Source organism: Rhodobacter aestuarii (assembly GCF_900156655.1).
GTDB lineage: Bacteria > Pseudomonadota > Alphaproteobacteria > Rhodobacterales > Rhodobacteraceae > Rhodobacter > Rhodobacter aestuarii.
This window is the reverse complement of record NZ_FTOG01000008.1, coordinates 114,132-170,936: the sequence shown is the minus strand read 5'-3', so window position 1 is coordinate 170,936 and position 56,805 is coordinate 114,132. Positions and strand designations below refer to the sequence as shown.

The window sequence follows — 56,805 nt, the reverse complement described above, 5'->3', positions numbered from 1 at the left end:
GCGCGAAACCCGTGCGCTGATTGCCGGGCTCTTGCCCGATGAAGATCGTCTCGCCTTGGCCGTCTCGGGGGCCGAGGCTGCTTTCGCCGCCATGCATCTGCGGCTTGCGCCAGATACGGCCCAGACCCGAAGGCCGCGCTAAGATCGGCGCAAGAACAAGGCGAAGCAGCCCAAATACCGCGCCAGTCCCGCCGCGGCCTTGCGGCATACGCCCTTCGCAACTGCGACAATCTGCCCGCCCCCGGGTGGACATCCCCTTCCCGCATCCCTAGGCTACCTCGCGGAAAAGTGGGGAAAGCTGAATATGTTCAAGAAGATCATGGTTCCGGTGGATCTGCGCCACTTGCCCTCACAGGGTAAGGCGCTGAGCATCGCCGCCGATCTGGCAAAAACAAACGGCGCACAGGTGATCTATGTCACCGTCACCAGCCCAGAACCGAACGCCCTTGGCCGCACCCCGGCCGAGGTCGAGGAAAAACTCAACAGCTTCGTTGCGAATGAAAGCGCTGCGCATGGTCACGATGCGGCGGGCCATCTGCTGATCAGTCACGATCCCGCAGCCGAGCTTGATGCAGCGCTGATCAAGGCCTGTGACACGCTTCACACTGATCTGGTGGTGATGGCCACCCATCTTCCCAATGTGACCGATTACCTTTGGTCTTCACATGGCGGGGCGCTCGCCAATCATGTGCGGGCCTCGGTGTTTCTGGTGCGTGCCTAGGCGCGGCGTCCGCACGCCCGCCCCATAAAGACAATAGAAACGACAGGAGGACGGCATATGGCCGAACCCGAAGACAGTGCAGGGACTGCCATTCCCGATGGTGAACCAGATCCGGTGACCGGGATTCCCGCCCCCGAAGGCGCAACAGAACTGATCGACACCGATTACGAAATTGGTCAGCACAATATCGAGGGCCAATGGGGTCCGATCGGGTTTGACATTCATAACCCGGTTTTTGCGATTTCCGCGCTCTCGGTCGTAGCCTTCGTGTTTTACGCGCTGGCCCTGCCGGAACAAGCCGCCAGCATCTTTGGCTGGCTGCGTCCGGCCCTCACCTCAAGCTTCGATTGGTTCTTCCTGTCGGCGGCCAACGTCTTTGTGCTCTTTTGTCTGCTCTTGATCGTCAGCCCTTGGGGCGCGGTCCGGCTTGGCGGCAGAGACGCCACCCCCGATTTCAGCTACAAAAGCTGGTTTGCGATGCTGTTTGCGGCGGGCATGGGCATTGGACTGATGTTCTTTGGCGTGCTGGAGCCGGTCTATCACATGGCCATCTCGGCACCTTTGGGCACGCCCTCGCCCTTTGACGCGGCGGGCAACATCATCCCCGAAAATGTCGAAGCCGCCAAAGCAATGGGCTTGGCCGCAACGATCTATCACTGGGGCCTGCACCCTTGGGCGATCTATGCGGTGGTGGGGCTGGCGCTTGCGCTCTTTTCTTTCAACAAGGGCCTGCCGCTGACGATCCGCTCCGCCTTCTACCCGATTTTTGGTGAGCGGGTCTGGGGTTGGACCGGGCATCTGATCGACATTATCGCGGTTTTTGCCACGCTCTTTGGCCTGTCCACCTCGCTTGGCTTCGGCGCTCAACAAGCCAATGCCGGGCTCAACCACGTCTTTGGCGTGCCGATGGGCATTCCGGTTCAGGTCGCGCTGATCACCGTGATCACCGGCGTTGCGCTTTATTCGGTGCTGCGCGGGCTTGATGGCGGTGTGAAGGTGCTTTCCGAAATCAACATGGGGATTGCAGCGCTTTTGCTGCTGTTCGTGCTGATTGCGGGCCCGACGATGCTGATCTTGACCGATTTCGGCGAGGGTCTGGTGGCCTATGTGAAAGATATCATTCCGCTGTCGAACCCGATCGGGCGCGAGGATGATAGCTATCGCCAAGGCTGGACGGCCTTCTATTGGGCGTGGTGGATCAGCTGGTCGCCGTTCGTGGGCATGTTCATCGCGCGCGTTTCGCGGGGCCGCACGGTGCGCGAATTCGTGGTTTGTGTGCTGATCATCCCCTCCATCGTCTGCGTGCTGTGGATGGCCGTCTTTGGCGGTGTGGCGATTGACCAAGTGCTTTCTGACCCGGTCAATTCGGCGGTGAAAGCCAATGTGATTGACAGCTACAACCCGCCCTTGTCGCTTTTTGCGATGCTCGAAGGGCTGCCGCTGTCTTCCATCACCTCGGTTGTCGCGATTGTGCTGGTGATCGTGTTCTTCGTGACCTCGTCGGACTCGGGCTCGCTGGTGATCGACACGATCACGGCGGGTGGCAAGGTCGACGCACCGCTGCCGCAGCGCGTGTTCTGGGCCACGTTTGAGGGCGCGGTTGCGATTGTGCTGTTGATCGGGGGCGGCCTAGGCGCATTGCAAGCGATGGTGATCTCCACCGGTTTGCCCTTCACGGTGATCTTGCTGTTGATGTGCTGGGCAATCTTGCGCGGGCTGCAAGCGGAACCGCGCTAAGCCAAACGCCAGAGGTTGCGAAACCAGAAAAGGGCGCCGCAGGGCGCCCTTTTTCATGCATAGCAACCGCAAGAACAAGACCCCCAGCCCCGCCACGTCCTGCCCCCAAAACACCGCGGCAAAAGAAAAGGCGCCCGCTGGGGCGCCCAATCCTTGGTGTCGTGAAACGCGAGGAAGGCTTAGTAAAGCCCACCGGCAGACAAGGTGCCGAAATCGGCTTTCTTCGGGATCACGCGGGTCTTGCCAGTCGCGGTGGTGACGGTGGTGCCGGTATCGGTTTCACCCTGCGCGAAAAGCGGCAGGTCCGCGCCCATGGCAAAGCCCCCATCCACAATCAGGCCAAGGCCGCGCATGTCTTGATCTTCGCGCAGATATTCGGCCTGCACAAAATCCCCCGACACGCCATCGGGCAGTTTTTCCCCGGTGAACCGGTTGAAGTTCTGCCAATAGCCCCCCGGCGGCACCTTGAAGCGGCCACCGCCATATTCCTTGATCGCCTCTTGCATGAACTCATTGAAGACCGGCACACAAAGCGTGCCGCCATAAGCGCCCCGGCCAAGCCCGCGCGGTTGGTCATAGCCCATGTAGCACGACGCGACGATATTCGAGGTAAAGCCCGTGAACCACACGTCTTTCGCGTCATTCGTCGTCCCGGTTTTGCCGGCAACCGGAACCGGCAGCCGCACGCCCGTGCCCGTGCCGCGCTTCACGCCGCCTTCCATCAGCGAGATCATCTGATAGGCGGTGATCGCATCAATCACCTGCTCCGAATTGGTGCGCACGCGCGGCCCCAACCCCTCGGGCAAGGTCGGATCGGCGCAATCGAGACAATCACTTTGGTCGTGCCGATAGATCGTGCGGCCCCAACGGTCTTGCACCCGGTCCACCAGCGTCGGCTCCAGCCGCTTGCCGCCATTGGCAAACATCGCATAGGCCGAAATGAGCCGATACATCGTGGTTTCCTGCGCCCCAAGCGCGTTCGCCAAATAGGGGCCCATCTGGTCATAAACGCCAAACCGCTCCGCATAGCGCGCCACGGTATCCATGCCGATTTCTTGCGCAATCCGCACCGTCATCAGGTTCCGCGATTGCTCAAGCCCGGTGCGCAGCGGCGTCGGCCCGTAGTATTTGTTCGAGGCGTTTTGCGGCCGCCACAGCCCTTGCGGCGTGTTCACCTCAATCGGTGCGTCCACAACGATCGTCTCGGGGCTAAAGCCGGAATCGAGCGCCGCCGCATAGACGATCGGTTTGATGTTAGAGCCGGGCTGGCGCATCGCCTGTGTGGTGCGGTTGAAGACCGAGCTTTGATACGAGAACCCGCCCTGCATCGCGAGCACGCGGCCCGTGTGCACATCCATCGCCATGAACGCGCCCTCGACACGCGGCACCTGCCGCAGTGACCAGCGCACGAAAGAGCCATCACTGTCTTTGGTGACCGCGCGCACCAGCACCACATCGCCCACATCAACCAGATCAGAGGCCCGCTTGGCGCGCGGACCAAGCTTGCCATCTTTGCCAAGCTTACGCGCCCAAGTCACATCATCGGCGGGGATCCAATGGCCGTCAGCATCTTCCTCGATGCCTTCAATGCCGATCCGGGCAGATTTATCCCCCAGTTCCAGCACCACGGCCGGATACCAACCCTCAACATCGCGGGGGGCTTTGTCGGTGGGCACATCGGCAAGCGCCGCACGCCACAGCCGTTCCTCGCCCAGTTGATCAGCCGGGATCGTCGCCCCGGTGCCGCGCCAGACGCCAAGGTTGCGGTCATATTTTTCAAGCGCATGTTGCAGCGCCTTCGCGGCCTGCTTTTGCAAATCGGGATCAACCGTGGCGCGGATCGTTAGACCACCGCCAAAGAACTCATCCTGCCCAAAGCTTTTTGACAGCTGGCGGCGGATTTCATCGGTGAAATAATCCCGCGGCGGCAAAGCTTGGCGGAAGGCCGGGTAATCGCCGCGCTGCACCGATTTCAGCTCTTTCGCCTGCTCTTCTTGCAAAGTCGCTTGGTCGATATGGCCGTCTTCATACATCCGCCGCAGCACGTAATTGCGGCGCAGTCGCGCCTCTTCATAGTCGCGCACCGGATGCAGCGAGGCCGGTTTCTTCGGCAAAGCCGCCAGATAGGCCGCCTCGCCGACGCTGAGTTCGCTCAGCGTTTTGTTGAAATAAGTCTGCGCGGCCGCCGCCACCCCATAGGAGTTTTGACCCAAGAAAATCTCGTTCAGATACAGCTCAAGAATGCGGTCTTTCGAGAGCGCCTCTTCCACGCGGGCGGCTAAGATCAATTCTTTGATCTTCCGTTCCGCCGAGCGCGAGCCATCAAGCAGGAAGTTCTTCATCACCTGCTGCGTGATCGTCGAGGCGCCGCGCACATTGCGCCCGCCGGATTTGATCGCCGCATAGGCCGCCGCGATGATCCCGCGCGCGTCATAGCCCTTGTGGATATAGAAGTTTTGGTCTTCGGCAGAGACAAAGGCCTGTTTCACCACATCGGGAATGTCACTGATCGGCACGAAAATCCGCCGCTCTTGCGCGAATTCGTCGATCAAGCGCCCCTCGCCCGAGTAAATCCGGCTGATCGTTTTGGGAGTGTATTGGGCCAACTGTTCATGGCTGGGCAAGTTGCGCCCATACATCCAAAAAATCGCGCCAACCGTCAGCGCGGCGAAAAACAGCGCCGTGACGATCCAGGAGAAAAGCCCCCCAATTGAAGACAGGACGAAGCGGATCAAAAGGCACCCCCGTGGATAGTGCCGACCCTATAGCGCGCGCCGGGCGATGGGTCAAAGCAAGTTCCCGTCAGGCTGCGCGTTTCCGCGCAGGTGCGGCTTTAGCCAAATTCGGCAAGCGCCGGGAAAACGTCCAAAATCCAAAACGAGAAATCAGAGAGTTGCCCGGTCAGCATGAAAAGCCCCACCGTCCACAAAAGGAGACCAGAGATTTTCTCGATCCGGCCCATGTTGCGGCGCATGAAGGCCATCGCCCCGCCAAGCGCGGGGAAAAACGCTGCGACCAGCAAGAAGGGCAAACCAAGCCCCGCCGCATAGACGCCCAAAAGCCCCATGCCACGGCCAAGGCTGCCCTCTGCCATCGCAAGCGAAGCAATGGTGCCCAGCACTGGACCAAGGCAAGGCGTCCAACCGAAGGCAAAGGCAAGGCCGAGTAGATAGGCACCAAGCGCCGAGCCCCCCTGATCGCCCGTTTCCAGCCGGAATTCGCGGTCGAGAAAGCCGATTCGATAGATGCCAAGGAAATGCGCGCCAAAAATCATCACGACAACGCCTGCGACCTTGCCCAATTCATCGCGCCAAGAGCCCACCGCTTGACCAAGTGCCGAGGCGCCAAGACCAATCAGCAAGAAAACGGTCGAGAGCCCAAGCACAAAGAAAAGCGCAGCCAGCAGCACAGGGCCACGCGCAGCGGCTTTGCCCGCGCTCATCTCGGACACGGTCACACCGCCCATATAGGCAAGATAGGGCGGCACGATGGGCAGCACACAGGGGCTGAGGAACGAGATCACCCCCGCCACAAAAGCGGCGAAGGCGGCGGGCAGAAAGGCTGCATCTATGATGTCGATCCCGAACATGGCCCCGTCCTAGCATTGCAGGCGCGCGCCGTCATCTGCTGTGATCTGACGCGGCGCTCACATTGCCGTGGACAGGCGCGTGGTGCGGCGCTAGGCCAAGCGCATGAGCGACACCCCTGCCCTTTCCCTTGATCTGCGCGGCCTTCTGTGCCCTCTGCCGGTGCTGCGCCTGCGCAAGGCGTTGCTGGCCCAACCCGAAGGTGTGCTGGTGGAAATGATCGCGACCGACCGCGCCAGTTGGATCGACGTGCCGCATTTTTGCACCCATGCGGGCCATGTGCTCGAAAGCGCGACGGATGAGGGCGCTGTGCTGCGCTATCTTGTGCGGCGCGGCCCGCAGCAAAACACGCAAGACTAAGACAGCATTAAGTGTTGTGAGGGCGCGGCCCCCTTTTCGGCTGCGCCAAACTCACCCCTAGGATATTTGGGCCAAGTCGAAGCGGTCACAACGCAAAACGCCGAGCACGAGGCCCGGCGTTTGCAATTTTAAGTTCTGGCGCATTGGCCTCAGATGGACCACCAACCGCGGCGCTTCGGCTTCGGCTCGCCGCCCTCTTCTGCCTCAGAAGCGGGGGCCTCGGGCGCGCTTTGCGCCTCCGGCACAGGTTCGGGGGCAGATTCAGCGACGGGTTCGACGCTCGGCTCCGGTTCCGGCGCAGCTTCCGCTTGCGGCTCGGGCGCGGGTTCCACCACCGGCTCCGGCGCCACGTCGGGTGCCACCTCAACCGGCGTTTCCGCGACAGGCTCGGCAGGCGCTTCAGCAACGGTTTCACTCACCGGCTCCACCGGCGCAGCTTCGGGCGTCGCTTCGACAGGGGCTTCCTCTGCCACCGGCTCAACCTTTTTGCGCGAACGCGAGCGGGTGGTTTTCTTGGGCGCGGGCTCCTCGCCGTCCTCGGTCTTTTTCTTCCGCGAGCGGGTGGTTCTCTTCGGTTTCGGCGCATCTTCCGCCGCTTCCTCCGCAACCGCCTCGCCTTCCGCTTCCGACGCCCCCGCTTCGGTTTCCGTCACCTCGGGCAGCGCAACCTCGGCCAGTTCCGCAGCAGCGGCCGCACGCGCAGCATCCTCAGCGGCCTCGTCCTCGTCAGAGGAGCCCTCATCAGCCTCGTCGTCGTCCGCATCGCTGCCGTCGGCATCACCAGACTCGCCCGCCTCGGTGCCATTGCCCGATTTCTTACGCCGACGCCGACGACGTTTCTTCTTTTTCGGCGCCTCTTCGGCCTCGGTGGTTTCGGCTTCGGCCTCTTCGACCTCGTCCTCTTCCTCCTCAAGGATCTCTTCCTCGTCGATCTCGGCCATCAGTTCGGCGCTCGCATGCACCGCCGTGCTCATCGGATCGGGCACGATCCGGGTCGCGGTTTTGAACTTCTCGATCGAGAAATCGGGGCTCACAAGGCTCGGATCGGCTTCAATCCGCACCGCCATCCCATATCGCGCCTCGATCGAGGCGATATGCTCGCGCTTGGCGTTCATCAGATAGTTGGCGACCGCGACCGGGCATTTCACCAGCACTTCGCGCGAGCGCTTGCGCGTGCCCTCTTCCTCAATCGCGCGCAGCACTTGCAGTGCAAGGCTGTCATCCGAGCGGATCAGGCCGGTGCCGTGGCAATGCGGGCAGGGCTGGGTGGTGCTTTCCAGCATCCCCGGGCGCAGCCGCTGACGGCTCATTTCCAAAAGACCAAAGCCCGAAATCCGGCCCACTTGAATGCGCGCCCGGTCGGTTTTCAGTTTCTCTTTCAGGCGCTTCTCGACGGCGGAGTTGTTCTTGCGCTCCTCCATATCGATGAAGTCGATGACGATCAGGCCCGCCAAGTCGCGCAGACGCAACTGACGGCTGATTTCCTCGGCGGCCTCAAGGTTGGTTTTCAGCGCCGTATCTTCGATCGAGCCCTCTTTGGTGGCCCGGCCCGAGTTCACGTCAATCGCCACCAGCGCTTCGGTGACGCCAATCACGATGTAGCCGCCCGATTTGAGCTGCACCACCGGGTTGAACATCGCGCCCAGATAGCTTTCGACCTGGAACCGCGCAAACAGCGGCAATTGCTCGGCGTAATGCTTCACGTTTTTGGCGTGGGACGGCATGATCATTTTCATGAAGTCCTTGGCCACACGGTAGCCGCGCTCGCCCTCGACCAGCACCTCGTCGATGTCTTTCGAGTAAAGATCGCGGATCGAGCGCTTGATCAGGTCGCCCTCTTCGTAGATCGGCGCAGGCGCGACCGATTTCATCGTGAGGTCGCGGATTTGTTCCCACAGCCGCATCAGATATTCATAGTCGCGGCGGATCTCGGTGCGGGTGCGTTGGCTGCCCGCGGTGCGGATGATCAGGCCTGCGCCATGCGGCACTTCCATCTCGGCGGCGATTTCTTTGAGCTTTTTACGGTCGGCAGCATTGGTGATTTTGCGCGAAATGCCACCACCGCGCGCGGTGTTCGGCATCAGCACACAGTAGCGGCCAGCGAGCGACAGATAGGTGGTGAGCGCCGCGCCTTTGTTGCCGCGCTCTTCCTTGACCACTTGCACCAGCATGATTTGGCGCACTTTGATCACTTCTTGAATCTTGTAGCGGCGCGCACGCGGGCGACGCGGCGCGCGGATTTCTTCCTGCACATCCTCTTCGGCGACGGATTCAATCTCGTCATCGCCTTCTGCCGGATGCGCGTGGTGGTCGTGATCGTGGCTTTCGCCGTCCTCGGCTTCTTCCGCGTCCACCTCTTCGGCTTCTTCGGTCATTTCGGCCACAACCGAAAGCGCATCGGCCACGGCTTCCGCCACGACATCCTCGACGGATTCTTCTTCCTCGGATGCGGCTTCCGCGACGGGCGCGTCTAGCGCATCGCCTTCCATCGGGGCGCTCTCGTCTGCCTCGGGTGCGGCAGCTTCAGGCGTGGAGACCAGCGCCGTTTCCGGCGCCTCGCTCAAAACGGTGGGTTCTTCCCCCTCGCCCTCTTCGCCGGATTCGATCACCGCCATGCCCGGAATATCTTCCGAACGCACCACGGCATCGATGTTGCTCGCCTTTTCGGCCTTCGCCGCAGGGGCGGACGAAGACGACCGCGAACGGGAGCGCGAACGGCGCGAGCGCGGGCGGTTTTCTTCAGCCTCTTCGGCCTCAGCCGCAAGCCGCTCTTCTTCCAAAAGCGCCTGACGATCCGCCGTCGGGATTTGATAGTAATCGGGATGGATCTCGGCAAAAGCGAGGAAACCGTGGCGGTTGCCACCGTAATCCACAAACGCCGCTTGGAGCGAAGGCTCCACCCGCGTGACTTTTGCTAGATAAATGTTTCCGGCGAGCTGCCGTTTGTTGATGGTTTCAAAGTCAAACTCTTCGACTTTGTTGCCGTCCACCACCACAACGCGGGTCTCTTCCGCATGGGTGGCATCGATAAGCATTTTCTTTGCCATTAATCCTGGTTCCCCATGCGCGCGCGCGCCCTGACCACGACCTGGATCGTGCGGGCAAGGCGAGGCTGGCATGGTTTGTCGTTGAGGCGGGAGCGCTGGCACGCAAATGGGTGGCGGCGGCCAGTTGTGGCCCGCCCGTCCTCACCTCAGTTGCCCTTGCGCGCTCCATCGCGGTTCTTCCCAAACACGCGGCAGGCCGCGCGATGATGACGAAACCCCCTTGGTTTTCTAGGCCCTGAGGGTGTGAAAGCGGTCTTTCGACCAATCGGATGACCCAAAGCCCGCTTCGCACCCGCGAAGATCATCGGCTCGGAAATCAGCGAATTCCGTGGGCGGGAATAGTCCCGCCGACACTGCGACATTAACAACGCAGAGCAGATGAATACAATCTGTTTTTCATCAAGAAATGATTAACGATAATCATCAGACGCACGGATGCACACAACTTTAGGTGTAATCGGCACGGCTTAAGCCGTATTTCGCCATTTTTTCGTTGAGCGTCCGGCGCGGCAGGCAAAGCTCTTCCATCACCGCCGCGATGGAGCCTTTGTGACGCCGCATCGTATTGTCGATCAGCATCTTCTCGAAGCTTTCGACATATTCCTTGAGCGGCTTACCCTCGGTGGTCATGGCGGCGCCCAGCTCATCGCTTTCGGCCATCAAAAGCGAGGCAATGGAGCCCTGCCCGCGCCGCGCTTGCAAGACCGCGCGTTCGGCCACATTGATCAGCTGGCGCACATTGCCAGGCCAAGGCGCTTGTAGCAGTTGTGCGGCTTCTTGCGCGCTGACTTCGGGCGCGTCGCAGCCGTAATCATCGGCAAATTGCTCGGCCATCCGGGTGAACAGCGTCAACACATCTTCGCCACGCGCGCGCAGCGGCGGCAGGGTGATTTTATGCGCGGCCAAGCGGAAATAAAGATCGGGGCGCAAAAGGTCTTCGAGCATCCGCCCCTCGCCATGGGCGTTGCAAATCGCCACGATCCGGGTTTCCGCCGGGCTGCCTTGTTCGTTCAAAAGCGTCAAAAGCCGGGCCTGAAGACCGCTCGACAACGCCTCGATATCTTCGAGCACCAAAGTACCGCCGCGCGCTTCCTCGACCAGCGGCAACCCGCCCCCCTCGGCCACCGGGCCAAAGAGCCGTTCACCAAGTGCGTCTTCGGTATAGGCCGCACAAGAGATGGTGACGAATTTCTTGCCCGCCCGGGTGCCAGCGGCATGCAGCGCATGGGCCACAAGCGTTTTGCCGGTGCCGGTTTCGCCATCAAGCAGCACATGGCCATCAGATTGCGCAATATCGAGCACATCTTCGCGCAGCCGTTCCATTTGCGCCGAGGTGCCAATGAGCTTGCCCATCACCTTCGTGCCCTCGCCCAAATCGCGGCGCAAAGCGCGGGCATCGAGTGTCATCCTGCGCGCTTGGGTGGCGCGTTTGGCAAGCTCGGTCATCCGGTCAGGGTTGAAGGGTTTCTCCATGAAATCCATCGCGCCAAGCCGCATCGCTTCCACCGCCATCGGCACATCGCCATGCCCGGTGATCATGATCACTGGCAGCCCGCTATCAAGCCCCATCAAGCGCTTGAGAAATGCCATCCCATCCATGCCCGGCATGCGAATATCGGTGATCACGGCCCCTGGCCAATCGGCGCCAATGACTTTCAGCGCATCTTCTGCGCAGGCAAAACTTTCGGTATCAAACCCCGAGAGCGCCAGCCATTGGCTGATGGATTGCCGGATGTCTTCCTCGTCATCGACGATCGCCACCTTCATCATGCGCATTCTTGTTACTCCGCTGCCCTTTGCCCGTTGCCAGACAAACTCATCCCCGCCGTCAAACGCGGCAGCCGCACTTCAAATACGGCGCCCCCATCTGCGGCATTGCGCGCGGTCAAGCGACCGCCAAAATCACTGACGATAGACGAGGAAATCGCAAGGCCCAGCCCCGTCCCCTCGCCCGGTTTCTTCGTGGTCCAAAACGGCTCAAACAGTTTTTCCAGATCGGTGATACCGGGCCCATTGTCGCGCACCGTCAGCACCGCCATTTCATCGGCCTCGAGCGCAATCTCGATATGCGGCGTGCGTAGCCCCTTGGTGGCATCAAGCGCATTGCGCAAAAGGTTGATGATCACCTGCTCCAACCGAATGCGGTCCGCCATCACCATCACCTGCCCACGCGGCAGGCTCCGGGTGATCTTGACCGTGCGTGCCTTCAGCTGCGGCTCCATCATCGCCAAGGCAGACGATAGCGCCGCGCGCAAATCCACCGGCTCAAACGCATCGCCGCCCTTACGGGCGTAGGATTTGAGTTGCCGCGTGATCGCCCCCATCCGTTCGATCAGATCGTCGATGCGCTGGAACGACGACAGCGCCTCCACCACCCGCTCGCGTTGCAGCAAAAGCCGCGCGCCAGCCAGATAGGTTTTCATCGCCGCCAAGGGCTGGTTCAACTCATGGCTCACCGCGGCAGACATCTCGCCCAGCACGGCAAGTTTGGAGCTTTGTTCCAGCGTTTGCTCCGCAAGCGAGAGGTCTTTTTGCACCCGCTCACGCTCCGCGATCTCGCGTTTGAGCCGCGCGTTCAGCGCGCGCAGTTCCGCAGATTCGCGCCGATAGACCGCCGATTGCACCTTGGCGCGCCGCGAGACGAAGTAGAACCCAAGCGCCAGCAGCACCGCAAAGCCCATGATTTCAAGCGCGATCACAGCATTCACCCGGTCGCGCACCGAGGTGTAGGGCGTGAACGCCACCATCCGCCAACCGCGAAACGGCAGCCGCGCTTCGGTGCGCATCACCGCTTGGCCAGAGACCCAAGCATCGGGCGGCTCATTGGCCCAATCCGCCGTGGCTTGCAAAGCGCGCTCAATCGCCGAAGGGGCCGACCGTACGGCCAAAGCCTCTTCCATCGTCATGCCGCGCCAGCGTGGCTCGGTTGCCAAAACGATCTGGGCCGAGCTATCCATCACTGCAACAGCATCGGAAATGCCCGCCCAAGCGCGTTCAAAACGCGCAAGATCGGCCCCCACCACGATCACCCCGATCAGCTTGCCTTCGGAGATCATCGCGCGGGAATACACAAAATCGGACGCGCCGGTGACGCCTTTGACGGCGGTAAAAATCGTATCGCGCGAGCGCTGCGCATCCACAAAGAAGGGCGCATCGTTGAACACGGTGCCGAGCACATTGCGGTCCGTCGCAGCCACCACCCGGCCCTGTAGATCCAAAAGCCGGATCGAGGCCACACCAACTTCGTCGCGCGCGGCAATCAAAATCCCCGAAGTGGTCGAGAAATCCCACGAAATCAGCGATTTGTTCAATTCGGGGTCACGCGCCAACAACAGCGGCACCACAGAGGTGCGCTGAAGCTCTGACAAGATGTTGCCGGAATAAAGCGCGAGCCGCAATTCGGTGCGCATCCGCGTGGTTTCTGTAAACCGCTCGGTCAGCCAGATATTGGTGAGCCAGATCCCGGCAATCGTTGCCGCCAACGCCACCACCGCCAAAGCGCGATAGGCCGCGCGGCGGATACGCCGACGGGTCTCGGCGCGGGTCGGTGGATCAAGGCGCAAGCGGGTCTCTGGCATGGGGGCAGATTAGGCGAAGCCGCGGCCCCCAGCAATCACGCTTGGGCGAGCATACCCGAAAGCGCGCGGAAAAGCGCCGCCCCATCGGTGCCGCCTTGGGTCTCTTCAACCACACGCTCAGGGTGCGGCATCAGGCCCAGCACGCGACGGTTTTCGCTCAGCACACCCGCGATATCGGCGGTGGAGCCGTTCGGATTGTCGATATAGCGGAAGGCCACGCGATCTTCGCCCTCAAGGCGTTTCAGCCCCTCGGCGTCGATCACATAATTGCCGTCATGGTGGGCAATCGGATAGGTCACTTCGGCGCCTGCCGCATAGCCTTCGGTGAAGATGCTATTGGTCGTCGCCACCGCCAGTTTTTGCGGGCGGCAGACGAATTTCAGCGAGGCATTGCGCATCAGCGCCCCCGGCAGCAGGCCCATTTCGGTCAGCACCTGAAAGCCATTGCAAATGCCGATCACATGGCCGCCCTTGGCGGCAAAATCGACCACGGCTTGGCCAATCGGCGAGCGCGAGGCAATCGCGCCGCAGCGCAGATAATCGCCAAAGGAAAAGCCCCCCGGCACGCCCACAACATCGGTGCCCGCCGGAATTTCGGTGTCTTTGTGCCAGACCCGCACCACCTCAGCGCCCGCCTTGGCAAAGGCATCGGCAAGATCACGGTCGCAGTTCGACCCCGGGAAAGTGATGACGGCGGCTTTCATTGCGAAAGGGCTCCTGCGTTCTTCTGGGCTTGGACGGAAACGGGGCCCAAGCGTGAGCCCCGCCCCAAATCAGGCGATCTCGACGGTGTATTTCTCGATCACGGTGTTGGCGAGCAGCTTCTCGCACATCGCCTTCACCTCAACCTCGGCGGCAGCGGCGTCGGTGGCAGCCAGATCCAGCTCAATCACCTTGCCTTGACGCACACCTTCAACACCCGAAAAGCCCAGATGGCCAAGCGCGTGGCGCACCGCTTCGCCTTGCGGGTCGAGCACCCCATCTTTCAGCATCACATGCACGCGCGCTTTCATCTTCGGCCTCTTTAGTTGATCAAGGTGGGCTTCATCGGCGTGGCATTGGCGGGCAAAACCCCCAGCCGCCGCGCGACTTCGGTATAGGCATCGGTCAGCGAGCCAAGGTCGCGGCGGAACACGTCCTTGTCGAGCTTTTGGTTCGTTTTCACGTCCCAAAGGCGGCAGCTGTCGGGGCTGATTTCATCGGCAATGATCAGGCGCATGAAATCGCCATCCCAAACACGACCGATCTCAATTTTGAAGTCGATCAGTTTGATGCCAACGCCAAAGAACACGCCCGACAAGAAGTCATTCACCCGCAGCGCAAGGCTGACAATATCATCAAGGTCTTGCTGGTTCGCCCAGCCGAAGGCGATGATATATTCCTCGGGCACGAGCGGGTCGCCGAGTTCATCGTTTTTGTAGCTGTATTCCACGATCGGGCGCGGCAGCGGTGTGCCTTCTTCAAGGCCCAAACGCTTCGCAATCGAACCCGCCGCAAAGTTGCGCACGATCACTTCAAGCGGCACGATCTCCACTTGACGGATCAGTTGCTCGCGCATGTTCAAACGGCGGATGAAGTGGTTCGGAATCCCCACATTCGTCAGACCGTTCATGAAGAACTCGGACAGGCGGTTGTTGAGCACGCCCTTACCCTCAATCGTCGCTTTCTTCTGCGCGTTGAAGGCGGTCGCATCATCCTTGAAGTATTGCACCAAAGTGCCGGGCTCGGGGCCTTCGTAAAGGATCTTTGCCTTGCCTTCATAGATTTTCTTGCGACGCGGTGCCATGGGCTCTCCGATACTGGGCGGGTCCGTTGACCCAATCTGGGGTCTTGCCCTCGGGGCACCCCTTTCGGCCCCTATAGGCCAAGCCGCCTCGCGCCGCAAGAAGATCGGTGCACCTTCACGGCCAACATGCTAGAATAGAGCGTCTCTCGGTTGCGTTTCGTGCTAGCGCAATCACCCCGGCGCGGCTTTATGAGGTCTTGCAGCAAGAGGCCAAAAAAACCATATCTGGGATAACAACTGATTTGGGGGGACCAGATGACCACTTTTGACGACCGCGAACACGCCTTTGAGGCCAAATTCGCGCATGATGCGGAACTGCGATTTAAAGTTGAGGCGCGGTCTGTGAAGCTCCTCGGTCAATGGGCGGCGGAACTGCTGGGCAAAAGCGGCGAAGAAGCAGAGGCCTATACCGGTGCGTTGATCGCAGCGGATTTCGAGGAAGCGGGCCAAGAAGATGTGATCCGCAAACTGGTCGCAGATCTGGCGGGCGTCGCCGATGAGGCGAAGATCCGCGCCAAAGTTGGCGAGGCGATGCGCGAAGCGATGAAACAAATCACCGAAGTCGGCTGAGCATTTGCCCAGACCGCGTTTCGAAAGCCGGCTCTTTATGGAGCCGGTTTTTTCTTTTTTAGCTGAGCCTTAGCACGCGATCTTCAAACGAAAGGCGCGGCTTGGCAGGGTTAATTTCTGCATACCATCTTTGGATTTGATACCTCGATTTTAAACCTTTCTTTCCCTTAGAGGCGCAAACCCGAGCACCGGGGATATGTGGTAAAGAGAGGGGATCAGATGTCGGATCATCGCAAGGGCACGGCCGTCGCTGCGCAACTTACCTCAGACGAGGGGGCAACGCGGCCTTTGCGTTTTGGCGCTGCTGCGGGGCGGCAAGTGCTCGGCATCGTCCTTGTGGGCGCCTTTTTGTGGGCGCTGCGCGATCGCTTGGCCATGCTCGATGGCGCGGCGGTGATGGCTGCCCTTGCGCGCGTAGACATTGCCCATTGGGCCCTCGCGCTCGCCGCAACCTTCGTCAGCTTTGCCGCGCTTGCGCAATATGATGCGATCATCCACCGCCTTTTGGGCACCGGCACCGCCGCGCGCCCCGCCCGCCGCGCCGGTTGGACCTCGATTGCGCTGAGCCAAACCATTGGTTTTGGGCTCGTATCTGGGGCGCTGGTGCGCTGGCGAATGCTGCCCGAAACCTCGCTCGCGCGCGCCACAAAAATCACCGCAACCGTTGCCGCGACCTTCCTGATCTCATGGGCCGTGCTCACCGCGCATGTGTTGTTGATTGCCCCCGTGAGCTTGCCGGGCCTGTCTTTGGCCACTGTGCAGGGCTTTGCGCTTTTGGGTCTTGCGCTTGGCGGCGCGCTGGCCTTGGCCGCACTTTTGTTGCCGGGCCTAAAAATTGGCCGCCTCACGCTGCGCTTGCCTGCCCCTGCGGTGATGGCGCAAATCCTCGCGCTCGCGCTGATTGACACCGCCTTTGCCGCGCTTGCGCTTTGGGCGCTTTTGCCCTCTGGCACCGATATCGGCTTGCTGGCGCTGTTCCCGGCCTTTCTGCTCGCCCTTGGCGCGGGCTTTGTTTCGGGCACGCCCGGTGGGGTTGGCCCCTTTGAAATCACCCTGATCTCGCTTTTGCCCTCGGCCCCCGAGCCCGAGCTTTTGGCAGCGATTCTCGCCTGGCGGATTGCCTATTTCGGTGTGCCTGCGCTTGCCGCAATGGCCGTGGTTGCATTGCGCCCAGCACGTGCGGGCGATGCCCCGCAAGTTGTTGCCGCGCCGATGGACTGCCCGCAAATCTCGCATCTGGTCGCACAAGACCGCCAAGCCGAACTGGGGCTGATGCACCAAGGCAATCTGGGCGTGTTGCGTTGTGACCGCGCGCCGGGCGGTTGGATGGCGGGCCGCGCCGGGCAAACGCTTGTGGCGCTCTTGGAGCCCTTTGGCACCGCGCCGTCGGGTGGGATGTTCAATGCCTTGCGCGAAGCCGCACGGGCAGAAGGCCGCCGTGCCAGCCTTTATAAAGTCTCCGGACGTACGGCGGCGCTTGCCCGCAAAGCTGGCTGGGTCGTCGCACCGGTCGCGACCGAAGTTTGGCTTGACCCGCGCAGCTATACGCTCGATTGCCCCTCGCGTTCGGGTCTGCGCCGCAAATTACGCAAGGCCGCAAAGGCGGGCCTGACCATCACCCCCGCCGAAGGGCCGCTGCCGATGGCCGAGATGATTGCGATTGCCGATCATTGGCGCGGCGCGCGCGGCGGCGAACGGGGCTTTTCGATGGGTCGCTTTGCCCCCGATTATGTGCGCCAGCAACAAGTGATGCTTGCGCATGTGAAGGGCAAGCTGGTCGGCTTTGCGAGCTTTCACGCCAACCGCACCGAATGGGTGCTGGATCTGATGCGCCCGGGGGAAGACGCCCCCGATGGCACGATGCAGGCGCTGATCAATGGCGCGCTTGAAGCTGCCGCGCAGGCGGGGGTGAAACGGCTGTCGCTCGCGGCCCTGCCGCCGCGCGCCGAAGACATCAGCGGCCCCGCCGCGCATATCTGGCGGCGCGCGGAAAAAGGTGCCGGAGCGGCGGGTCTGCGCCAGTTCAAAATGAGCTTCGCGCCGAACCTGAGCCCGCGTTATATCGCGGCCCCCTCGGCCCCGGCGCTGGCGCTGGCAGGGGTGGAAATTGCCCGCGCAATCCACCGCCCTGCCCCGCTTACGGCCCATGAACCGGCTCCGACGCCCGCGCTTGAAATGGTCCGTAATCTGTGGCGTGCCTCAAGATCATCTTGAGTGAAAGGAATTTGCACTTTTCGTCCGGTTCTGGCAGGGAGAGCGCGACCGGATCAGGAGAGGCCCGATGACCAACACGCTTACCCGTCTGCTGCAAACCCGTGACTGGCTGCTGGCCGATGGCGCTACGGGCACAAACCTGTTCAACATGGGCCTGTCTTCGGGCGAACCGCCAGAATTGTGGAACGTTGACCACCCCGACCGGATCGCCAAGCTTTACAGCTTTGCCGTGGATGCGGGCTCGGATCTGTTTCTGACCAACTCCTTTGGTGGCAATGCCAGCCGTCTGAAACTGCACAACGCCCAAGGCCGGGTGCGGGAGTTGAACCGCGTCGCCGCCGAAATCGGCCGTGAAGTGGCCGATAAAGCGGGCCGCCCGGTTGCGGTTTGCGGCTCGGTCGGGCCGACGGGCGATATTTTCGCACCGATGGGCACGCTCACCCATGAACTCGCCGTGGAAATGTTCCACGAGCAAGCCGAAGGGCTGAAAGAAGGCGGCGCGGATGTGCTTTGGGTGGAAACGATCTCTGCCCCCGAAGAGTTCAAGGCCGCTGCGGAAGCCGCGAAGCTTGCGGGCATGGATTGGTGTGGCACGATGAGCTTTGACACCGCTGGCCGCACGATGATGGGCGTGACCTCGGCGCAGCTCGCCAGCCTTGTGGAAAAACTGCCGAACCCGCCGCTCGCTTTTGGGGCGAACTGCGGCGTTGGCGCGGCTGATTTGATGCGCACGATCATGGGCTTTGTGTCTTCGGGCACCGAGCGCCCGATCATCGCCAAGGGCAATGCGGGCATCCCGAAATACCATGATGGCCACATCCATTATGATGGCACCCCCGCGCTGATGGGCGATTACGCCTGCCTCGCGCGCGACGCGGGCGCCACCATCATCGGCGGCTGCTGTGGCACCATGCCCGAGCACCTCAAAGCGATGCACGAGGCGCTTTCGACCCGTGAACGCGGGCCGCGCCCGACGCTTGAAGATGTCACCGAGAAATTGGGGGCCTTCTCGTCGAACACCGATGGCACCGGCGACGACCCCGGCCCGAGCCGCGAGCGTCGCGGCCGTCGCCGCGGCTAAGCAACCGCTGCGAACTAACGCTTGCCAGACTGCCCCTGTGGCCGGAAGATCGCGAGAGCCTCTTCCGGACCGGGAAAGCTGTGCCAATTGAAAGGGCGCGTGATGCACGAAAGGTCAGAACAGTTCCAACTGCTCGCCCGGCCTTGGCGGCACAGCAAAACGCGTGACATCAAGCGGCGGCAAATAGCGCGCAAGACTAAGGCGGCGGCACGACACTTCAAACCGGCGCGCCAACAACTCGGCCTCGGTCCCCTCGCCCTCCATCCGGCTGCCAAAGCGCGGATCGTTGAGCTTGCCGCTGCGAAATGCGGCAATCGCGCCCAGAACCTTTTCCGCGCGCAGCGGGTAGTGGCGGGCGAGCCAATCGGCAAAAAGCGGCGCCACCTCATTGGGCAGACGCAGGGCGATCATCTCGGCGGCGCGCGCCCCCGCCCGGCGCGCCTCGGTCAAGATCGCCTCCAGCGCGTGATCGGTGAGACCCGGAATGATGGGCGCGGCCATCACCCGCACCGGAACCCCCGCCCGCGCGGCGGCGCGGATCATCCGCAGCCGGGTTTGCGGGCTTGGCGCGCGAGGCTCCATTTTACGAGCCAAATCTTCATCCAACGTGGTGAGCGACACACCCAGATGCACCAAATTGCGCGCCGCCATATCGGCAAGCAAATCCATGTCACGCATCACCCCCGCGCCGCGCGTGGTCAGGCAAACGGGGTGGTTGAAATCGCTCAGCACCTGCAACAGGCCCCGCACGATCCCCTGCGCGGCCTCAGCCGGTTGGTAAGGGTCGGTCGCGGTGCCAATCGCGATCGGCGCGCAGGCATAGCCCTTCTTGGAAAGCTCACGCGCCAAAAGTTCGGGCGCTTCGGGCCGGGCAATGATCTTGGTTTCAAAATCCAACCCCGCCGACAGCCCCAAATAGCCATGTGTGGGCCGCGCGTAGCAATAGATGCAGCCATGCTCACAGCCCCGGTAAGGGTTCACCGAACGGTCAAACGGCACATCGGGGCTGGTGTTGCGAGTGATGATGGATTTGGGCCGCTCCACACAGAGTTCTGTGCGCAAAAGCTTTTCTTCTTCCGCGATCTCCCAGCCATCGGATTCGACCAGCCGCGCATAGGGTTCAAATCGCCCCGCCGGATTGGCCGCAGCGCCCCGCGCCCGCAGCCGTTGGCGCGGATCGGGGGGCGGCAAATCAAGCGGAAGGGATCCAGTAAGACTCATGTGCGAAAATTAGAACGAAATGAGAACATTGCGCAAGGGATTCGCCGCCACAACTCAACCGTGCAAACTAAGTGCTTCCGTGGCACGGCTTTTGCCTATGCCATCGTGCCCGCGTCGGTGACAGAACGCCGCATGTCGCAAATACAATAGTAACCCCGCCACTTTCACCGCATCACCGAAACATCCCCACGCTCAGGAGAACAACGCCCATGGCCGATGAAGACGACATCATTCTCTCGGAACTCGACGACGAAGAACTCGTGCAACAGATGCACGATGACCTTTATGACGGCCTCAAAGAAGAGATCGAAGAGGCGGTTAACATCCTCGTCGAGCGTGGCTGGACGCCCTATGACATCCTGACCAAAGCGCTGGTCGCGGGCATGACGGTTGTCGGCAACGACTTCCGCGACGGCATTCTGTTCGTGCCGGAAGTGCTTTTGGCGGCGAATGCGATGAAGGGCGGCATGGCGATCCTGAAGCCGATGCTGGTGGAAACCGGCGCGCCGCGTATGGGCAAAATGGTCATCGGCACCGTGAAGGGCGACATCCACGACATCGGCAAAAACCTTGTGGCGATGATGATGGAAGGCGCGGGGTTCGAAGTGGTGGATATCGGGATCAACAACCCGGTCGAAAACTACCTTGAAGCGCTTGAGCGTGAAGAAGCCGACATCCTTGGTATGTCTGCGCTGCTCACCACCACGATGCCTTACATGAAGGTCGTGATCGACACGATGAAAGAAAAAGGCATCCGCGACAATTATCTGGTGCTCGTCGGCGGGGCCCCGCTGAACGAAGAATTCGGCAAAGCCATCGGCGCCGATGCTTACTGCCGCGATGCCGCCATTTCGGTGGAAATCGCGAAAGACATGATCGCGCGCAAGCACAACCAGATGGGCGCCTGAGCCCGTCGTGCCGCAAAGTCAGGCAAAATCGCGTCTGACGCAACGAAATGTGAACCAGAAAGGCCTCAAGCTACGCTTGGGGCCTTTTCCTTTGGGAGAAGCCGTCCCATATTTGAGGTAAGGAGAACGCCCATGATGCAGCCAATGCCCCTGCCCCATTTCCTGATCATGCTGATCGCGGTCATCTTGGCTGCGGCGGTCACGATTGCCGTGGCCTTGCATGCGGGGGTGCCGCTGATGCTGATGGGCCTCGCAGCGCTGATTGGCGCGGCGGTGATGCGGCTCTTTGAGCGCGTCGAGTGACCCAGCTCAAATGATTTCTGATCAGAGTCTGACTGTTGCGGGTCTGCCTCCCGAGGGGCGTGGACGCGTGTTGCTGATTGCCTGCGGTGCGCTCGCCCGCGAGATTTTGGCGCTGAAAGCGGCGAATGGTTGGGATCATCTCGACCTGACTTGCCTGCCCGCAAACCTGCACCTTTACCCCGAGCGGATCACCGCCGCCGTGGAAGCCGCCGTCGCAAAACACCGCGCCGCCTATGAGACGATCTACATCGTCTATGCCGATTGCGGCACCGGGGGACAGTTGCAGGCGAAATGCGCCGAACTTGGGGTGGAGATGGTGCCGGGCCCGCATTGCTATGCGTTTTTTGAAGGTAATGACACCTTCGCCGCCCATGCCGAAACCGAAGTCACCGCCTTCTACCTTACCGATTTTCTGGTGCGACAGTTTGAGGCCTTTGTCTGGAAGCCGATGGGCTTTGACCGCCATCCCGATCTGATCCCGATGATGTTTGGCAATTACGAAAAGCTGGTTTTTCTCGCTCAGACGAATGACCCGGCGTTGGATACCAAAGCGGAAGAGGCGGCGAAAAGGCTCAACCTTACCTATGAACGCCGTTTCACTGGCTATGGGGATTTGGCCGTCGCACTCGCCGCGGTCTAACTTCGGCCCCGTTCAACTGCAGCCCCTTGGCGCTTAGTAAAAGCCGACCTCGCGCACCTCAACCTCGGCTTCGTGGTCGCGCCCATAGGCGACGACAGCCACCGAGGTCAGGGCATGCGGGTCTGGCACCGCGCGCAGCATCCGGCCAGAGGGTTTGAAGGCGCTGAACGGCAGCTGCACCTCTTGCCAGCTTTCGGTCACCTCAAACGGCGCTTGGTAATATTGCCACGGCAATAGCGTGCCCTTGGTGCGCAGATGCGCGAAATAGCGCTGGTTGTTCCCGCGCACGATGAGCCGCAGGCCTTGCGTGCCCGCCGGCGGCGGCGCGTTGAGGTCATGACGCATCTGAATAAAACCGCCGCGATTGGCGGTGCTGACATGGCCCGTCATCCGCGCATGCGGCGGGCCATCACCGGTGATCATCAAAAGCTCGCCGGTTGAAATGCCGCCCATCACCCCATCGGTAAAAAAGCGCCAGCGGGTCTCAGGCTGCATGGTGAAATCCTCGATCATTTGCGGCGCGGGCGTTGGCGGGTTGGCCGAAGCCGCCCCGACCCCAAGGCCAAGCGCCACAGGCACCGCAAGAAGCAGGCTGGTCAAAACGCGCATGAACAACACCTCCTGTTGGCTCTGAGGTAGTGCCTGAGGATGCCCCGTCCAGCCCTAGCTTTCGGGCGCAGGCGGCACGCTTGCCAAAGCCGCGCGGCGGTTCACCCAAGCCAAACCCGCCAGCGCCAAGCCAAGGATCAAGAATGACCCCGCCCGCACCAGCCCGCCCAGATCGGCGGCATCAACAAAGAACACTTTGATGATCGCCACCACCAGCACCGCATCGGCGAGGTAGCGCAGCGGATTAGAACGCCGCCACAGCGCGGCTCCCAAAAGCCCGGCACCAATAAGGAGCAACAGCGCGGTGTAGCTCCACAATTCGCCCTCGCCCATCGGCAAGGCAGCCGGGCGATTGCCACGCCAAATCTGTGCCACGCTGAAAAACAAATACGCCAAGACCAGCACCGAGCCGAAACCGGCAAAGATGATCCGCACCGCTTTCTTGAGCCCCTTCAGAGTTACGGCCATCGCCAAGATGATCAGCCCCGGCAGCAAATAGCCAAACGTCATGGAGTTGAAGAACACCGGCCCGACAATCTCAAAGGACCGCCAGACAAGCGGGTTGAGCGCCAAGGCCAGCAGCAAAGCGAGGCTCGCCACCGCAAGATCGAGCCATCCAAGCGTAAGCCGCAGCAGCCGGGCGAAACGCGCCAATCTTCCCGCCTCTTGCTTGGGCGCCGTGACAGAGGCGGTGCGCAGCAAGGCCCAGCCAGCGAGCCACCAACTTGCGCCGGTCAAACCAAAGACAAGATGTTCGGTGGCCTCAAACGCGCGGATCAGCACCACGCTCGCCCCCATGGCCAAAACCACAGCACCGCCCCCCTCAAGGGCGGCTCGGGTCAGGGGCCGATCTGCGCTGCGCAAAGCCACAGCCGCAACAAGCAAGGCAAGTGCCGGGGCCCCATAGGCCAGCACGATCTCGAACCATCTGGCATGATCGACCCCCCAAAAGAGGCCCGGATCAACCAGCGTGCGCCAGACAAGAACCATCACGCCCACTTGCGCGAAGCCCGCCAGCCGGGGCAGTTTCCAGCGCAGATCCATAAGAACGGCACTCAGCACCAAAACCGCCAGTGCCACGCTCAGCGCCGCTTTCGTGAACCAGATAAAGAGCGCAAGCGCGATCAGCGACAGCGCCGCCAAAACGGCAAGCGAAACACGTTCCCGATCCGGCGCGTCGCGATGCCATGCGCGCTCGGCCAAAAGCGTCGCCAAAGCGGCAAAGCCCATCGCAATGCCCGCCCATGTATTGGCCCCAATCACCGCGCCCGGCGCATTCATCACCTCTTGCAGCACCAAAAGCCCCGGTCCGGCAACGGCTGCCCCAATTGCCCAAGCGATCGCATCACGCCCCACGCCGCGCGCAGACCGCCAAGCACAAGCGAGTGAGATCACGGCCCCCGCTGCGATCAACAGGTAAAACAAAGTGGCCGAAACCTGCGCCGGATATTCCTCCCCCATATCCACGAGTGTTGGCACGATCCGGGGCGCGAGCAGATAAAGCCCAGCAACGGCAACCAGTGCAAAATCCACAGCCCCCGGCGCGCGCAGGCTCCAAAATGTCGCCAGTAGCGTGAGCCCGGTCAGCGCGGCCAAAGCGGCAGCCAGTTGCGGTTCCTCTGCCCCGATCACCGAGAAGAGCCCCGCCACCGCGCCGATCCAGACAAGCCGCATGAAGAAGTCGCGCCAACCGATTTCAATCAGCGCCGCCCCTGACTGTAGTTTTGCGACAATGGTCTGTGCGGGCCTGCATGGGCGCAAGGCGCCCCCCAAGAAAACCGACCCAATCACCGGCACAAGGGCGAAATAGGCAAGCGCCGCAGCCCAAGTCTGAGAAAGATGCGCGATCTGAAACATGGCGGCAAAGGGCGCAATCAGGGCCAGTTCATCCACCGCGCGCCATTTCTTGAGCGCGTTGATAGACAGGCCAGAAAGCATTACCAGCCCGAAATAGCCCGCGATCATCCATTCAGAACCGGGCGCGCCTCCCGCCAAAAACGGCGCGGCGCAGGCCCCAAGCAAGCCGACCAGCGCCAGAAGCGGGCCATAGAACCACCCCAGCACAATCGCCAAAACGGCGACCATGACCAAAAGACCCAAGCTCATCGCAGGGGTAATCAGCCCATAAAGCATCTGTGCTGTTAAGACCGCCCCGTAAAGCGTGACCACGCCCGCGCCCGAAAAGACCGAGGGCAGATAGGCAGTCGCCGTTTCTGGCGCGTCGCCCCAACGGCGCCGGATCACCTCTCCCGCGCCAATGAGCAGTGCCCCGAAGGCCGCGGCCAGCATCACCCGCGCGGTGGGCGACAAGAGCCCGCGTTCGGCCGCATATTGCGCGGCGAAAATACCCGCGAGTGCGAGCGAAACCGCCGCAACCGCATAAAACCAATTTTCCTGCAACCACGTCCAAACCAGTGCAACCAAGCTCGGCTCAGAAGGCACGCGGGCTGCAGCAGGCAAAGGCGGAGGCATCGCGGGCGCTGCAGCCGCTTCCGGAGGAGCCTGTGGTGCAGGTTCATCCCGCTCTGGCGGCCAGGAAGCCGCGACTGGCTCCGGTTCTACGGCCTCTGGCACAGGGAGGGCTTCGTCCCCGCCCAGCGCAAGACGCGCTTCAAGCGCAGACACGCGTCTGCGCAGATTGGCAAGGCTGAGCAAGAGCGCAACGAGCCCCGCAACACCACCCGCCACGGCGAGCAAAATAATCAGCACGAAAATCTCCACCGTTCCCCCCGGGGCAAGGCCAATGGATCACTCTAGCGAGCCAGTGCAGCCCTCGGCAAGGGCGTGCCGCGCACCGAAACTTATGCTGCCACAGGCATTTTTGCGCGCAGGCATCAGTTCAAAAGACCTCACGCCGCAAATAAAATATCTTCAGAGATGCGCATAAAAAAACAGAATGAAAAGCGGAAATAACCGCAGATCACATTTTAAAATGCAAAATAATAAGAGACACTGATCAATTGCCCGCAAGCATCGCGGGTCGTAGATCAGGACCAATTCCGCAAGGTATTCTGGCCACCTCTCACGCGGCTCCGACTCAGTCTCATATGCCAAATTTTCTTGCCCTTTTCCCTCCTTTTAGGCGCCCACAAATCGCCCCATTTCAATTGCCTCGCCACAATTACGCACTGGACCCCTAATCACGCATTTACCCAGTCTTTATTTACCCGCGGCCCAAACCTCTAATACCCCCTTCCTGCGTAGACTATTCTCTTGGCGGAAACAGATTTCAGGCAGTATAAAACCTATCGAGACCCGAACTTCCGAAGAACTCGGACCCTCATATTCCCGTGTCGCCACCGAACCGCCGGCGCAGGTCGGCCCTGCTTCCCGAAGCCCGCTTCGCGAAGCCCGGTTGCGCACGCCCGTCGCAAAGGAGTGCTTCATGGCTTTGCCCGTCTATACCCCCGAACAAGCAGCATGGCAGCTGACCCATGGCTATTGGGGGGGCGTGTCGCATCCATGGGCGCTCACCAGCACACGCACTGTGACCTATTCTGTCGCGTCGGATATGACGGCGAATGAACGCGCGATGATCGCGAAGGCATTTGAAGAGTGGAGCAATACCGCCAACATCCACTTCATTGAAAAAAGCTCTGGCGGGCAGATCACCTTCCAACACAGCAGCTCGGGCGCCTATACGAATTTTTGGTGGAACTACGCAGGGAAGATGACCTCTGCCACGGTCAGCATCTCCACCGATTGGGTCAGCCGCTACGGCGATACCCCCGGCGGATATGGGTTCCAGACCTATGTGCATGAAATCGGCCATGCGCTTGGCCTTGGCCATGCGGGCAATTACAACGGCTCGGCCAGCTATTCGAGCAACGCGCTCTTTGCCAATGACAGCTGGCAAGGGACGATCATGTCCTATTTCTCACAAACGCAGAACAGCTATATCAACGCCTCCTACGCCTATACGCTGACGCCGATGCAATATGACATCGTTGCGATGCAAAGCCTCTATGGTGCGCCAGTTGCCGCCCATGGTGGAAACACCGTCTATGGCGTGGGGTCGACCGCAGGGGGGGGGCTTGATTATCTGGGCGTTGCGAACCATTCAAGCTCCGTCACCTTCACGCTCACCGACAGTTCGGGCACGGATCTGGTGGATTTCTCGGACCGCAGTGAAGCCAGCCGCATCGACCTCACCGCAGGCGCAATCTCCAACGTCTTCGGGCGCACGGGCAACATGATCATTGCCACAGGCACGGTGATTGAGAACCTGCACACCGGCAGCGGCAATGACACAATCACCGGCAACACGGTCGCGAATGAGATCTCGTCCGGTGCGGGCAATGACGTGATTGATGGTGGCAGCGGCAATGATACGCTGACAGGCGGGGCCGGCAATGACACGCTCACCGGGGGCGACGGGGCGGATACCTTCGTCTTTACCAGTGGCTTTGGCTCCGACACGATCACCGATTTTGGGGATACGGATTATATCGACGTGTCCGCGATTGCCTCGCTCACCGATTGGTCGAGCCTGCTTGCGCTGATGTCAGAGAGCGTGAACGGGGTCACGATTGCCACGGCAGCGGGCACGCTGATTTTGGCCGGCAACACGATTGCTGGACTGATCGCGGCGCATTTCCTGTTCGTCACCGGGCCGGGTGAAGATACCCCTCTCGCGCCGATGCAGCTTTTCGGAACGACGGGCAATGACAGCCTTGCGGGCGGTGCGGGCAATGACACGATCGACAGTGGCGCCGGCAATGATACGATTGACGCGGGCGATGGCGATGACACGATTGCCGCGGGCCTTGGCAATGACCGGGTGACCGCGGGCAAAGGGGCCGATTTCGTGGATCTCGGCGCGGGAGACGATATCTTCTTCGACACCAGCGATGATAGCAACGACACGGTGCTGGGCGGCGATGGCAATGACACGATCAGCAGCGCGGGCGGCTTTGACAGCCTGTCGGGCGGCGATGGCGATGACAATCTGACGGCAGGATCGGGCGGCGCAGCGCTGGATGGTGGCCTTGGCAATGACACGATGCTTGGCGCTGCGGGAGATGACCTTGTCACCGACGCGGGCGGCGAAGATTACGTTGACCTTGGCGCAGGCGATGACCGCTACACCGGCACGGGGGACAGCCTTGGCGCGGGGGACAGCGTTTATGGCGGCGCGGGCAACGACCGGATCACCACCGACATCGGCAATGATCTGATCTTTGGCGATGATGGCAATGACACGATCTTTTCCGGTGCGGGCGATGACACCGTGACCGGCGGCGCAGGCGATGATCGTATTGATCTTGGCCGCGGCAATGACACGTTCATCGATACCTATGACAGCGGCGCCGATCTTGTGCGTGGTGGGGCGGGCGACGAAATCCTGACCAGCCACGGTGGCATTGACACGCTGTCGGGCGGAAATGGCAACGACTACCTGACCGCCTCAAATGATGGCTCAATGCTGCGCGGCGGCCAAGGCGATGACACGCTTGTGGGCGGCGACGGGGTAGACCGCGTGATTGACACAGGCGGCAGCGATCTCGTGATGCTCAATGGAGGCGACGATGTCTATATCGCCCGCAGCTTGGATCGCCGCGATTCCGATATCGTCTATGGCGGCGACGGCAATGATCGTATTCAAGCCAGCATCGGCGACGATTATCTGTCTGGGGATGCCGGGCAAGACACGATCCTTGGCGATTGGGGCAATGACCAGATCATGGGCGGCGCGGGCGATGACCTGCTAACCGGCGGCGGCGATGCGGATACGTTCATCTTTGCCGATGGCGACGGCGCCGACACGATCACCGATTTCACCATCGGCGAAGACCTTTTGAACCTGACGGGTCTGCGCGACATCGGCAGCTGGTCCGATATCGCGAGCCACATCACGCAAATCAGCACGGATACACTGATCAGCTTCGACAGCGTTCAAATCACGCTGGCCGATGTGACGGCCAGCGCGCTGAGTGTGGATGATTTCCTGTTCTAAGCCTTAGACGGGCGCGCCAGAGGCATCAAACATGCCCTCAAAAAGCGCCGAGGACAGGTAGCGTTCGCCAGAATCGGGCAAGATCACCACGATGGTCTTGCCCGCGTTTTCGGGCTTTTGCGCCAGCCGCAGCGCCGCCGCTGTGGCCGCCCCGCAGGAAATGCCGCACAAAATGCCCTCTTCTCGGGCCAGACGCAGAGCAACTTCCATCGCCTCTTCATTGCTGACCTGTTCGACCTCGTCGATCAGCTTGAGGTCGAGCACCCCCGGCACGAAGCCCGCACCGATGCCTTGGATCTTATGCGGGCCGGGTTTGATCTCTTCGCCCGCGCGGGCTTGGGTCAGCACAGGGCTTGCCGAAGGCTCCACCGCCACCACCTTCACATCGGCACCGCGGTTTTGTTTCAGGTAGCGGCTCACCCCGGTGATCGTGCCGCCGGTGCCCACGCCCGCCACGAAGACATCCACCTGACCATCGGTATCTTCCCAAATCTCGGGACCGGTGGTGCGCTCATGGATCGCCGGGTTCGCCGGGTTTTCGAACTGTTGCAGCAGCACGTATTTCGGGTCCGAGGCCGCGATTTCCTTGGCTTTGGCAATCGCCCCGCCCATCCCCTTGGCGCCTTCGGTCAGCACCAGTTTCGCACCGTAAGCCACCAGCAACTTGCGCCGCTCAAGGCTCATGGTTTCGGGCATGGTCAGCGTGATCGGAATGCCCCGCGCGGCAGCCACGGCGGCGAGCGCAATCCCAGTGTTGCCCGAGGTGGGTTCGACAATTTCACGGCCCGGGGTCAGCAGACCCTTTTCTTCCGCATCCCAGATCATCGCCGAGCCAATGCGGCATTTCACCGAATAGGCCGGGTTGCGGCCTTCGATCTTGGCAAGCACCGTTGCCCCCAGCCCCGCACCAAGGCGCGACAGCTTCACCAAAGGCGTGCCCCCAATAGAACGGGAATTGTCTTCAAAAATGCGGCTCATATCGTCTCTCCGGTCAGCTTTCGCCGGGCGAACCCCGGCCTTTGCCCCTTGAAAGCACGAAGAAATCTGACTGAAAACCCTTGAAAAACCGCCGTTCCAGCTTTGGCCAAACTTCGGGAAAGCGTTACGCTGGGCTGCGCGTGCGTGGCACGTTTTCCCTTAGGGCAGCGCCAGAATCACATGGCTTGATTTGACAAGTGCAGTAATCCGCTCGCCCGGTTCGGGGGCCAATCCTTCGGCACTTTCGCGGGTAATTGCGGCGGCGAGCGTTTTACCGCCCCCCAAATCCAGCACCACTTCGGTACCCAGATCGCCGTCAATCCGCTCCATCACCACGCCGAAAAGCCGATTACGGATAGACACGCGCGGCGCCTCTTCACGCGTGAGCAGCACGAAATTGGATTTCACAAGCGCAAGCACCTCTACCCCCGGCATCAAGCCAAGTTCGCGCGCCGAGCGTGCGGTGATGACAGAGACAAGCTGCGCCCCGCCAAGGTCAAGCTTGACCTCTGCACTCACCCGATCCGCCAAGACGCTGATCACCTTGCAGGCCCAGACATTGCGCGCCGAAGTGCGCAGGCTCAGCCCCCGCAACACCTGTGCGGGCGCCAGTTCAAGACGGTTCTCAAGGCGGCTCAGCAGTTTGGCAAGCTCGGCTTCAATCTCGCCATAGGTGGCAATCACCTGTTGGCCGGCCTCGGTCAGTTCAGCGCCGCCGCCCGCACGCCCACCGGGCGCCGCCGTGACCAACGGGCTGGCAAAGAGGTTGTTCATTGCCTTCACGCCATCCCAAGCGGCCTTGTAGCTGAGCCCCAGCTCGCGCGCGGCAGCGGAAATAGAGCCGGTGCGCCCCACGGCGGCCAAAAGCGCCACCCGCTCCGCGCCCATCCGCGCCCCGGTGCGTTCCAGCGTCAGCGCGCCCCGCAACCCTTCTGTCATGGCCTGTCCTTCCGGCTTGTCTGCCGCCAAATTGACCTAAGCGCAGGGCGATGACCACCGATGATGCACCTACGCCGCCAGCACATCCTTCAAAATCGCGCAATTGCGAGGCAATTGCTCAATATTCCCTCACATAGCCACGCAATCCTTGGGCCAAGTGGCACCCTGCCCGAGGCGGGGCGCCGCACCCCGATTGCGGCACGCACCCCGCAGGCGCTATGCAGGTATAGTATATAGCGCTTTCCACCTCGGGCCTGCCCGAAGAAAGGACTAAAATGATTGCCCGCCTGCCCCGTCTTTTGACTGCCCTGCCCGCGCTTTTGGCGCTTACCGCCCCGGTTCAAGCCGATGAGGTGATGGCCGCCGTCGCCGCCAATTTCACCAAACCCGCACAAGAGATTGCCGCGCTTTTCACCGCCGAAACCGGGCATGAGGTGACGCTATCTTTTGGTCCCTCGGGCCAGTTTTACACGCAAATCACCCAAGGCGCGCCGTTTGAGGTGTTCCTCTCGGCTGATGCGGCGCGCCCGACCAAGGCGATTGAGGAAGGCTTTGGCGTGCCCGGCAGCGCCTTTACCTATGCGCAGGGCAAGCTGGTGCTGTGGAGCACCGACCCCAACACCGTAACCGGCCCCGAAGCGCTACAAGCCGCGCCCGAGCATGTGGCAATTGCCGACCCCAGCTCTGCCCCCTATGGCGCGGCGGCGATGGAGGTGCTTGCCGCGCTTGGGCTCAGCGACGCGCTGAAAGACAAGATCATCACCGGCAAAAGCATCGCGCAGGCCTATCAATTCACCGCCTCAGGCAATGCGCCTTTGGGCTTTGTGGCCATGTCGCAGGTGGCGGGCGATACGAGCGGCTCAAGCTGGGTCGTGCCCGCCGATCTTTATAGCCCGATCAAACAAGATGCGGTGCTGCTTACCCCCGGGGCGAATGACCCGGCCGCGCAGGCGTTCCTTGATTTTCTCAAGACAGAGGCCGCGACCGCGATCATAGTCAAATATGGCTATGAAACCGGGGAGTAAGTGATGGATTGGGCGAGCCTTTATGACCCGGCAATGCTGCAAACGCTGGCGCTGACGCTAAAATTGGCCGGGGTCACCACCGTGGTGTTGCTGATCATTGGCACGCCCTTGGCATGGTGGCTCGCCCAACCGGGCGGGCTCTCCAAAGACGTGGTGGGCACGGTCGTCTCCCTGCCCATCGTGTTGCCCCCCACGGTTTTGGGCTTTTATCTGCTGATCGCGATGGGGCCCAATTCACCGCTCACAGCGCTTTTGGGGCAAAAACTCTCCTTCACCTTTGCGGGGCTGGTGGTGGGCTCGGTCGTCTATTCTCTGCCCTTTGTCGTGAACCCCATTCGCAACAGCTTCACCGCGATGGGCCCGCGCCCGATGGAGGTGGCGGCAACGCTGCGCGCAAGCCCGTGGGACGCCTTTCGCACCGTCGCGCTACCGCTGGCCCTGCCCGGCATCTCAACCGGGGCGATCTTGGGGTTTGCGCATACGGTGGGCGAATTTGGCGTGGTGCTTATGATCGGCGGCGCCATTCCCGGGCGCACAAAGGTTCTGTCGGTCACGATCTTTGATTACGTCGAAACGCTGGAATGGAACAAAGCGCATCTTTTGGCTGGGCTGATGCTGGTGCTCTCTTTCGCCGTGATCCTCGCGATGATGCTGATTGAGCGGCGGCTTGGCGCGCGCGGGGGGGCGCGGCCATGATCCACGCCAGTTTCAAAGGGCGCATCGGCGGCTTTGTGCTTGATGCAGAGTTCGAGGCCTTGGGCCACGGCGTTACCGCACTATTCGGCCCCTCGGGCTGCGGTAAAACCACGGTATTGCGTTGCATGGCGGGGCTGACGCGTCTGCCTGACGGGCAATTGACCGTCGGTGCCAAAACTTGGCAAGCTGGGCGCAAATTTACCCCGATCCATCGCCGTGCGGTGGGCTATGTGTTTCAGGAAGCGAGCCTTTTTGCGCATCTAAGCGTGCGCGACAACCTTTGCTACGGCCTCAAACGCGCCAAAGGCCCCCTGCGCGTTGGCGAAGAAGAGGTCGTTTCACTTCTGGGTATCGCGCCACTATTTGAGCGCCCCACCGCCACGCTGTCGGGGGGGGAACGCCAGAGGGTGGCGATTGGGCGCGCGCTGCTGTCCCAGCCCGAATTGTTGTTGATGGACGAGCCGCTTTCGGCGCTCGACCGGCTCTCACGCGAGGAAATTTTGCCCTATCTCGAACGGCTCCATGCACGGCTTGAAATGCCGGTGATCTTGGTCAGCCATGACATGACCGAAGTGGAGCGTCTGGCAGACCGGTTGGTGTTGATGGAAAGGGGCCGCGTGCGGGCAGAAGGCCCACTTGCCCCGATGCTCGCCGACCCGGATCTGCCGCTTATTCACCGCCCCGATCTGGCCTCGGTGCTAGAGGGCGAGGTGGTCGCGGTCGATGACGCCTATGGGCTCAGCCAGATCGCCGTGCCGGGGGGCGTGATCGTCGTGCCGGGGCGGCTGGGGCCTGCGGGCGCGCGGCGGCGGATGCGTATCCCGGCGGCCGATGTCAGCCTTGGGCGCAACCCACCCTCTGACACGACCATTTTGAACGCGCTGCCCGCCACGATTTTGAGCGCGGAACCCGAGCCCAATGGCAGCCCGCTGATCACCGTACGGCTGAAGCTAGGGCGCGAGACGGGCGGTGCCTTGCTGCTGGCGCGGATTTCGCGCAAATCCTGGGACAGCTTGGGCTTTGCGCCGGGGGAGCCGATTGTGGCGCGGCTGAAAGCCACATCGCTTTCACACCCCAGCACCTCGATGGAAACAGCCCCCGATTGGCAAGAGGACGACGATGTTCGTGATTGATGATACCGCGCTGATGGCGCTGATCCGCGAAGATGTGCCTGCGGGCGATCTAACCACCCGCAGCCTTGGCATTGCCACCGATGCGGGCGAAATCACCATGCGCGCGCGCGCGCCGATGACGGTGGCCTGCTCTGAAGAAGCGGTGCGGATTTTCCAACTGCTGGGCGCAGAAGCATGGATCGCCTGCCCCTCTGGCAAACGCGTCGAAGAAGGCGAGATGCTTTTGTTTGGGCGCGGTCAGGCGGAGGCGCTGCATGCGGGCTGGAAGGTCGCGCAAACGCTGATGGAATGGGCCTCGGGCGTGGCCTCTTGTGCAAGCGACATTCTGAGCGCTGCGCAGGCAGTGAACCCCGCCATTTCCGTGGCTTGCACGCGCAAATCGGTGCCGGGCACGCGGGCGCTTTCGCTCAAGGCCATCACCGCTGCCGGGGCCACAATCCACCGCGCGGGGCTGTCTGATACAGTTCTGCTTTTTGCCGAGCATCGCGTTTTTGGTGGGGAAGACGCACTGGCCACGCAAATCGCGCTTTTGCGCCAAAGCTGCCCGGAGCGGCGCGTGGTGGTGGAAGTATCGAGCCGTGACGAGGCGCTTGCCGCCGCCAAAGCCGGGGCCGAGGTGCTGCAACTTGAGAAATTCCCGCCCGCCGAGGTCGCTGCGACCGTGGCAGCGCTTGGCCCCGATTGGCCGGGCAAAGTCGCCGCTGCAGGCGGCATCAACGCGAAAAACGCGGCAGATTACGCCGCAACTGGCGCGCATGTTCTGGTGACTTCGGCCCCCTACACCGCGCCGCCGCGTGACGTGAAAGTGCATATTGGCATGGCGTGAACTTCGCGCCCCAACCCATTGCCTAAACATGCGAAAGGGGCGCGAGCACCTTGGCCGTTCGCGCCCCTTTCCGCCCTGACAAGACAGCCCCTAAAGGCCGACAATCACATCGCTTGCCTTGATGATCGCACTGGCCCGATCTCCTATTTTCAGGCTCAAATCGGCGACGGCTTCATTTGTGATCGCGGCGGTCACAATCGAACCGCCAATGTCGATTTTCACATGGGAGGTAACCTGACCAACCTCAATGGCGGTTACGGTGCCCGTCAGAACATTGCGTGCGCTAAGCTTCATGCCTGTCCTTTCCGGCCCGCCTGTGGGCCCCTCCGGGTCACGACAGCCGACAACATCGGCTAAGATCAGGGTCGCGCCGAAAAGGCCCAAAAACAAGCGCCGATTGCACACGTCAGCCATGCGCAATCGGCATTGGGTGAAACCGGGAGAAAGGGTTTATCCTTCCGCAACCGTGAGTCGTTCTGTCACTTCCGAAAGCGGTGCGTCGATCCGGGTGATGGACAATTCCTCAAAGAATTTTTCTTCCATCTTGGTCAGCGGACCGGGGATCACCGCAATATGGCCCGTGCCCGAGCGCTTGGCGATTTGGCGCGCGTAGATGCGCAAAAGCTGATCGTCGAACCGGCAGCCCAAGAACAGGAACGGGCGGCCCGTGCGGCGGTTTTGCACCTCTTCCGGGATCGGAGTTTGAATGTCGATCTCGGTCAGCACTTCCACATAATCGGCATCCGACATCAGGAACGAGCCCTCTGCCGTGGCAAGCCCATGCGGCTTGTAGATCAGGCTTGGCCAGTTTGGGTCAGCCGCATCCAATTCACCGCCACCTGCGGTGAAGGCACGGTAGTAATCTTCGGTCCAGCCACCTGAGCGGCTCACACCTTGGACATAGCCCCAATCATCGCGCCCCGGCCCGAAGGCGCGCAAAATCGCGTCATCATACCAGCTATCCACCACCATCGGCGGGCGCACACGGGCGAGCCAATCATAGACCGGGTTCGCGCCGCCGGGCGGCACGGCAAAGGCATCACGCACCAATTTATTGAGCGTACCCCGGAACTTGCGGCTTTCGATATATTGCGCCACGGCCCAAAGGTTGCCCACCGCACGGCGCGGCACCCGGACTTTGCTTTCCAAAATCGCCGAGAGCGCGGGCGGGGTGGAGGGCGCCTCGCTCCCTGACAGGGCCGAGACCTCGGCGCCAAGGTAAGGGACGCGTTTCCCCTGCGCCACCTCGGCCATTGCGGTATCCAGCAGGTCGAGATCGGCCATGCTCAATCCTCGTCGGAAAGCTTGCGCGCATCGACCGTGACCGGCAGCGCGGGAGGCGTGTCAAACTCGGGCATCGCAAAGACCCAACCGTTCGAAAGCTTCGCCCAGCCGCCCCAAAGGCCCGGCTTTTCTTGCTCGACCACCATCTCTTCAAGGTCTTTTTTCGGCACATAGGCTTCAATGCCCTTGGCGGTTTCGCGGATCATCACTTTCATCGGGCTTACTCCTTGGAGAAATAGGGAAAATCAGGCTTTTTGCAGCATGTCACGGGTGACGATGTGGGATTGTAGCGCGGGGCGATCATCGTCGCGGGCGCGCAGTTCTTCTGCGGGGGTGATTTCTGCCTCGCGCATCCCCACAATCGCGCCGCGTTCGAGGTAATCGACGGCATAGATGTAGAACTGGCCAAGGAAGGTGCCGATGTCGCGGACATAGCCCACATCGCCCTTTTTCACGACAATCTCGCCAATCTCGCAGCCCGGCATGGTGCCATCGTTCTTCACCTGCTTGCGCGAGACGACCTTGTCGCCCGGCAGATAAAGCGGTTGGCGATACACCTCGATTTCGCGGTCATCAGTCGACATCTGCGGCTCCTTCCAGCTTGGCGAGCCGCGCGGAGGCGGTCTCGCGGATGATTTCTTCGGGGTCGTCGATCAGATGCGCGAGCACCTTTTCACAGCCCTCTTCGGCGGCGGCGTGGCGCACGCGGATGTCGTGGTCTTCGACAAACAGCATCGGGCGGCGGCGTGCCGCTTCGCGGCGCACAAGCGGGTCGGGGTCGGTGCGGAAGCGATCAATCCAATCCGGCCCAATGCGGCGCACAACATGGGTGCGCACCTCTGGGTCGGGATCAGAGATCATCACCGGCAGCATGCCCTCTTCGGCACGACGCGCAACAACCAGCCGGATACCGGGATCGTCGTCATGCACGAGCGGCAGGAGTTTGTTTGGCGGCAACCGCCAAGCCACGGCAATGCGCACATTGCGATCCGGGTCATCCATCAGCCGCTCGGCGCTGGCCTGCGGGAGCCGCAAAATCGCCATCGAGCGCACCGCCGGATCCGGATCGTCCAGCAGCCGCGGCAACCGGAAGACAGAGGCCAGCCGCGCCGCATTCACCCGCGTTTCGAAATAGGGATGGGCGAGGTTTTCATCGGCCAGTTCGGGATTGAGCAGAAAAAACCGCTCAATCCGCTTGGCATAGCGGTCATTCAGGCACGACCAGCCCAGACCGCATTGCCCAAGGTCGAGCCGCATCCGGAAGCGGCAGCTATCGCAATCAAGCGCCCTGCCCTCCCAATCCAGCGGTTCCGGTCCCTCGGGCATGGTCCCTCCTTAGGCGCGTTCGGCTCGCGCCGGGGCGAGCCCCATGCGCGCGCGGTAAACGGCGGAAACGGCGGTTTCGATGTAGTCATAGGCGTGGTCTTGCAGCACCGTGATGCCCGCCTCGGCCAGCGTTTCGCGCGGGCAATCGCCGATTTTCGCACAAAGCACTGTATCGATGCCCTCAAGCGTTGCAATCACCCGATCCAGACGATCTTCCTCGCCCGCGCCATCGACACAGTAATTGTCGCAGCGGCGGTGGAAAGCGAAGCGCACGCCATCAGTATCCACCTCAAAGACTTGGAATTCCGAGGCATGACCAAAGTGCTGGTTGATGCGCCCGCCGCCTTGGGTGGCCACGGCAACCAAAAGCTTGGGCGCGGTTTCAGCCACGCTCGCGCCGGTTTCCGCTTTGGCATCTTCTGCCGCCGCACGGCGATCTTCGCGTTCTTTCGCAACCCAATCTTTGTAGGTCTCGCGCGCTGCCGGATCATAGGCGACCTCTTCCGGCAGTTTGTCGAGGCTGAATTCTTGGCCGCGATCTTCGCCCAACAGCCCCACCGCATCGGCGCGGCATTGGCGGCAGTGTTTCATCAGATTTGCGCCGCCAGCACAGGCTTCTTGCACCTTTTGCAGTTCCGCCGCGGTCGGGCCGCGCTGGCCGGTGAGGCCAAAATGCGTGCCATGCGCCGGGTCCGAAATCAGCGGCATGATGTTGTGCAGGAACGCGCCGCGGCGCTTGACCTCTTTGTTCACCTCGAGCAGGTGCTCGTCGTTGATGCCGGGGATCAGGACCGAGTTCACCTTCACCAAGATGCCGCGTTCCACCAACATATCGAGCGCAAGCATCTGCCGTTCGTGCAAAATTTTGCTCGCCTCAACGCCGTAATAGCGTTTGTTGCCGTAGCGGATCCACGGATAGATCTTCGCGCCCACTTCCGGGTCGATCATGTTGATGGTGATGGTGACGTGATCGACATTCATATCGACCAGTTCTTCAACATGTTCAGGCAGCGCGAGCCCGTTCGAGCTCAGGCATAGGCGAATGTCGGGAATGTCTTCGGTGACGCGGGTGAAGGTCTCTTTCGTCTTTTTCCAATCCGCGCAGCTATCGCCTGGCCCAGCGATGCCCAAAACCGAAAGTTGCGGCACCTCATTGGCGACCGCAATCACCTTGCGCGCGGCTTCTTCGGGCGTCAGGCGTTCAGACACCACCCCAGGGCGGCTTTCATTGGCGCAGTCATATTTGCGGTTACAGTAGTTGCACTGAATGTTGCAGGCCGGGGCAACGGCCACGTGCATCCGGGCGAAGTAATGGTGCGCCTCTTCCGAATAGCAGGGGTGGTCTTTCACCTTCGCCCAGGTTGCCGGGTCCATATCTTCGGGTGCTTGTTTCGAGCCGCAGCCCGTTGCACCGGAGCTGGAGCAGCCATCAGAGGCCATCGCCTTTTCTAGCGCGTCTTTCGAACCGATGGTCAGCCCGCCGAGAGAGACGATATTTCCAGACATGGTGCTTCCCCTTGCTGTAATGCGCGTTCAGGGGATATCTAGCAAAGACCGTGCCAAGGCATTTTCGGGCACTTTGTGGGAGTTTGGCACGAAGTTTGTCGCTTGTCCGACAATGATTGTGCCAAGCTTTGGAACGAGCAGCGCCCGAAGCCGCATTTGGGCCTCGGGCGCGCCCCGGTCGAAACCGGGTGGACTAAGAGCCGCGCGTTAAATCCGGCGCAGTTCGATCTCGAACTTTTGCAGCGCATAGGCGATCTGGCGCGGCGTCATGCCCAAAAGCCGTGCCGCTTTGGCCTGCACCCAACCCGCACTTTCCAGCGCCCGGATCAACTCATCGCGGGTGATGTTGGAGGTCTTGCGGCGCACCTGATGCACTTCTTCGGGTTCCGGGTGCGGATGATGTTCATAGGGCGCAGCGGCAGCAGGCTGCACCATGTGTTCCGGCGCGGGTGCCGCGACCGGGGGCGCCATTGGCGGCGTCGACATCGGCGGGGCCGCTTGGGGCGGCGGGGCCATCGGCGGCGCGGAATAGGCGGGCGGCGGCGAGGCAGGCGCGCGCACGCTTGGCGTGATCGTGCGGCCAGACGCCAAACCGCCGATGGGCGAGGCCCCCTCTTGCAAGCGGAAAAGTTCTGCCGAGAGACACGCCCCTTGCGAACAGGCAAGCTCGTTGGCCAAAACGATTTCCCCATCCGACAACGCGGCGGCGCGGTTCACGCAGTTTTCCAACTCCCGCACGTTGCCGGGGAATTTGCAGCGGCAAATCTGGTCAAACGCATCAGAGGCGAATTTCACATTCGTCCCGTTCGACTTGTTGAACCGATCCAAGAACAATTGCGCCAGCGGCTTAATGTCGGATTTGCGCTGCCGCAGCGGCGGCAAGACGATCGGCACGACACAAATCCGGAAGTAAAGATCGGCCCGGAATTCCCCCCGCGCAACGGCCTCTTCCAGATCGCGGTTGGTGGCCGCAACAATACGCACATCCACTTTCAGCGTGCGGGTACCGCCGACGCGTTCAAACTCACCCTCTTGCAGCACGCGCAAGAGCTTCGTTTGGAAGGTGGGCGAAATCTCCCCAATCTCATCCAAAAAGAGCGTGCCGCTATCGGCCAACTCAAAGCGCCCCTTCTTGAGCGCGTTGGCCCCGGTAAAGGCGCCCTTCTCATGACCAAAAAGTTCGGATTCAAGCAACGTTTCCGAAAGCGCCGCGCAGTTCACCCGGATGAACGGCCCCTTCGCACGCGGCGATTGGCTGTGCACAGCCCGGGCAAAAAGCTCTTTCCCGGTGCCGCTTTCGCCGCGCAAAAGCACCGGCGTTTTGGTGCCGGCCACGCGTTTGACCTGCGCCACGACCTCAGAGATCGCAGGGCTATCGCCGATGATCCCGTCAATTGTGACAGGCGGCTGGCTGATCCCGCGTTGATCGGTCATGCTTTGCAGCATCCGGCGCGTATCTTCGAGCGCGCGTTCGCGGTCGCGCGCCACCCGTGCCCGGAAGGCCAGCGCTTGCTCCAAAAGCGAAGCAACCATCGTCAGCACCCGCACATCGGCATCGGAATAGCCCGCGCGCTTATGGTCGTGGCTGCGATAAGCGGCCAGCACACCAAGCACGAAATGGCTCCGCTCCGGGTCCCGCAGCGGCACCGCAATCAACGTCTGGCCACTGTCGCGCAAACGCGGAGGAACGGCCTCGGGACCGAATTCCTCTTCAAGATCAAAGGCCACGAACGGCACGGAAGAGCGAAACACGATCCGCGCCACCGCATCGGGCAAAACATCGGACGGTGGGGCATCGGGATCACGGCGGAAAGAGGTGGCCGCAATCCGATAGGGATTTACGCGCTTATCCTTGCCGTCAGGCTCGGCCAGCACCGCAAGCACCCCATGGCGCAAATCAAGAAAGGAAGACAGAACGTTGAAAATTTGCGGCACCACTGCCATCGGGTCGGGGGCACCTGCGAAGGTTTTCGCAATTTCATAGATCGCATCAAGCGCGAGCCTATCGGCGATCTGGCGGGCCGAACGCTTGCGCGGACGCGCCACGGGACGGCTGTCCTCGGAGACGGGCGTATGGTCGGTCATTGTTTCAGATCCCTGTTGCGGGCTAAAGGCGGCGTGGCGCAAACCCTTGGCTGAAGCTTCTCACTGCCCAACCGCATGCTTTGTGTCACTGCGCGAAAGAATCGCATCTTGCCACCTCGCTGCCGTGGCCTCCCCAAAACATCATGCGCTTGATCTGGGGTTTGCGGGGCCAGCAACTAGGGTGCTGGGCGGTTATGTCGCTCAATTTTGCGTTCCGTCACAGGGCGGCGCACAAGTTTCTAGCGACAGGGCGCAGAGTGGCGCGAAAAGCGGCATTCTATATCTTGAATGCGACTTATCCAGCCAAGGCCGCGCGGCGGCGCTCGTAAGACGAAGCCAGCCCAAGCGTGGAGCGGTATTTCGCCACGGTGCGGCGCGCAAGCCGCAGGCCAGCCCGTTCGGCAAGCACCACAATGGCATCATCGCTGAGCGGATTGGCGGGATCTTCGTCGCCCACAACGCGGTTGACGAAATCGAGCGCCGAGTCGCGCGAGACCGCCGCACCCCCTGCCCCGGTCGAGACCGCACGGGAGAAGAACGCCCGCAGCGGCAGGGCGCGCACCGGGGTTTGAATCATCCGGCCCGAAACCGCACGCGAGATGGTGGACGCATGCAATCCAAGCTCCCCGGCCACATCTTCGAGCGTGAGCGGCACCAAATAAGCGGGCCCCTTTTCCAAGAAAGCAGATTGGCGCGCGACCAGTACCGCCGCCGTGCGCAACAGCGTATCGCCGCGCCGTTCGAGCGCTTGCGCCAAAGCGCGCGCCTCGGCCAGCGCTTTGCGCCGCTCCGCCCGGGCCGCTTTATCGGCTTTGCCATCGGGCAAGCGGTCTTCGCGCACAGTGATAGAGGGCGAGGTCGCGCGGTTGAGTTCCACCGTCCAGCCTTCGTCGCCGCGAATGGCAATCAGGTCCGGCGGAAAGACCGGGGTCGGCTGATGGTCAAAGGCCAGCCCCGGCTTGGGGTTCAGATGGCGGATTTGTTTGACGATCTCTGGAATGTCCGAGACCTCACAATCGCACAAATCGGCCAGATCGGTGAGCCGATTTTCCGCCAAGAGATTGATATTGCGAATAAGGCATTCGACCTCCCAGGTCAGGATGTCTTCTTCGCGCGCTTGAATGATCAGACAATCGGGCAGATCGCGGGCAAAGAGACCGGCCGGTTCAAAGCCCTGCAGCGTTGCCAAGACCGCCTCGGCCCGCGCGGTCGACACCCCCGCCGAAAGCGCGATGGTTTCAACCGAAGCACTCAACCAGCCCGAGGGTTCGAGCGATTCCGCAAACCGCAGCGCCACCATCCGGTCGCCCGCATGGGTGAAGGCCATCTCGATTTGATCGACCACATGGGCCATCAGGCTCGGCTTATGTGCGGCGACCGCGGCAACGGCATCGAAATCCGCCCCGCCGCGCGCGGCAAAGGCCGCCGGAGCGCGATAGGCAAGATAGGGGTTTGAGGTCGCCTGTTCGTTGAGATGATCCGACAAATCCTGTGACGACATGCCAAGGATCGCCAGAGAGTGGAGCATCTGCCCCCCCATCTGCATCGATTGGCGTTGTGATAGCGTCTGCACGAGGTCCATGGGATCATCCTATCTCAATGGGTCGGGCCGGAACGGCGACAATGACTGGCCTGCGACAACGGGGCCGCGTGGCCATGGGGTGTATGCGCAAAAATGCAGCACGGATCATGCCAGGCGCGAAATATCCCGGCAGTCGCGCGGCTCAGCGCGGGTTAATCTTCAAGCTATCGAGCCCAACAAACTTATTGGCTTGGCGTGCGGCTTGGGTCTCAAACACTTTGAAGACCTTTTCCGCCAAGGGCGTGGAGGCGACAAAATCATCATGCGCGCGGGCGAGCGCTTCGCGGGTTTGGGCCAGCACTTCGTCTTCGCTCTGCCCCGAGAAATCGGTGCTGCGCAGATAGCTGCCAAAGCGTTTCATGATATGCAGCCGCGCCACGTTGAGGATGTGGCGGTCGGGTTCCAGCCCAAGATAGGCGAACATATCCTCCGCCGAAGACAGCTTCATCAACGCGTCAAGCGTGGGGCTTTCGGTCTCGGTCGTCATCAGGTTTCTCCTTTTACTCTTGAGCGCTGGCACGGGTAAGGCGCGCCACCATGCGGCGCAGATCATCGGCATTGGCGGGGCGCTTGGTGCGAATGGCATGGGCGCGCAAAAGTGGTTTGAGTTGCGCGGCAATCTCGGTCGACGACGGCAAGCCCGCCTCGGACAGCGCCGCACAAAGCCCCGCCGCGCCAGAGTGCTTGCCAATCACGATCTGACGTTCCCGGCCAAAACGCTCGGGCGCGCAGCGCGGGTCTTCATAAGTGTCGGCGCGCTTCAAAATTGCATCGACATGGATGCCGCTTTCATGCGCGAAGACGAGCGCGCCAGTGATCGGCTTTTGCACCGGAAGCGCGCGGCCCGAAGCACGGGCGACGATGTCAGAGAGCGGATGCAAAGCGGTGAGGTCAATGCCCGTATGCATCCCGCCTGCTTCCAAAGCGGCGCCCACTTCCTCAAGCGCGGCATTGCCCGCCCGCTCGCCCAAACCATTCACAGTGACGGAAAGATGCGTGGCCCCTGCATGGGCGGCCATGATTGTGTTCGCCGTCGCCATGCCAAAATCATTATGCGCGTGCATTTCAATCGGCAGCTCGATCTTGGAGACCAGATGGCTCACCAGCCGATACGCGCCCAGCGGATCAAGCAGCCCCAACGTATCCGCCAAACGGAAGCGGATCGCGCCAGCGGCTTTGGCCACCTCGGCCAAGCGGATCAGAAAATCGGGATCGGTGCGGCTCGCATCTTCGGCGCCGACCGAGACCTCAAGCCCGCGTTGCGTGGCACAATAAACGAGTTCGGCCGTTTCGCGCAGAATCCAGTCGCGGTCCACTCGCAGCTTGCCCTCAAGTTGCGCGGTCGAGGTGGGGGCGGCGAAATGCACCCGTTTCACCCCGGTTTTTTGCGCCATATCGAGGTCATTCATCCGCAAGCGGCACCAAACCACCGGGGCGGCGCGCTGAATTTCGGCCACCACGGCGCGGATTTCCGCGACCTCGTTCCAGCCCATCGCGGCGATGCCCACCTCAATCTCGGCCACGCCCGCGCAATCCAGCGCATGGGCGATGGCGCGCTTTTCGCTGAGCGAAAACGCCACCCCGGCGGTTTGTTCGCCATCGCGCAGGGTCGTGTCGCACAAGGCCAAGGTTTGCGGGGTCAGCGGTTGGGCGTGGAGCATGGTCATCTCCTCACTGGGCAGCGGGCATTTGGCCCGGCAGGTTGGGGCCATTTTCCGACCAGAAGGGCGACAGCGCCCGCAGGTCCGCGACAATGGCGGGAAGGGTCTCAAGCAGACGGTCAATTTCGTCTTCGGTAGTGAAGCGCGAGATCGAGAACCGCACCACGCCATGCGCGGCAGTGAAGGGCACGCCCATCGCCCGCACCACATGGCTTGGCTCCACCGCGCCCGAGGCGCAGGCCGACCCGGTCGAGGCGGCAATGCCCGCGCGGTCGAGCTTCATCACGATCCCCTCGCCTTCCACCAGATCAAAGGCGATGCAGAGCGTGTTCGGCACCCGATCGCGCGGCGCGCCCAAAACGGTGCAATGCGAGATGGTGTTGAGAATACCCGCCTCAAGCCGGTCGCGCAGCGCAGCGATGCGGGGGGCATCGTCAGCCAGACGGGCGGCGGCGATTTCGGCAGCCACGCCCGCGCCGGTCACGGCAGGCGCATTTTCCGTGCCCGCCCGGCGCCCGCGTTCTTGCTTGCCGCCGCGCAGAAGCGGTTGAAAGGCCACGCCTTTTTTGAGGTAAAGCACACCAACCCCCTTGGGGCCGTGGAACTTGTGGGCCGAGAGCGAGAGCATATCAATCGCCGTGCCCTTGACCGAAATAGGGGTTTTACCGGCGGCTTGCACGGCGTCTGTATGGAACAGCGCCCCAAATTCATGCGCCAGTTCGGCCAGCCCCTCGACCGGGAAGATCACCCCGGTTTCGTTATTGGCCCACATGAACGACACCACCGCGACACGGTCCGACAAAGCGGCCCGATACGCCTCAATCTCCAGCCGCCCTTGGGCATCAACCGGAATGCGTTGCACCTTCACGCCTTCGTATTTTTCAAGCGCATCACAAAGCTGCAAAATCGCGGGATGTTCGACGGTGGAGATAATCACCTCGCGCCGGCCTTCCTGCACCGCCAAAGCCGAGCGGATCGCAGTGGTATTGGCTTCCGTGCCGCCCGAGGTGAAGATGATCTCCGCCTCGCTTTCCGCGCCGATCAGCCCCTGCATCGCCTTACGGGCCGCACGCATCCCCTTGCCCGCAGCCGCCCCGAAGGCATGGGCCGAAGACGGGTTGCCATACTCCTCGGTGTAAAGCGGCAGCATCGCGGCGACAGCTTCTTCCACCACGCGGGTGGTGGCATTGTTGTCGAGATAGATGCGGGCGGCGTTGGTCATACTATCCTCAGGCGCGGGCGGTGGAGGGGATCAGAAGGAACGGGCGACCGATGGTCTCCATGATCCTTTTTTGAACCCCGGCAAGGGTTTGGCTTGCCATCAGGCAGCTGGCGCAAGTGCCCGAGAGCCGCACAAAGACCTGACGACCCTTGATTTCCAAAAGCTCAATATCGCCTTTGTCGCGTTGGAAGATCGGGCGCATTTCGGTGATGATCTTCGAGATCACCGAGGCGTCATCTTCGCTCACGGGTTCGACCGGGCCTGTCTCTTCTTCTTCGACAGCGGCAAGCGGGTTATTCTTTGCAATCAACTCGCGCAGCGTCATGCCGGGCGCGGCCCCGTTTTGGCGCGCGGCCATAGCCGCCGCAGCAGGCGGCGGCGCGCGGCGCGGCTTCGGCGGCACGGCGATTTGCACGAGCGCGGGTTCCGCCGGGCGGCGTTCGGGCGCGACCGGGGTTTCCCCCCGGAAAGCAGCAATCGCGGCGGCCAGCGCCTTTTCCCCGCTTTCGGAGCAGTGCATTTTCTCCGGCGGCAAACCGTCAAGGAATTCGGCAATATCGGCCGAGGTCAGGCGCGAGGCTTCGTCAACAGATTTGCCCCGCACCAATTCGGTCAGCGCCGAAGAACAGGCGATCATCGAACCGCCGCCGTGGCTCAGGAACCGCGCCTCTTCGATCATTTCCGACAAGGGATTGATGCGCAGCATCAGTTTGAGCGCATCGCCACGGGCAAGCGATCCGGCCTCGCCCACAGCATTGGCATCCTCCAACACACCCGCGTTGCGCGGTTTGAAGAAGTATTCCTTGACCTTATCGGAGTAATCGAACATCGCGCGCTCCTCAGCAGAAGGATTTGCCGCAACCGCAGCTGTTTTGAGCGTTGGGGTTGTCGAAAACGAAACCAGCGCCTTCGACATTGGTAACGAAGTCGATCTTCGCGCCGGTGAGGTGTTCACGGCTGGCGGGGTCGATCAGCACATTGACATCGCCAAAGCTCACCACCTCATCATCGGGTTGGGCTTCCAGTTCCAGCGCCATGCCGTATTTCAGGCCCGCGCAACCGCCCGATTGCACCATAAGGCGCAGCCCCGCGACGGGCTGACCGGCACCGTCGATGGCCGCTTTGATCGCGCTTTGGGCAGGTTCGGTAATATCGATCATGACACTCTCCTGTGACTGATGATGTGCCTTTGGGCCGGTTGGCCGAGGGCTCACCAGAGATACAGCAAGCATCGTGCCAAGTGCTGGCCCCTTATTTTCGCAGGTTTTGGGCCAAGTCGCGTCTGACAATGTGGGGGGATTGTGCGGGTTACGACAAAGTTCGGGCCAAGTGGCCTACATGTCTTCCGCAAGGCCGGTTTCATAGCGCTCCAGCAGCCATGCCCCGCCAAAACGATCGGACGGGTCAAGATAGGCCGCGATGGAAAGCACTTCGCGCACCAGATCGGTTTGCCCCATCCGCACCGCGCAATAGCCAATCCCCACCAAAGCTTGCAGATAAAGACCGGGCGCAAAGTCATGCGCGGTAAAATCGGCGTCTTCGGGGCGCACTTGGGCGGGGTCTTGCGGAATATTGAGCCGCCGCGCCGCCAAGCTCAAAATCACGCGGGCCTGCGGCAGGGCCGCTTCATAATCATGGCTGTAGAAATAGAAGCGATAGGCGGCGAGCCGCACCTCGATATCTTCGGGCGCCTCATCCAGCGCGCGGGCAATCGCCTCGGCGCTTTCGACCGGGCGCGAGCGGGCGGTCTCTGCCCCCGCCAACAAAGATGTGGGGTCAATCGGGGGCAAAGCACTCGGCCCGTTCGTCACATTCATCGCATGTGGGCGACAGGCACAGCGAAAAGGCGCTGTCTGAGCAGATCTGGCGGTAGAAGAACTTCTTCCAACGCATGTTTTGATGGTTCGCCGCAGCAAGGCCCGGCAAATGCCGCCGAATGAGCGCGCCCAGATGCGCGCGTGAGGGCAGACCAAGATCTTCCCACAAATGGCGATGTTCTTGCGCGCGCCGCGCCAAAATGGCGGCGAGCCGACGCGCCTCGGGGCTGTTCACCCCCGCGCGCCACAAAACGAGCATGGTGATCGCCTGTTCCTCGGCGCTTTGGCCGGGCGCAGGAAGATCAAGATCGGGAAGCTCTACGCCGGGCAGATAGGCATCGCGCAGCGCCGCCAAATCGGCGCCCGACAGGCCCAGCCGCTCGGTCAAAGGCCCCTGCCCCGCCGCCCGCTCCGCCAGCGCATGGGAGAAGATGCAGACAAAATCTGCATCCCCCGCGAGCATGGGTGCCGGCGCCGGGGTGGCGCAAAACGGATCAGGAAAGGGCCGCATGGCTTTGGCATTCCGAGGGGCAAACGCGCGCGCAAGCACCGCAGCCAACGCAGTTGTCGGCCTCGTCAAGCTGCATCACTTTTTTGACCACTTCGTCTTCCACATCATCCCATTCTTCGGAACCGACGCGAACAATGTCGCCATCTTCGGTGACGCCATAAAGCGCCATCACATCGCGCCCACAAACCTTGAAGCAGCGGCCACAGCCGATACATTTCTCGGCGTCAATATTCATCAAATAGACGGGGGTATATTCCGCACCACCGCGCGTATAGGCCACGTTCGCCATGTGTAATTACTCCTGTGCTTTCTTGGCGGCTTTCACGGCCTTACGGGCCTCATCCAGCTCACGGTAAATTTCAAAAGTCTGCTGCGCGACTTCGGGGATTTTCTGCCAGTCGGTCGGCAGTTCTTCCGAAAGATCGTGCAATTCCATCTTCGCATTGGTCGCGCGCATCGAGAGCTTCTTGGCGCGGGCTTCCAGTTCTTCCAAGGTCATTGGGCCGTCCTTGCTTTCGGTTTTTGACTTGTCGCCGCCCCCGCGCGCAAAAAGCGCGACAGCGCCGTACGCCCACGCGAGGGGTGCAATTTCACGGGCTCAATCTCCCGTTTGATCCGTTTCACTTTCAGCGGCTGGATCTGGATCATCGCTTAGGCCTTCGCCGCTTCGGGGAATTCCTCGATCAGCTTGACCGCGTCATCGACAAGCTTCTCGCCCGCCTGCGCGAGCTTCGCCCAGGTTTCAAAGCCAAAACGGTGCACATCGCGCAGGTGTTTGGAAACCACAACCAAACGCCCAGCAATCAGCACGACCCGGCCAAAGCCCTCGTGGTGCATGTTTTGCATTTGCGTTGCCATGCAGCCGGAGCGCTTTTCCACCAAAAGCCCAACCGCGTCATAAAAGCGGGTCAGCCGCCAAATCACCTCGGGCTCCGGGTCACCGATGATCGGCATTTCGCGGCGCTCTTCTTTGGTGATGATGAACTCTTCCAGCAGGTCAATGTCGGTCTTGTTGTCCCATTGGCCATGCGTATCCTCGGCGCGGATCACGGCGACCAGTTGTTTCAGGAACGGGCTTTCGACCATTTCGCCGCCGCGCGGCGCTTCGGTTTCAGTGTCCATCAAACGGATTCCTCTTCGTCGAAATCGGCGGTGAAATCGGGTTTTTGATAAGTGCCAAGGATTTTGCGCAGGAACGGCGGCGGGCTGCCCGAGAGCATTTCTTGCACCTGCGCGATCACATCGGCGATCGGCTCGGGCTCTTTGCGTTTGATCGGATGGCAGCCCATTTTCACGACGCGCGCCGCAGACGGGCCCCCGATGGCCAGCGCAAAGACCAAAGCGCAGCCTTCAAGCGCTTCGACCTTGGGGGCGATCCGGTCGTCAATGTCGTCATGCTTGCCCGATTGCTCGGTCGCGGTGGAAAACTCATGCGCGGCGACAAAACGCGCGCCGGTTTTCCAGACCTCATAGACCGCGATTTTGCGGGCCGAGCCAAAGTGAGCATCAAGGTTTTCAAGATCGTTTGAGGCAATGGCCACGCGCAGCGGCTTTTCACCGGGCGCGGGGGCATCCGACTCCTCAACAAGACGCAGGGTGCGGGACATGGGAGAACTCCTCAGGCAGGGGGGTTGCGCCGAAATCTTCCGGCCTTGGGGTGTGGTGAACCGATTGCACGGCATTGGCGACTTCGAACAAAAAGGCCCGGGTGCCGCGATAACCGACCCGGCAGGCATCTTGCGCGCCGATCCGGTCAAACACCGGAAAGCCCACGCGCACGAGCGGCAGATGCAGCGCCTCCGCCGCCATCCGGCCATAGCTGTTGGTGAGCAAAACCTGCGCGCCCGCGGCTTTCGCGCCGCGCTCAAAATCGCCCAGATCGCCCAAGATCACCTCGTCACACGGCATCCGCTCGATGACGGGGCTGTGCTGGGTGGTGGTCACGGCGGTGACGATTTCCGCGCCCATTTGCGTGAGCGTGGTGGCCAAGCCGAACATCAAATCAGGCTCCGCGCCGATCGCGACTTTCAGCGCGCCGGTGAAGAAATGCGCGTCCAACATCGCATCTTGCAAACGCGTGCGGTCACGTTGGAGGGAGGGCGGCGGGGTTTGCGTACCCGAAAGCTCCATCAGCACCCGCACGAAGGCATCGACCGCCTTGAGGCCCGTCACCGAGGGGAAAACCCGATAAGGCACGGCGGCCTTGTCTTCGATGATTTGCGCGGTGCCCCGCATTTGCTCACCAATCGCGAGTGTGCAGGCCGAGCGCGTCACATCGGCAATGCGATCAACGGGCGTGCCGCCAAGCGAGCAGCCAGACCAATCCTCGGCCAAGTGTCCATCAAGCGATGTGGAAATATCGGGCAGCACCAGCGGATTAAGGCCGAAGGCGCGGATCATCCGCACCAATTCTTCAATTTCGGCGGGCGTCAAATGCACGCCGGGCAAAAGCGTGACCTGCCGCAAATCCGGGTCGGGCGCAGGCGTCACCGGGACAAGCGCGGTGACCAAAGCCTCAATCGCCTTGGCCCAGCCATCTTGCATCCCGCCTTCAAAATCAGGCGTCGCGGCATAGACAACCTTGGTCTCGGCAAAGTCTTTGCGGCGAGAGAGAATATCGCGCAATTCACCCGCCACATCTTCGCCGCGCGTTTCGGTGAGCGCGGTGGAGGCAATTCCGATGAACTTCGGGTTCGCGCGTTTGCGCAGGTTTTCAATCGCTTGTTCCAACTGATCAGCCCCGCCCAAGATCGTGGTGATCTCGTTCATCGCGGTGGTCTGCAGCGGGATCGCCTCTTTGAAATGGCGCACCAGATGCACCATGCCAAAGGCGGTGCAGCCCTGTGCGCCATGAAACAGCGGCACGGCGCGCTCAATCCCAAGATAAGCCAAAGCCGCGCCCAAGGGAGCCGAGGCTTTGAGCGGATTGGTGGACAGCGCGCGGCGCGGGTGGGTCAGGCAAGCCATCTCAGCAATCCTCGAAATCGGTGGCGGAATTGGCCAAACCTTCAAGCGGATTGGCCGCGGCTTGCGGGGTTTGCACCTCCGGGCTGGAAGGCGTTTGCGGCACCAAGGTCGGCGCGCGGCCCATCGGCGCGGAAACATGGGTGACCGGGCAAGCTCCAGACGGCGCGGGCAGCACAGCGCCCCCCGTCAGCGGCACATCCCAAGGCGCAGGTTCGCGCAAATCGGCCCAGATCGGGTTGTTCACAGACCGGTCGATGGCGCGGACAAGATCGACCATCCCCATATAACCCGCGTAGGGCTCGTGCTTTTCTTGGTTCACATCGACCCAAGGCATCCGCGCTTTGAGCGCCACAAACTGGCTGCGCCCGCCTGAAAGGAGCACATCAGCCCCCGCATCGCGCAGCATGTCATACATCTCACGCGGGGCCATGTTTTCATACATATGGTTCGCGTCGCCCATGATCTCGACCACGCGGGCGCGGTCGTTTTGGGTCGCTTTGCGCATCGAGGTGCCCACCACCTCCATGCCCAATTCTTGCAGCGCGGCGACGACCGACCAGGTTTTATGCCCGCCGGTGTAAAGCAGCACCCGCTTGCCCGCGACGCGGGGCCGCAAAGGTTCGAGCGCCGCCCAAACCTTGGCTTCCTCTTCGGCAATCAGCGCCTCGCAGCGGCTGAGCAGTTCGACATCTGCGCCCTGCTCGACCAGCAGCCCACAAATTTTGCGCAACGCCTCCGAGGTATCGGCGATGCCATAGAACGAGCCTTCAAAATACGGCACGCCCCAACGCTCTTGGATTTTGCGCGCGACATTGACCAGCGCTTGCGAGCAAACCAGCATTGTCGCCTTGGCGCGGTGCATCTGCGCCACTTGGCGATAGCGCGCATCGCCCGAGATCGAACCGAGGATACGGATGCCAAGTTTGTCGAGCAGCGGTTTCACCTGCCACAACTCGCCCGACAGGTTGAAATCACCAATGATATTGATGTCGTAAGGCGTGGTCGTTTCCGGCTCGATCGTGCCGATCACGTGGTCCAGCAGCGCCTCACCGCCGAGCTTGTTGCCAAGGTTTTTGGAGCCCACAAAGCCCGGCACATTCACCGGAATGACGGGCGTGCCCCATTTCTCGGCAGCGGCTTTGCAGACCACTTCAATATCGTCCCCCACAAGAGAAGTGACGCAGGTCGCATAAACGAACACCGCTGCCGGGGATTGCTCCTTGATTACCTCATGGATCGCGCGGAAAAGCTTCTTCTCGCCATGCCCCATCACGATATCGAGCTCGCTCAGATCGGTGGTGAAGCCTTTGCGGTAAAGGTCAGACCCCGAAGAAGCTGCAGAGCGGTTGTCCCAACCATTGCCCCAGCACGCGAGCGGCGCATGAACAAGATGGGCCACATCGGTGATCGGTTGCAGGGTGATCATTGCCCCGTCAAACGCACAACCACCTGCGGCCGCGCCGGGCGTAAGCTGCTTGGTGCAGCCCTTCTTGCGCGCACCGTCGGCTTTCGCGGTATTGGTGGCGCAACCCGGCTCGTTGAGCACTTCGGCGACTTTGTTCTTCAAGGCTTCGGACATGAGGCGTCTCCCTGTTACAGAAGATGAAGCAAGGAGCGTGCCAAGTTGCACATCCTGCAAAATGCCTGCCAAGCCCCTGCTTTGATGCAATTTTCCGACTTGGCCCGAAAATTGTAGGATTGTCGGGTTCACGACAGCCCACGAAAACCCTGCCCCTACAGATAGAAAAAGGCCGGCGGTTCGCACCGCCGGCCCCTTGGCAAAGCCCTGTCCCTTAGCGGGTCAGGTCGAAGCTCATGTCGGTTTCGCCCAGCGTGCCGGCGTCTTGGTCGGCCTTGAGGAAGATCGCGTCGAGGATCTTCACGAGGACGGTCAGACCACCTTGGTAGCCCCAGGTCGGGAAGCGGTGGTGGTGGTGACGGTCGAAGATCGGGAAGGTCAAGCGGATCAGCGGGATACCGGTGTCACGCTCAAGGTATTTCCCGTAGGACGAACCGATCAGGAAGTCGGTCGGCTCGGTGGCGAGCAGCGAACGCATGTGCCACAGGTCTTTACCGGCCCAAACTTGCGCTTTGGCACCGAACGGCGAGGCGTCCAGAACCGCTTGCATTTGTTTGGCCCATTTTTTCGACCCGTTGGTGGCCAAGCAGTGGCTGGGCTCGCCGCCCATTTCCATCACGAATTTGGCCATGCCGAGCACGAAGTCCGGGTCGCCGAAGATCGCGAAGGTTTTGCCGTGCAGGTAGGCTTGGCTGTCGGCCATCGCGTCGACGAGGCGGCCACGCTCCAGTTTCAGCGCATCCGGGATCGCTTTGCCGGTCAGTTCCGAGACTTTCATCAAGAAGCTGTCGGTCGCCGAAACGCCCATCGGGTAGTTGAAGACGGCGGTCTCTTGGCCCACTTTCTCGACGACTTCCATCGTCTTGGGCGAGCACCATTCTTGCATCGAGATCGTCGCTTTGGCGTTGATCGAGGCTTTCGCGTCTTCGAGCGTGGTGCCACCCGCATACATGCGGTAGGTGCCATCGGACGGGGTGTCATAAACTTCCGACACATCGCCAAGGATCGTGAAGCCCACGCCCATCATGTCGAGCATGCGTTTGATTTCACGGTTGTTGGCAACCGCATAACCGTCGAAGCCCGGAATGATGTTGATGCTTTCGCCCGCTTTGCGCTCGGCGCCGGCCCAGAACAGGTCGAGGAAGCCTTTTTGCGCGTTGTCGTAGCCATCAACGTGCGAACCCACGAAGGCCGGGGTATGTGCGAAGGGCACCGGGAAGTCTTCCGGAACCGACCCTTTTTCCTTCGCTTGGATGATGAAGGAGTTCAGGTCGTCACCGATAACTTCGGCCATGCAGGTGGTCGAAACGGCGATCATTTTCGGTTTGTAGAGCGCATAGGAGTTGGCGAGACCTTCGACCATGTTGGTCAGGCCGCCGAACACCGCGGCGTCTTCCGTCATCGACGAGGACACAGCCGCCGAGGGCTCTTTGAAGTGGCGCGACAGGTGCGAACGGTAGTAGGCCACGCAGCCTTGCGAACCGTGCACGAAGGGCAGCGTGCCTTCGTAGCCTTGGGCAGCGAACACGGCGCCAACCGGTTGGCAAGCTTTCGCCGGGTTGATCGTCACCGCTTCACGGGCGAGGTTCTTTTCGCGGTATTCCCAGGATTTGGTCCAGTCGCCGATCTGATGGATCGTTTCGGCGGTGTGACCGCATTCGTAGGTCGCCTTTTTGTTGGCGAGCATGTCTTTGTATTCGGGCTCATGGAAAAGCTTCGAATGGTCGAGAACCTTATCTGCCGACTGGGGCATGGGTCTGTCCTTTCATGGGCCGTCCGCATTCCGGGACGTGGCCAAAGGGGGGAGGAAGGGGGGCGGGCAAAGCGCCCCCCGCAAGCTCAATCGATTACTCAGCCGCGACAGCCGGGGTTTCCCACGGCGCGTCGAACAGACCCCAAACCGGGTTGTTGATCGCCATGTCCATGTCGCGCGCGAAGATCGCGAAGCCGTCGTAGCCGTGGTACGGGCCCGAGTAGTCCCAGCTGTGCATTTGACGGAACGGAATGCCCATCTTTTGCACCGGATACTTCTCTTTGATGCCCGAGCCGACGAGGTCGGGACGGATTTTCTCGATGAACTTCTCAAGCTCGTAGCCGGTCACGTCATCATAGATGAGCGTGCCTTCTTTGACGTAGTGGCCGGTGCGCTTGTAGTCGTCGTTGTGGGCGAATTCGTAGCCCGTACCGGCGATCACCATGCCAAGGTCGTCATAAGCGGTGACGACGTGGCGCGGACGCAGGCCGCCGACGTAGAGCATGACCGACTTGCCTTCGAGGCGCGGTTTGTATTTGGCCAGAACCGAGTCAACCAGCGGCTGATACTTGGCGATGACGGCTTCCGCTTTCTCTTGGATCGACTCGTCGAACTTGGCAGCGATGGCGCGCAGCGAGGCGGCGATCTGCGTCGGGCCGAAGAAGTTGTACTCCATCCAACCGATGTTGTACTTTTCTTCCATGTAACGGCAGATGTAGTTCATCGAGCGGTAGCAGTGGATCAGGTTCAGTTGCGCTTTCGGCGCACGTTCCATTTCCGCCAGCGTCGCATCGCCCGACCAGCAGCCGATCACGTTGAGGCCCATTTCTTCGAGCAGCATGCGCGAAGCCCAGGCGTCGCCACCGATGTTGTAGTCACCGATGATGTTGACGTCGTAGGGGCCCGGCTCGTAGCTTTTCTTCGCTTCGCTTTCCGGCGCTTCGATCACCCAGTCACGGATCGCGTCGTTGGCGATGTGGTGGCCGAGCGACTGCGACACACCGCGGAAGCCCTCGCAACGCACCGGCACGATGGTCTTGCCGATGTCTTTGTTTTTCTTCTTCGCAACGGCTTCGATGTCGTCGCCGATCAGGCCGATCGGGCATTCCGATTGCACGGTGACGCCGTTGGCGAGCGGGAACAGCTCGTTGATTTCGTCGATGGTTTTTTCCAGTTTCTTGTCACCGCCGAAGACGATGTCTTTTTCCTGGAAGTCGGTGGTGAACTGCATCGTCACGAAGCTGTCCACGCCGGTGGTGCCGGTGTAGAGGTTACGGCGTTGGCTCCACGAGTAGTGGCCGCAGCCGACCGGGCCGTGCGAAATGTGGACCATGTCCTTGATCGGGCCCCAGACCACGCCTTTCGAACCGGCGTAGGCGCAACCACGGATCGTCATCACGCCCGGAACGGATTTGATGTTCGATTTGGTGCTGTCGCATTTCGAGGCGATACCGGTCACCGGATCGGGATCTTCATCGGTCGCGGTGGTCACCGACAGGTGCTTGGCGCGTTTCTTCTGGGCCTTCGCGGGATAGGCTTCGAGCACTTCTTGAATAAGGCTCTCAAGCTCTTCCGGGCCGCTCACGTGATCTTTGGCCATCCTTTTGGCGCTCCTCTCACTGGCGTGTTTGATTTGGGAGGTGGGGTGGGCGAAAAGCGCCCACCCGGTCAGCAAGTCAGCCCTTAGGCTTTCATTTTCGCTTCCATTTCAGCGATTTGCTTTTCGCGATCTTCTTCCGACTGCATGATGCCGAAGTCGAGCAGCATTTGCTCAAGCTCTTCCATGGTGATCGGGGTCGGGATCACGCCTTTGCCCGAGTTCTCGTGGATTTTGCGGGCCAATTCACGGTATTCTTGCGCCTGTTGGCAGGTCGGATCGTATTGGATCACGGTTTCACGACGCAGCTCGGCGTGTTGCACCACGTTGTTGCGCGGCACGAAGTGGATCATTTTGCAGCCGAGTTTGGCGGCCAGCGCTTCGGCCAGCTCGAGTTCGCGGTCGGTTTTACGCTCGTTGCAGATCAGGCCGCCCAGACGCACACCGCCCGAGTTCGCATATTTCAGAATGCCTTTGGCGATGTTGTTGGCCGCGTACAGCGCCATCATCTCGCCCGACATGACGATGTAGATTTCTTGCGCTTTGTTTTCACGGATCGGCATGGCGAAGCCGCCGCACACAACGTCGCCCAGAACGTCGTAGGAGACGTAGTCAACGTCGTCATAGGCGCCGTTTTCTTCGAGGAAGTTGATAGCGGTGATAACGCCACGGCCGGCGCAGCCAACCCCCGGCTCCGGGCCACCGGCTTCGGTGCATTTGATGCCTTTGTAGCCGATTTTCACAACGTCTTCGACTTCGAGATCTTCCACCGAACCGGCTTCAGCGGCGAGGTGCAGCACGGTGTCTTGCAGTTTGGTGTTGAGGATCAGACGGGTCGAGTCCGCCTTGGGGTCGCAGCCGACGATCAGGATCTTTTGACCCATTTCGACGAGGGCGGCGAGGGTGTTTTGCGAGGTGGTGGATTTACCGATACCACCTTTGCCGTAGAAGGCGATCTGACGGAGTTGGCTCATTGGTCTGGCTCCCTAAAGGTTTGGTGCGTTCATCTGTGGGTCGAGACGGTGCGCGACCGCGCTCACAGAGTAATAAGCAGGGAGTGTGCCAAGTCGGATTTCAGGAAATATCCTTTTTATTTCTGACACTTGCAGAAATTGTCAGATTTGGAGCATAGCTTACAAATTGTCGGTTCCGCGCAGAACGTCGGAAAAATGCGCTTTTTTGCGGGAAATTTCGGGGGGCAGATGCCTGACGATTTAAAAGGAGCACCACAAAAGGGCCGCGCCAGACCGCCGGGTGGGCGTCTGGCGCGTGAGCTGTGCGCTTTATCTTGAAAAATCTTGTGCGGATGCGCGGGGCACCACCGCCGCAAAGCGCCCGCCCGAGGGGGCGGTCGGGCGCTGCCCGGGCCGCTGGCGCGGCCGTTCCGGGCAAATCAAAGGGAAATCACTTCTCGTCTTTGTCGCCTTCCACGCCATAGCGCGAGAAAAGCGGCGCTTGCGCGGCAAAGAAGCCCATCAACAAAATCGTCAGGCCAAAGGTTTTGAAGTTCACCCAGACGGTGTCCGAGAAATTCCGCCAGATGACCTCATTGGCCACCGCCAAGAACAGGAAGAAAACCACCAGTCGCTTGGTCAGGATCGTCCAGCCCGCAGGCTGCATCGGGATCGCGCCATCCATGACAAGTTGCAGCCACGGCTTACGACGCCACAGCCCAAAACCCAAAAGCCCGGCAAAGAGCATATAGATCAGTGTCGGCTTCATTTTGAAAAAGCGCGGGTCATTGAACCAGATCGAGAGCCCGCCAAAGACCACGACCAAAACCAAAGTGGCAATCTGCATCGCCGCCAAATGCCCGGTCAGCAGCCAAAGCGCCGCCATCGAGGCAACCAACACCGGCACAAACACCGCCGTGGCAAGCACGAAGCCGCCGTAGCTTTGCCCCCAAAGTTCAACCGGGTGATCTTTGAACAGAAAGAACGCGACAAAGAAGACCAGCAAAGGCCCAAAATCGAGCGCCGCTTTCAGCTTTGCGGAAATCT

At 61.3% G+C, this 56,805-nt stretch carries 53 protein-coding genes (2 of these 53 running past the window's edge); 15 read left to right on the top strand and 38 right to left on the bottom strand.

Annotated elements, in window-relative coordinates:
* From BW967_RS12690 to BW967_RS12680, 3 genes are all read left to right on the top strand, one after another.
* On the top strand, nt 1–142 hold the end of the coding sequence (locus tag BW967_RS12690) for a biliverdin-producing heme oxygenase (protein ID WP_076485450.1). 488 nt of this gene lie to the left of the window's left edge; only the last 142 of its 630 coding nucleotides appear in the window; the start codon falls outside the window, past its left edge; its stop codon occupies nt 140–142.
* Nucleotides 143–304: 162 nt separating this feature from the next.
* The gene (locus tag BW967_RS12685; protein WP_076485449.1) at nt 305–721 is read left to right on the top strand and encodes a universal stress protein; all 417 of its coding nucleotides are present in this window, start codon (nt 305–307) and stop codon (nt 719–721) included.
* 57 nt (nt 722–778) lie between these two features.
* Complete coding sequence (locus BW967_RS12680) at nt 779–2,458, top strand: BCCT family transporter (RefSeq protein WP_083952218.1); 1,680 nt, start codon at nt 779–781, stop codon at nt 2,456–2,458.
* Between the two features lie 179 nt (nt 2,459–2,637).
* Here the strand turns inward: BW967_RS12680 and BW967_RS12675 are convergent, their stop codons facing one another.
* Nucleotides 2,638–5,193: a penicillin-binding protein 1A gene (locus BW967_RS12675; protein ID WP_076485448.1), complete on the bottom strand. Its 2,556-nt coding sequence runs from the start codon at nt 5,191–5,193 to the stop codon at nt 2,638–2,640.
* A gap of 98 nt (nt 5,194–5,291) precedes the next feature.
* A complete protein-coding gene (locus BW967_RS12670; protein ID WP_076485447.1) occupies nt 5,292–6,047 on the bottom strand; it encodes a cytochrome c biogenesis CcdA family protein in 756 nt (251 codons plus the stop codon).
* A gap of 103 nt (nt 6,048–6,150) precedes the next feature.
* Between BW967_RS12670 and BW967_RS12665 the strand changes: the two genes are divergently transcribed.
* The gene (locus tag BW967_RS12665; protein WP_076485446.1) at nt 6,151–6,405 is read left to right on the top strand and encodes a sulfurtransferase TusA family protein; all 255 of its coding nucleotides are present in this window, start codon (nt 6,151–6,153) and stop codon (nt 6,403–6,405) included.
* Between the two features lie 149 nt (nt 6,406–6,554).
* Here BW967_RS12665 and BW967_RS12660 read toward each other — a convergent pair whose 3' ends face one another.
* The 6 genes from BW967_RS12660 to purC all read right to left on the bottom strand — a co-directional run bounded on the left by BW967_RS12660 (nt 6,555) and on the right by purC (nt 14,816).
* Entirely contained in the window at nt 6,555–9,452 is a 2,898-nt protein-coding gene (locus BW967_RS12660; protein WP_076485445.1) for an Rne/Rng family ribonuclease, read from the bottom strand.
* A gap of 447 nt (nt 9,453–9,899) precedes the next feature.
* Nucleotides 9,900–11,228 (bottom strand): sigma-54-dependent transcriptional regulator, encoded by a 1,329-nt coding sequence (locus BW967_RS12655; RefSeq protein ID WP_076485444.1) that lies wholly within the window; start codon nt 11,226–11,228, stop codon nt 9,900–9,902.
* 5 nt (nt 11,229–11,233) lie between these two features.
* The gene (locus tag BW967_RS12650; protein WP_076485443.1) at nt 11,234–13,030 is read right to left on the bottom strand and encodes a sensor histidine kinase; all 1,797 of its coding nucleotides are present in this window, start codon (nt 13,028–13,030) and stop codon (nt 11,234–11,236) included.
* 35 nt (nt 13,031–13,065) lie between these two features.
* Nucleotides 13,066–13,734, bottom strand: a complete 669-nt coding sequence (purQ, locus tag BW967_RS12645) for a phosphoribosylformylglycinamidine synthase subunit PurQ (RefSeq protein ID WP_076485442.1) — start codon at nt 13,732–13,734, stop codon at nt 13,066–13,068.
* A gap of 69 nt (nt 13,735–13,803) precedes the next feature.
* Entirely contained in the window at nt 13,804–14,043 is a 240-nt protein-coding gene (gene purS, locus BW967_RS12640; RefSeq protein ID WP_076485441.1) for a phosphoribosylformylglycinamidine synthase subunit PurS, read from the bottom strand.
* Nucleotides 14,044–14,054: 11 nt separating this feature from the next.
* Nucleotides 14,055–14,816, bottom strand: coding sequence for a phosphoribosylaminoimidazolesuccinocarboxamide synthase (gene purC, locus BW967_RS12635; RefSeq protein ID WP_076485440.1), 762 nt, complete (start codon nt 14,814–14,816; stop codon nt 14,055–14,057).
* Between the two features lie 255 nt (nt 14,817–15,071).
* Here purC and BW967_RS12630 point away from each other — a divergent pair, with 255 nt between their 5' ends.
* From BW967_RS12630 to bmt, 3 genes are all read left to right on the top strand, one after another.
* The gene (locus BW967_RS12630) at nt 15,072–15,386 is read left to right on the top strand and encodes a DUF1476 domain-containing protein (RefSeq protein ID WP_076485439.1); all 315 of its coding nucleotides are present in this window, start codon (nt 15,072–15,074) and stop codon (nt 15,384–15,386) included.
* A gap of 219 nt (nt 15,387–15,605) precedes the next feature.
* On the top strand, nt 15,606–17,600 hold the full coding sequence (locus BW967_RS12625) for a phosphatidylglycerol lysyltransferase domain-containing protein (protein WP_076485438.1): 1,995 nt from the start codon (nt 15,606–15,608) through the stop codon (nt 17,598–17,600).
* 67 nt (nt 17,601–17,667) lie between these two features.
* Entirely contained in the window at nt 17,668–18,681 is a 1,014-nt protein-coding gene (gene bmt / locus BW967_RS12620; RefSeq protein ID WP_076485437.1) for a betaine--homocysteine S-methyltransferase, read from the top strand.
* A 114-nt stretch (nt 18,682–18,795) separates the two neighbouring features.
* Here bmt and BW967_RS12615 read toward each other — a convergent pair whose 3' ends face one another.
* Complete coding sequence (locus BW967_RS12615) at nt 18,796–19,902, bottom strand: PA0069 family radical SAM protein (protein ID WP_076485436.1); 1,107 nt, start codon at nt 19,900–19,902, stop codon at nt 18,796–18,798.
* A gap of 209 nt (nt 19,903–20,111) precedes the next feature.
* Here BW967_RS12615 and BW967_RS12610 point away from each other — a divergent pair, with 209 nt between their 5' ends.
* The 3 genes from BW967_RS12610 (at nt 20,112) to BW967_RS12605 (ending at nt 21,753) form a co-directional block, all read left to right on the top strand.
* Nucleotides 20,112–20,810 (top strand): corrinoid protein, encoded by a 699-nt coding sequence (locus BW967_RS12610; RefSeq protein ID WP_076485435.1) that lies wholly within the window; start codon nt 20,112–20,114, stop codon nt 20,808–20,810.
* A 132-nt stretch (nt 20,811–20,942) separates the two neighbouring features.
* The gene (locus BW967_RS18735; protein ID WP_170952663.1) at nt 20,943–21,113 is read left to right on the top strand and encodes a hypothetical protein; all 171 of its coding nucleotides are present in this window, start codon (nt 20,943–20,945) and stop codon (nt 21,111–21,113) included.
* Between the two features lie 10 nt (nt 21,114–21,123).
* Nucleotides 21,124–21,753, top strand: coding sequence for a DUF1638 domain-containing protein (locus BW967_RS12605; RefSeq protein WP_076485434.1), 630 nt, complete (start codon nt 21,124–21,126; stop codon nt 21,751–21,753).
* Nucleotides 21,754–21,786: 33 nt separating this feature from the next.
* On the opposite strand, the gene BW967_RS12600 is transcribed toward BW967_RS12605, so the two are convergent.
* Complete coding sequence (locus BW967_RS12600; protein ID WP_076485433.1) at nt 21,787–22,362, bottom strand: CIA30 family protein; 576 nt, start codon at nt 22,360–22,362, stop codon at nt 21,787–21,789.
* Nucleotides 22,363–22,416: 54 nt separating this feature from the next.
* A complete protein-coding gene (locus BW967_RS12595; protein ID WP_139327834.1) occupies nt 22,417–25,071 on the bottom strand; it encodes a DUF2339 domain-containing protein in 2,655 nt (884 codons plus the stop codon).
* A gap of 676 nt (nt 25,072–25,747) precedes the next feature.
* Between BW967_RS12595 and BW967_RS12590 the strand changes: the two genes are divergently transcribed.
* Nucleotides 25,748–28,318 carry a M10 family metallopeptidase gene (locus BW967_RS12590; RefSeq protein ID WP_076485431.1) on the top strand — a complete coding sequence of 857 codons (2,571 nt, stop codon included), beginning with the start codon at nt 25,748–25,750 and terminating at the stop codon, nt 28,316–28,318.
* Between the two features lie 3 nt (nt 28,319–28,321).
* Here BW967_RS12590 and cysK read toward each other — a convergent pair whose 3' ends face one another.
* Together cysK and BW967_RS12580 are read right to left on the bottom strand one after the other, a co-directional pair.
* Nucleotides 28,322–29,296, bottom strand: a complete 975-nt coding sequence (cysK, locus tag BW967_RS12585; protein WP_076485430.1) for a cysteine synthase A — start codon at nt 29,294–29,296, stop codon at nt 28,322–28,324.
* 159 nt (nt 29,297–29,455) lie between these two features.
* Complete coding sequence (locus BW967_RS12580) at nt 29,456–30,235, bottom strand: TOBE domain-containing protein (protein ID WP_076485429.1); 780 nt, start codon at nt 30,233–30,235, stop codon at nt 29,456–29,458.
* A gap of 275 nt (nt 30,236–30,510) precedes the next feature.
* Between BW967_RS12580 and modA the strand changes: the two genes are divergently transcribed.
* From modA to modD, 4 genes are read left to right on the top strand one after another with little or no spacing between them, the layout of a single operon-like run.
* Nucleotides 30,511–31,260: a molybdate ABC transporter substrate-binding protein gene (modA, locus tag BW967_RS12575; RefSeq protein ID WP_076485428.1), complete on the top strand. Its 750-nt coding sequence runs from the start codon at nt 30,511–30,513 to the stop codon at nt 31,258–31,260.
* Between the two features lie 3 nt (nt 31,261–31,263).
* The gene (gene modB, locus BW967_RS12570) at nt 31,264–31,956 is read left to right on the top strand and encodes a molybdate ABC transporter permease subunit (protein ID WP_076485427.1); all 693 of its coding nucleotides are present in this window, start codon (nt 31,264–31,266) and stop codon (nt 31,954–31,956) included.
* Nucleotides 31,953–33,089, top strand: a complete 1,137-nt coding sequence (modC, locus tag BW967_RS12565) for a molybdenum ABC transporter ATP-binding protein (protein ID WP_076485426.1) — start codon at nt 31,953–31,955, stop codon at nt 33,087–33,089. Before modB ends, modC begins: the two co-directional genes overlap by 4 nt.
* Complete coding sequence (gene modD, locus BW967_RS12560; protein ID WP_076485425.1) at nt 33,076–33,915, top strand: ModD protein; 840 nt, start codon at nt 33,076–33,078, stop codon at nt 33,913–33,915. The genes modC and modD overlap by 14 nt, the downstream gene beginning before the upstream one ends.
* Nucleotides 33,916–34,005: 90 nt before the next feature.
* Here the strand turns inward: modD and BW967_RS12555 are convergent, their stop codons facing one another.
* The 25 genes from BW967_RS12555 to BW967_RS12435 all read right to left on the bottom strand — a co-directional run.
* Nucleotides 34,006–34,209: a TOBE domain-containing protein gene (locus BW967_RS12555; RefSeq protein ID WP_076485424.1), complete on the bottom strand. Its 204-nt coding sequence runs from the start codon at nt 34,207–34,209 to the stop codon at nt 34,006–34,008.
* A 156-nt stretch (nt 34,210–34,365) separates the two neighbouring features.
* Nucleotides 34,366–35,199, bottom strand: a complete 834-nt coding sequence (locus tag BW967_RS12550; protein ID WP_076485423.1) for an SIR2 family NAD-dependent protein deacylase — start codon at nt 35,197–35,199, stop codon at nt 34,366–34,368.
* A 2-nt stretch (nt 35,200–35,201) separates the two neighbouring features.
* On the bottom strand, nt 35,202–35,414 hold the full coding sequence (nifT, locus tag BW967_RS12545) for a putative nitrogen fixation protein NifT (protein WP_076485422.1): 213 nt from the start codon (nt 35,412–35,414) through the stop codon (nt 35,202–35,204).
* A 30-nt stretch (nt 35,415–35,444) separates the two neighbouring features.
* A complete protein-coding gene (locus BW967_RS12540) occupies nt 35,445–35,783 on the bottom strand; it encodes a nitrogen fixation protein NifZ (RefSeq protein ID WP_076485421.1) in 339 nt (112 codons plus the stop codon).
* Nucleotides 35,773–36,525, bottom strand: a complete 753-nt coding sequence (locus BW967_RS12535) for a 4Fe4S-binding leucine-rich repeat protein (protein WP_076485420.1) — start codon at nt 36,523–36,525, stop codon at nt 35,773–35,775. Before BW967_RS12535 ends, BW967_RS12540 begins: the two co-directional genes overlap by 11 nt.
* Nucleotides 36,526–36,534: 9 nt before the next feature.
* Nucleotides 36,535–38,031, bottom strand: a complete 1,497-nt coding sequence (nifB, locus tag BW967_RS12530) for a nitrogenase cofactor biosynthesis protein NifB (protein ID WP_076485419.1) — start codon at nt 38,029–38,031, stop codon at nt 36,535–36,537.
* Nucleotides 38,032–38,238: 207 nt separating this feature from the next.
* On the bottom strand, nt 38,239–40,116 hold the full coding sequence (nifA, locus tag BW967_RS12525; protein ID WP_076485418.1) for a nif-specific transcriptional activator NifA: 1,878 nt from the start codon (nt 40,114–40,116) through the stop codon (nt 38,239–38,241).
* 295 nt (nt 40,117–40,411) lie between these two features.
* Complete coding sequence (gene rpoN, locus BW967_RS12520) at nt 40,412–41,698, bottom strand: RNA polymerase factor sigma-54 (protein WP_076485417.1); 1,287 nt, start codon at nt 41,696–41,698, stop codon at nt 40,412–40,414.
* Nucleotides 41,699–41,840: 142 nt separating this feature from the next.
* A complete protein-coding gene (nifW, locus tag BW967_RS12515; RefSeq protein WP_076485416.1) occupies nt 41,841–42,185 on the bottom strand; it encodes a nitrogenase stabilizing/protective protein NifW in 345 nt (114 codons plus the stop codon).
* 13 nt (nt 42,186–42,198) lie between these two features.
* On the bottom strand, nt 42,199–43,359 hold the full coding sequence (nifV, locus tag BW967_RS12510) for a homocitrate synthase (RefSeq protein ID WP_076485518.1): 1,161 nt from the start codon (nt 43,357–43,359) through the stop codon (nt 42,199–42,201).
* A 10-nt stretch (nt 43,360–43,369) separates the two neighbouring features.
* A complete protein-coding gene (gene nifS / locus BW967_RS12505) occupies nt 43,370–44,581 on the bottom strand; it encodes a cysteine desulfurase NifS (RefSeq protein ID WP_076485415.1) in 1,212 nt (403 codons plus the stop codon).
* A gap of 7 nt (nt 44,582–44,588) precedes the next feature.
* Entirely contained in the window at nt 44,589–45,410 is an 822-nt protein-coding gene (locus BW967_RS12500; RefSeq protein ID WP_076485414.1) for an iron-sulfur cluster assembly scaffold protein, read from the bottom strand.
* Between the two features lie 10 nt (nt 45,411–45,420).
* On the bottom strand, nt 45,421–45,741 hold the full coding sequence (locus tag BW967_RS12495; RefSeq protein ID WP_076485413.1) for an iron-sulfur cluster assembly accessory protein: 321 nt from the start codon (nt 45,739–45,741) through the stop codon (nt 45,421–45,423).
* 174 nt (nt 45,742–45,915) lie between these two features.
* The gene (locus BW967_RS12490) at nt 45,916–46,371 is read right to left on the bottom strand and encodes a hypothetical protein (protein ID WP_076485412.1); all 456 of its coding nucleotides are present in this window, start codon (nt 46,369–46,371) and stop codon (nt 45,916–45,918) included.
* On the bottom strand, nt 46,358–46,861 hold the full coding sequence (locus BW967_RS12485; RefSeq protein ID WP_076485517.1) for a nitrogen fixation protein NifQ: 504 nt from the start codon (nt 46,859–46,861) through the stop codon (nt 46,358–46,360). The genes BW967_RS12490 and BW967_RS12485 overlap by 14 nt, the downstream gene beginning before the upstream one ends.
* 31 nt (nt 46,862–46,892) lie before the next feature.
* Nucleotides 46,893–47,198 (bottom strand): ferredoxin III, nif-specific, encoded by a 306-nt coding sequence (gene fdxB, locus BW967_RS12480; protein ID WP_076485411.1) that lies wholly within the window; start codon nt 47,196–47,198, stop codon nt 46,893–46,895.
* Nucleotides 47,199–47,204: 6 nt separating this feature from the next.
* The gene (locus BW967_RS12475; RefSeq protein WP_076485410.1) at nt 47,205–47,408 is read right to left on the bottom strand and encodes a CCE_0567 family metalloprotein; all 204 of its coding nucleotides are present in this window, start codon (nt 47,406–47,408) and stop codon (nt 47,205–47,207) included.
* A gap of 152 nt (nt 47,409–47,560) precedes the next feature.
* The gene (locus BW967_RS12470) at nt 47,561–48,031 is read right to left on the bottom strand and encodes a NifX-associated nitrogen fixation protein (RefSeq protein ID WP_076485409.1); all 471 of its coding nucleotides are present in this window, start codon (nt 48,029–48,031) and stop codon (nt 47,561–47,563) included.
* Entirely contained in the window at nt 48,031–48,516 is a 486-nt protein-coding gene (gene nifX / locus BW967_RS12465) for a nitrogen fixation protein NifX (RefSeq protein WP_076485408.1), read from the bottom strand. The genes BW967_RS12470 and nifX overlap by 1 nt, the downstream gene beginning before the upstream one ends.
* Nucleotides 48,491–49,876, bottom strand: a complete 1,386-nt coding sequence (gene nifN / locus BW967_RS12460; RefSeq protein ID WP_076485407.1) for a nitrogenase iron-molybdenum cofactor biosynthesis protein NifN — start codon at nt 49,874–49,876, stop codon at nt 48,491–48,493. Before nifN ends, nifX begins: the two co-directional genes overlap by 26 nt.
* A gap of 1 nt (nt 49,877) precedes the next feature.
* Nucleotides 49,878–51,455, bottom strand: a complete 1,578-nt coding sequence (gene nifE / locus BW967_RS12455; protein ID WP_076485406.1) for a nitrogenase iron-molybdenum cofactor biosynthesis protein NifE — start codon at nt 51,453–51,455, stop codon at nt 49,878–49,880.
* Between the two features lie 214 nt (nt 51,456–51,669).
* A complete protein-coding gene (nifK, locus tag BW967_RS12450) occupies nt 51,670–53,208 on the bottom strand; it encodes a nitrogenase molybdenum-iron protein subunit beta (protein WP_076485405.1) in 1,539 nt (512 codons plus the stop codon).
* 94 nt (nt 53,209–53,302) lie between these two features.
* Nucleotides 53,303–54,808 carry a nitrogenase molybdenum-iron protein alpha chain gene (nifD, locus tag BW967_RS12445; RefSeq protein ID WP_076485404.1) on the bottom strand — a complete coding sequence of 502 codons (1,506 nt, stop codon included), beginning with the start codon at nt 54,806–54,808 and terminating at the stop codon, nt 53,303–53,305.
* Between the two features lie 83 nt (nt 54,809–54,891).
* Nucleotides 54,892–55,779, bottom strand: a complete 888-nt coding sequence (gene nifH / locus BW967_RS12440) for a nitrogenase iron protein (RefSeq protein WP_076485403.1) — start codon at nt 55,777–55,779, stop codon at nt 54,892–54,894.
* 430 nt (nt 55,780–56,209) lie between these two features.
* Nucleotides 56,210–56,805: the 3' portion of an inner membrane-spanning protein YciB gene (locus BW967_RS12435; RefSeq protein ID WP_076485402.1), read on the bottom strand. The gene runs 16 nt beyond the window's last position; 596 of the gene's 612 nt are visible here — the last part of the coding sequence; its start codon lies off the right edge, out of view — the gene reads right to left on this strand; its stop codon occupies nt 56,210–56,212.

Excerpts from the sequence above, each read along its gene's own strand:
- BW967_RS12685 (WP_076485449.1), top strand. The coding sequence starts at position 305 with ATGTTCAAGAAGATCATGGTTCCGGTGGATCTGCGCCACTTGCCCTCA.
- BW967_RS12680 (WP_083952218.1), top strand. The coding sequence starts at position 779 with ATGGCCGAACCCGAAGACAGTGCAGGGACTGCCATTCCCGATGGTGAA.
- BW967_RS12670 (WP_076485447.1), bottom strand. The coding sequence starts at position 6,047 with ATGTTCGGGATCGACATCATAGATGCAGCCTTTCTGCCCGCCGCCTTC.
- BW967_RS12665 (WP_076485446.1), top strand. The coding sequence starts at position 6,151 with ATGAGCGACACCCCTGCCCTTTCCCTTGATCTGCGCGGCCTTCTGTGC.
- BW967_RS12660 (WP_076485445.1), bottom strand. The coding sequence starts at position 9,452 with ATGGCAAAGAAAATGCTTATCGATGCCACCCATGCGGAAGAGACCCGC.
- BW967_RS12655 (WP_076485444.1), bottom strand. The coding sequence starts at position 11,228 with ATGCGCATGATGAAGGTGGCGATCGTCGATGACGAGGAAGACATCCGG.
- BW967_RS12650 (WP_076485443.1), bottom strand. The coding sequence starts at position 13,030 with ATGCCAGAGACCCGCTTGCGCCTTGATCCACCGACCCGCGCCGAGACC.
- purQ (WP_076485442.1), bottom strand. The coding sequence starts at position 13,734 with ATGAAAGCCGCCGTCATCACTTTCCCGGGGTCGAACTGCGACCGTGAT.
- purS (WP_076485441.1), bottom strand. The coding sequence starts at position 14,043 with ATGAAAGCGCGCGTGCATGTGATGCTGAAAGATGGGGTGCTCGACCCG.
- purC (WP_076485440.1), bottom strand. The coding sequence starts at position 14,816 with ATGGCACCGCGTCGCAAGAAAATCTATGAAGGCAAGGCAAAGATCCTT.
- BW967_RS12630 (WP_076485439.1), top strand. The coding sequence starts at position 15,072 with ATGACCACTTTTGACGACCGCGAACACGCCTTTGAGGCCAAATTCGCG.
- BW967_RS12625 (WP_076485438.1), top strand. The coding sequence starts at position 15,606 with ATGTCGGATCATCGCAAGGGCACGGCCGTCGCTGCGCAACTTACCTCA.
- bmt (WP_076485437.1), top strand. The coding sequence starts at position 17,668 with ATGACCAACACGCTTACCCGTCTGCTGCAAACCCGTGACTGGCTGCTG.
- BW967_RS12615 (WP_076485436.1), bottom strand. The coding sequence starts at position 19,902 with ATGAGTCTTACTGGATCCCTTCCGCTTGATTTGCCGCCCCCCGATCCG.
- BW967_RS12610 (WP_076485435.1), top strand. The coding sequence starts at position 20,112 with ATGGCCGATGAAGACGACATCATTCTCTCGGAACTCGACGACGAAGAA.
- BW967_RS18735 (WP_170952663.1), top strand. The coding sequence starts at position 20,943 with ATGATGCAGCCAATGCCCCTGCCCCATTTCCTGATCATGCTGATCGCG.
- BW967_RS12605 (WP_076485434.1), top strand. The coding sequence starts at position 21,124 with ATGATTTCTGATCAGAGTCTGACTGTTGCGGGTCTGCCTCCCGAGGGG.
- BW967_RS12600 (WP_076485433.1), bottom strand. The coding sequence starts at position 22,362 with ATGCGCGTTTTGACCAGCCTGCTTCTTGCGGTGCCTGTGGCGCTTGGC.
- BW967_RS12590 (WP_076485431.1), top strand. The coding sequence starts at position 25,748 with ATGGCTTTGCCCGTCTATACCCCCGAACAAGCAGCATGGCAGCTGACC.
- cysK (WP_076485430.1), bottom strand. The coding sequence starts at position 29,296 with ATGAGCCGCATTTTTGAAGACAATTCCCGTTCTATTGGGGGCACGCCT.
- BW967_RS12580 (WP_076485429.1), bottom strand. The coding sequence starts at position 30,235 with ATGACAGAAGGGTTGCGGGGCGCGCTGACGCTGGAACGCACCGGGGCG.
- modA (WP_076485428.1), top strand. The coding sequence starts at position 30,511 with ATGATTGCCCGCCTGCCCCGTCTTTTGACTGCCCTGCCCGCGCTTTTG.
- modB (WP_076485427.1), top strand. The coding sequence starts at position 31,264 with ATGGATTGGGCGAGCCTTTATGACCCGGCAATGCTGCAAACGCTGGCG.
- modC (WP_076485426.1), top strand. The coding sequence starts at position 31,953 with ATGATCCACGCCAGTTTCAAAGGGCGCATCGGCGGCTTTGTGCTTGAT.
- modD (WP_076485425.1), top strand. The coding sequence starts at position 33,076 with ATGTTCGTGATTGATGATACCGCGCTGATGGCGCTGATCCGCGAAGAT.
- BW967_RS12555 (WP_076485424.1), bottom strand. The coding sequence starts at position 34,209 with ATGAAGCTTAGCGCACGCAATGTTCTGACGGGCACCGTAACCGCCATT.
- BW967_RS12550 (WP_076485423.1), bottom strand. The coding sequence starts at position 35,199 with ATGGCCGATCTCGACCTGCTGGATACCGCAATGGCCGAGGTGGCGCAG.
- nifT (WP_076485422.1), bottom strand. The coding sequence starts at position 35,414 with ATGAAAGTGATGATCCGCGAAACCGCCAAGGGCATTGAAGCCTATGTG.
- BW967_RS12540 (WP_076485421.1), bottom strand. The coding sequence starts at position 35,783 with ATGTCGACTGATGACCGCGAAATCGAGGTGTATCGCCAACCGCTTTAT.
- BW967_RS12535 (WP_076485420.1), bottom strand. The coding sequence starts at position 36,525 with ATGCCCGAGGGACCGGAACCGCTGGATTGGGAGGGCAGGGCGCTTGAT.
- nifB (WP_076485419.1), bottom strand. The coding sequence starts at position 38,031 with ATGTCTGGAAATATCGTCTCTCTCGGCGGGCTGACCATCGGTTCGAAA.
- nifA (WP_076485418.1), bottom strand. The coding sequence starts at position 40,116 with ATGACCGACCATACGCCCGTCTCCGAGGACAGCCGTCCCGTGGCGCGT.
- rpoN (WP_076485417.1), bottom strand. The coding sequence starts at position 41,698 with ATGGACCTCGTGCAGACGCTATCACAACGCCAATCGATGCAGATGGGG.
- nifW (WP_076485416.1), bottom strand. The coding sequence starts at position 42,185 with ATGACGACCGAGACCGAAAGCCCCACGCTTGACGCGTTGATGAAGCTG.
- nifV (WP_076485518.1), bottom strand. The coding sequence starts at position 43,359 with ATGCTCCACGCCCAACCGCTGACCCCGCAAACCTTGGCCTTGTGCGAC.
- nifS (WP_076485415.1), bottom strand. The coding sequence starts at position 44,581 with ATGACCAACGCCGCCCGCATCTATCTCGACAACAATGCCACCACCCGC.
- BW967_RS12500 (WP_076485414.1), bottom strand. The coding sequence starts at position 45,410 with ATGTTCGATTACTCCGATAAGGTCAAGGAATACTTCTTCAAACCGCGC.
- BW967_RS12495 (WP_076485413.1), bottom strand. The coding sequence starts at position 45,741 with ATGATCGATATTACCGAACCTGCCCAAAGCGCGATCAAAGCGGCCATC.
- BW967_RS12485 (WP_076485517.1), bottom strand. The coding sequence starts at position 46,861 with ATGCTCGCGGGGGATGCAGATTTTGTCTGCATCTTCTCCCATGCGCTG.
- fdxB (WP_076485411.1), bottom strand. The coding sequence starts at position 47,198 with ATGGCGAACGTGGCCTATACGCGCGGTGGTGCGGAATATACCCCCGTC.
- BW967_RS12475 (WP_076485410.1), bottom strand. The coding sequence starts at position 47,408 with ATGACCTTGGAAGAACTGGAAGCCCGCGCCAAGAAGCTCTCGATGCGC.
- BW967_RS12470 (WP_076485409.1), bottom strand. The coding sequence starts at position 48,031 with ATGGACACTGAAACCGAAGCGCCGCGCGGCGGCGAAATGGTCGAAAGC.
- nifX (WP_076485408.1), bottom strand. The coding sequence starts at position 48,516 with ATGTCCCGCACCCTGCGTCTTGTTGAGGAGTCGGATGCCCCCGCGCCC.
- nifN (WP_076485407.1), bottom strand. The coding sequence starts at position 49,876 with ATGGCTTGCCTGACCCACCCGCGCCGCGCGCTGTCCACCAATCCGCTC.
- nifE (WP_076485406.1), bottom strand. The coding sequence starts at position 51,455 with ATGTCCGAAGCCTTGAAGAACAAAGTCGCCGAAGTGCTCAACGAGCCG.
- nifK (WP_076485405.1), bottom strand. The coding sequence starts at position 53,208 with ATGCCCCAGTCGGCAGATAAGGTTCTCGACCATTCGAAGCTTTTCCAT.
- nifD (WP_076485404.1), bottom strand. The coding sequence starts at position 54,808 with ATGGCCAAAGATCACGTGAGCGGCCCGGAAGAGCTTGAGAGCCTTATT.
- nifH (WP_076485403.1), bottom strand. The coding sequence starts at position 55,779 with ATGAGCCAACTCCGTCAGATCGCCTTCTACGGCAAAGGTGGTATCGGT.